This window comes from Rhizobium sp. KNZ2-6A (assembly GCF_056755475.1).
This window is the reverse complement of record NZ_JBNDIC010000042.1, coordinates 1-57,671: the sequence shown is the minus strand read 5'-3', so window position 1 is coordinate 57,671 and position 57,671 is coordinate 1. Positions and strand designations below refer to the sequence as shown.

Annotated in this window: 51 protein-coding genes (1 of these 51 running past the window's edge); 25 read left to right on the top strand and 26 right to left on the bottom strand. The window is 60.3% G+C overall.

The annotated features are described in order from the left end of the window. The 11 genes from ACPYOP_RS24635 to trxA all read left to right on the top strand — a co-directional run. Nucleotides 1-1,520, top strand: the 3' portion of a protein-coding gene (locus ACPYOP_RS24635; protein WP_481412903.1) for a stimulus-sensing domain-containing protein. Its footprint begins 274 nt before the window's first position; 1,520 of the gene's 1,794 nt are visible here — the last part of the coding sequence; the start codon falls outside the window, past its left edge; it ends in the stop codon at nt 1,518-1,520. Between the two features lie 8 nt (nt 1,521-1,528). Next, the gene (locus tag ACPYOP_RS24630) at nt 1,529-1,981 is read left to right on the top strand and encodes an HPr kinase/phosphorylase (RefSeq protein WP_481412898.1); all 453 of its coding nucleotides are present in this window, start codon (nt 1,529-1,531) and stop codon (nt 1,979-1,981) included. 152 nt (nt 1,982-2,133) lie between these two features. After that, nucleotides 2,134-2,535 (top strand): PTS sugar transporter subunit IIA, encoded by a 402-nt coding sequence (locus tag ACPYOP_RS24625; protein ID WP_481412897.1) that lies wholly within the window; start codon nt 2,134-2,136, stop codon nt 2,533-2,535. Nucleotides 2,536-2,554: 19 nt separating this feature from the next. After that, the gene (locus ACPYOP_RS24620; protein WP_481412896.1) at nt 2,555-2,830 is read left to right on the top strand and encodes an HPr family phosphocarrier protein; all 276 of its coding nucleotides are present in this window, start codon (nt 2,555-2,557) and stop codon (nt 2,828-2,830) included. Nucleotides 2,831-3,007: 177 nt separating this feature from the next. Further along, nucleotides 3,008-4,408, top strand: a complete 1,401-nt coding sequence (ahcY, locus tag ACPYOP_RS24615; protein WP_481412895.1) for an adenosylhomocysteinase — start codon at nt 3,008-3,010, stop codon at nt 4,406-4,408. A 318-nt stretch (nt 4,409-4,726) separates the two neighbouring features. After that, entirely contained in the window at nt 4,727-7,306 is a 2,580-nt protein-coding gene (locus ACPYOP_RS24610) for a PAS domain-containing sensor histidine kinase (protein WP_481412894.1), read from the top strand. After that, entirely contained in the window at nt 7,303-8,814 is a 1,512-nt protein-coding gene (gene tsaE / locus ACPYOP_RS24605; protein WP_481412893.1) for a tRNA (adenosine(37)-N6)-threonylcarbamoyltransferase complex ATPase subunit type 1 TsaE, read from the top strand. Before ACPYOP_RS24610 ends, tsaE begins: the two co-directional genes overlap by 4 nt. A 75-nt stretch (nt 8,815-8,889) precedes the next feature. After that, entirely contained in the window at nt 8,890-9,621 is a 732-nt protein-coding gene (locus ACPYOP_RS24600; RefSeq protein ID WP_481412892.1) for a nucleotidyltransferase family protein, read from the top strand. Between the two features lie 4 nt (nt 9,622-9,625). Continuing rightward, entirely contained in the window at nt 9,626-12,817 is a 3,192-nt protein-coding gene (gene addB, locus ACPYOP_RS24595) for a double-strand break repair protein AddB (protein WP_481412891.1), read from the top strand. Next, on the top strand, nt 12,810-16,376 hold the full coding sequence (addA, locus tag ACPYOP_RS24590) for a double-strand break repair helicase AddA (RefSeq protein WP_481412890.1): 3,567 nt from the start codon (nt 12,810-12,812) through the stop codon (nt 16,374-16,376). Before addB ends, addA begins: the two co-directional genes overlap by 8 nt. 75 nt (nt 16,377-16,451) lie before the next feature. After that, nucleotides 16,452-16,772: a thioredoxin gene (gene trxA / locus ACPYOP_RS24585; protein WP_004127513.1), complete on the top strand. Its 321-nt coding sequence runs from the start codon at nt 16,452-16,454 to the stop codon at nt 16,770-16,772. A gap of 174 nt (nt 16,773-16,946) precedes the next feature. On the opposite strand, the gene ACPYOP_RS24580 is transcribed toward trxA, so the two are convergent. The 7 genes from ACPYOP_RS24580 to ACPYOP_RS24550 form a co-directional block, all read right to left on the bottom strand. Next, nucleotides 16,947-18,275 (bottom strand): bifunctional folylpolyglutamate synthase/dihydrofolate synthase, encoded by a 1,329-nt coding sequence (locus ACPYOP_RS24580; protein ID WP_481412902.1) that lies wholly within the window; start codon nt 18,273-18,275, stop codon nt 16,947-16,949. 56 nt (nt 18,276-18,331) lie between these two features. Next, nucleotides 18,332-19,243, bottom strand: a complete 912-nt coding sequence (gene accD / locus ACPYOP_RS24575; RefSeq protein ID WP_481412889.1) for an acetyl-CoA carboxylase, carboxyltransferase subunit beta — start codon at nt 19,241-19,243, stop codon at nt 18,332-18,334. Between the two features lie 107 nt (nt 19,244-19,350). Then, nucleotides 19,351-20,190 carry a tryptophan synthase subunit alpha gene (gene trpA / locus ACPYOP_RS24570; protein WP_481412888.1) on the bottom strand — a complete coding sequence of 280 codons (840 nt, stop codon included), beginning with the start codon at nt 20,188-20,190 and terminating at the stop codon, nt 19,351-19,353. A gap of 10 nt (nt 20,191-20,200) precedes the next feature. After that, nucleotides 20,201-21,415: a tryptophan synthase subunit beta gene (gene trpB, locus ACPYOP_RS24565; protein WP_481412887.1), complete on the bottom strand. Its 1,215-nt coding sequence runs from the start codon at nt 21,413-21,415 to the stop codon at nt 20,201-20,203. Next, nucleotides 21,412-22,086 (bottom strand): phosphoribosylanthranilate isomerase, encoded by a 675-nt coding sequence (locus tag ACPYOP_RS24560; protein WP_481412886.1) that lies wholly within the window; start codon nt 22,084-22,086, stop codon nt 21,412-21,414. The genes trpB and ACPYOP_RS24560 overlap by 4 nt, the downstream gene beginning before the upstream one ends. Before the next feature lie 111 nt (nt 22,087-22,197). Next, the gene (locus ACPYOP_RS24555; protein WP_481412885.1) at nt 22,198-23,199 is read right to left on the bottom strand and encodes an NADP-dependent oxidoreductase; all 1,002 of its coding nucleotides are present in this window, start codon (nt 23,197-23,199) and stop codon (nt 22,198-22,200) included. 74 nt (nt 23,200-23,273) lie between these two features. Further along, a complete protein-coding gene (locus ACPYOP_RS24550; RefSeq protein WP_481412884.1) occupies nt 23,274-24,089 on the bottom strand; it encodes an oxidoreductase in 816 nt (271 codons plus the stop codon). An 89-nt stretch (nt 24,090-24,178) separates the two neighbouring features. On the opposite strand from ACPYOP_RS24550, the gene ACPYOP_RS24545 reads away from it, so the two are divergent. Then, on the top strand, nt 24,179-24,610 hold the full coding sequence (locus ACPYOP_RS24545; protein ID WP_481412883.1) for a winged helix-turn-helix transcriptional regulator: 432 nt from the start codon (nt 24,179-24,181) through the stop codon (nt 24,608-24,610). A gap of 138 nt (nt 24,611-24,748) precedes the next feature. Here the strand turns inward: ACPYOP_RS24545 and ACPYOP_RS24540 are convergent, their stop codons facing one another. The 6 genes from ACPYOP_RS24540 to ACPYOP_RS24515 all read right to left on the bottom strand — a co-directional run bounded on the left by ACPYOP_RS24540 (nt 24,749) and on the right by ACPYOP_RS24515 (nt 31,361). Continuing rightward, the gene (locus ACPYOP_RS24540) at nt 24,749-25,510 is read right to left on the bottom strand and encodes a M48 family metallopeptidase (protein ID WP_481412882.1); all 762 of its coding nucleotides are present in this window, start codon (nt 25,508-25,510) and stop codon (nt 24,749-24,751) included. A 100-nt stretch (nt 25,511-25,610) separates the two neighbouring features. Then, complete coding sequence (locus ACPYOP_RS24535; protein WP_481412881.1) at nt 25,611-26,048, bottom strand: DUF2852 domain-containing protein; 438 nt, start codon at nt 26,046-26,048, stop codon at nt 25,611-25,613. A gap of 322 nt (nt 26,049-26,370) precedes the next feature. Further along, complete coding sequence (locus tag ACPYOP_RS24530) at nt 26,371-27,648, bottom strand: polyhydroxyalkanoate depolymerase (RefSeq protein ID WP_481412880.1); 1,278 nt, start codon at nt 27,646-27,648, stop codon at nt 26,371-26,373. A 299-nt stretch (nt 27,649-27,947) separates the two neighbouring features. Further along, a complete protein-coding gene (locus tag ACPYOP_RS24525; protein WP_481412879.1) occupies nt 27,948-28,790 on the bottom strand; it encodes a fumarylacetoacetate hydrolase family protein in 843 nt (280 codons plus the stop codon). A 133-nt stretch (nt 28,791-28,923) separates the two neighbouring features. Further along, complete coding sequence (locus tag ACPYOP_RS24520; RefSeq protein WP_481412878.1) at nt 28,924-30,342, bottom strand: pyridoxal phosphate-dependent decarboxylase family protein; 1,419 nt, start codon at nt 30,340-30,342, stop codon at nt 28,924-28,926. Between the two features lie 65 nt (nt 30,343-30,407). Further along, entirely contained in the window at nt 30,408-31,361 is a 954-nt protein-coding gene (locus ACPYOP_RS24515; RefSeq protein WP_481412877.1) for a glutathione S-transferase family protein, read from the bottom strand. Nucleotides 31,362-31,535: 174 nt separating this feature from the next. Here ACPYOP_RS24515 and ACPYOP_RS24510 point away from each other — a divergent pair, with 174 nt between their 5' ends. Together ACPYOP_RS24510 and ACPYOP_RS24505 are read left to right on the top strand one after the other, a co-directional pair. Next, nucleotides 31,536-31,835 carry a DUF2218 domain-containing protein gene (locus ACPYOP_RS24510; protein ID WP_481412876.1) on the top strand — a complete coding sequence of 100 codons (300 nt, stop codon included), beginning with the start codon at nt 31,536-31,538 and terminating at the stop codon, nt 31,833-31,835. Nucleotides 31,836-31,915: 80 nt separating this feature from the next. Next, entirely contained in the window at nt 31,916-32,515 is a 600-nt protein-coding gene (locus ACPYOP_RS24505; protein ID WP_481412875.1) for a nitroreductase family protein, read from the top strand. A gap of 64 nt (nt 32,516-32,579) precedes the next feature. Here the strand turns inward: ACPYOP_RS24505 and gyrB are convergent, their stop codons facing one another. From gyrB to ACPYOP_RS24480, 5 genes are all read right to left on the bottom strand, one after another. Beyond that, nucleotides 32,580-35,015 (bottom strand): DNA topoisomerase (ATP-hydrolyzing) subunit B, encoded by a 2,436-nt coding sequence (gene gyrB / locus ACPYOP_RS24500; protein ID WP_481412874.1) that lies wholly within the window; start codon nt 35,013-35,015, stop codon nt 32,580-32,582. Between the two features lie 261 nt (nt 35,016-35,276). After that, entirely contained in the window at nt 35,277-35,642 is a 366-nt protein-coding gene (locus ACPYOP_RS24495; protein WP_149637989.1) for a helix-turn-helix domain-containing protein, read from the bottom strand. After that, nucleotides 35,639-36,217: a Smr/MutS family protein gene (locus tag ACPYOP_RS24490; RefSeq protein ID WP_481412873.1), complete on the bottom strand. Its 579-nt coding sequence runs from the start codon at nt 36,215-36,217 to the stop codon at nt 35,639-35,641. Before ACPYOP_RS24490 ends, ACPYOP_RS24495 begins: the two co-directional genes overlap by 4 nt. After that, the gene (mltA, locus tag ACPYOP_RS24485; protein ID WP_481412872.1) at nt 36,217-37,335 is read right to left on the bottom strand and encodes a murein transglycosylase A; all 1,119 of its coding nucleotides are present in this window, start codon (nt 37,333-37,335) and stop codon (nt 36,217-36,219) included. Before mltA ends, ACPYOP_RS24490 begins: the two co-directional genes overlap by 1 nt. Continuing rightward, the gene (locus ACPYOP_RS24480) at nt 37,332-38,033 is read right to left on the bottom strand and encodes a Tim44/TimA family putative adaptor protein (protein WP_481412871.1); all 702 of its coding nucleotides are present in this window, start codon (nt 38,031-38,033) and stop codon (nt 37,332-37,334) included. Before ACPYOP_RS24480 ends, mltA begins: the two co-directional genes overlap by 4 nt. Nucleotides 38,034-38,179: 146 nt before the next feature. Here ACPYOP_RS24480 and ACPYOP_RS24475 point away from each other — a divergent pair, with 146 nt between their 5' ends. Next, the gene (locus ACPYOP_RS24475) at nt 38,180-38,698 is read left to right on the top strand and encodes an FxsA family protein (RefSeq protein WP_481412870.1); all 519 of its coding nucleotides are present in this window, start codon (nt 38,180-38,182) and stop codon (nt 38,696-38,698) included. Nucleotides 38,699-38,790: 92 nt separating this feature from the next. Beyond that, nucleotides 38,791-39,273, top strand: coding sequence for a protein-export chaperone SecB (gene secB / locus ACPYOP_RS24470; RefSeq protein ID WP_112339883.1), 483 nt, complete (start codon nt 38,791-38,793; stop codon nt 39,271-39,273). 81 nt (nt 39,274-39,354) lie between these two features. Here the strand turns inward: secB and dnaQ are convergent, their stop codons facing one another. From dnaQ to ACPYOP_RS24445, 5 genes are read right to left on the bottom strand one after another with little or no spacing between them, the layout of a single operon-like run. Continuing rightward, nucleotides 39,355-40,071, bottom strand: a complete 717-nt coding sequence (gene dnaQ, locus ACPYOP_RS24465) for a DNA polymerase III subunit epsilon (protein ID WP_481412869.1) — start codon at nt 40,069-40,071, stop codon at nt 39,355-39,357. A gap of 16 nt (nt 40,072-40,087) precedes the next feature. Further along, on the bottom strand, nt 40,088-40,687 hold the full coding sequence (gene coaE / locus ACPYOP_RS24460) for a dephospho-CoA kinase (RefSeq protein ID WP_481412868.1): 600 nt from the start codon (nt 40,685-40,687) through the stop codon (nt 40,088-40,090). Beyond that, the gene (locus ACPYOP_RS24455) at nt 40,687-41,544 is read right to left on the bottom strand and encodes a shikimate dehydrogenase (protein ID WP_481412867.1); all 858 of its coding nucleotides are present in this window, start codon (nt 41,542-41,544) and stop codon (nt 40,687-40,689) included. The genes coaE and ACPYOP_RS24455 overlap by 1 nt, the downstream gene beginning before the upstream one ends. Next, a complete protein-coding gene (locus tag ACPYOP_RS24450; protein WP_481412866.1) occupies nt 41,537-42,136 on the bottom strand; it encodes a Maf-like protein in 600 nt (199 codons plus the stop codon). Before ACPYOP_RS24450 ends, ACPYOP_RS24455 begins: the two co-directional genes overlap by 8 nt. A gap of 33 nt (nt 42,137-42,169) precedes the next feature. Beyond that, nucleotides 42,170-42,991 (bottom strand): pyruvate, water dikinase regulatory protein, encoded by an 822-nt coding sequence (locus tag ACPYOP_RS24445; protein WP_481412865.1) that lies wholly within the window; start codon nt 42,989-42,991, stop codon nt 42,170-42,172. 425 nt (nt 42,992-43,416) lie between these two features. Between ACPYOP_RS24445 and hemE the strand changes: the two genes are divergently transcribed. The 8 genes from hemE (at nt 43,417) to ACPYOP_RS24405 (ending at nt 52,291) form a co-directional block, all read left to right on the top strand. Beyond that, nucleotides 43,417-44,427, top strand: a complete 1,011-nt coding sequence (gene hemE, locus ACPYOP_RS24440; protein ID WP_481412901.1) for a uroporphyrinogen decarboxylase — start codon at nt 43,417-43,419, stop codon at nt 44,425-44,427. Then, on the top strand, nt 44,427-44,972 hold the full coding sequence (gene hemJ, locus ACPYOP_RS24435) for a protoporphyrinogen oxidase HemJ (protein WP_481412864.1): 546 nt from the start codon (nt 44,427-44,429) through the stop codon (nt 44,970-44,972). The genes hemE and hemJ overlap by 1 nt, the downstream gene beginning before the upstream one ends. A 213-nt stretch (nt 44,973-45,185) precedes the next feature. Then, nucleotides 45,186-46,451, top strand: coding sequence for a transcription termination factor Rho (gene rho / locus ACPYOP_RS24430; protein ID WP_015341775.1), 1,266 nt, complete (start codon nt 45,186-45,188; stop codon nt 46,449-46,451). Between the two features lie 136 nt (nt 46,452-46,587). Then, nucleotides 46,588-47,922: a tRNA uridine-5-carboxymethylaminomethyl(34) synthesis GTPase MnmE gene (gene mnmE, locus ACPYOP_RS24425; protein ID WP_481412900.1), complete on the top strand. Its 1,335-nt coding sequence runs from the start codon at nt 46,588-46,590 to the stop codon at nt 47,920-47,922. A 107-nt stretch (nt 47,923-48,029) separates the two neighbouring features. Next, nucleotides 48,030-49,910, top strand: a complete 1,881-nt coding sequence (gene mnmG / locus ACPYOP_RS24420) for a tRNA uridine-5-carboxymethylaminomethyl(34) synthesis enzyme MnmG (protein WP_481412863.1) — start codon at nt 48,030-48,032, stop codon at nt 49,908-49,910. Nucleotides 49,911-49,936: 26 nt separating this feature from the next. Then, nucleotides 49,937-50,554: a 16S rRNA (guanine(527)-N(7))-methyltransferase RsmG gene (gene rsmG / locus ACPYOP_RS24415; RefSeq protein WP_481412862.1), complete on the top strand. Its 618-nt coding sequence runs from the start codon at nt 49,937-49,939 to the stop codon at nt 50,552-50,554. A gap of 21 nt (nt 50,555-50,575) precedes the next feature. After that, nucleotides 50,576-51,373 (top strand): ParA family protein, encoded by a 798-nt coding sequence (locus ACPYOP_RS24410; protein WP_481412861.1) that lies wholly within the window; start codon nt 50,576-50,578, stop codon nt 51,371-51,373. Nucleotides 51,374-51,406: 33 nt separating this feature from the next. Further along, nucleotides 51,407-52,291, top strand: a complete 885-nt coding sequence (locus tag ACPYOP_RS24405) for a ParB/RepB/Spo0J family partition protein (RefSeq protein WP_481412860.1) — start codon at nt 51,407-51,409, stop codon at nt 52,289-52,291. Between the two features lie 108 nt (nt 52,292-52,399). On the opposite strand, the gene holA is transcribed toward ACPYOP_RS24405, so the two are convergent. From holA to leuS, 3 genes are read right to left on the bottom strand one after another with little or no spacing between them, the layout of a single operon-like run. Next, nucleotides 52,400-53,437 (bottom strand): DNA polymerase III subunit delta, encoded by a 1,038-nt coding sequence (gene holA / locus ACPYOP_RS24400; RefSeq protein ID WP_481412859.1) that lies wholly within the window; start codon nt 53,435-53,437, stop codon nt 52,400-52,402. A gap of 13 nt (nt 53,438-53,450) precedes the next feature. Then, nucleotides 53,451-53,972: an LPS assembly lipoprotein LptE gene (gene lptE, locus ACPYOP_RS24395; protein ID WP_481412858.1), complete on the bottom strand. Its 522-nt coding sequence runs from the start codon at nt 53,970-53,972 to the stop codon at nt 53,451-53,453. Beyond that, the gene (leuS, locus tag ACPYOP_RS24390) at nt 53,962-56,592 is read right to left on the bottom strand and encodes a leucine--tRNA ligase (protein ID WP_481412857.1); all 2,631 of its coding nucleotides are present in this window, start codon (nt 56,590-56,592) and stop codon (nt 53,962-53,964) included. The genes lptE and leuS overlap by 11 nt, the downstream gene beginning before the upstream one ends. A gap of 200 nt (nt 56,593-56,792) precedes the next feature. Here leuS and ACPYOP_RS24385 point away from each other — a divergent pair, with 200 nt between their 5' ends. Next, nucleotides 56,793-57,452 carry a YggS family pyridoxal phosphate-dependent enzyme gene (locus tag ACPYOP_RS24385; protein ID WP_481412856.1) on the top strand — a complete coding sequence of 220 codons (660 nt, stop codon included), beginning with the start codon at nt 56,793-56,795 and terminating at the stop codon, nt 57,450-57,452. Nucleotides 57,453-57,671 lie beyond the last annotated feature (219 nt).

The following is a 57,671-nucleotide window of genomic DNA, read 5'->3' as shown; positions in this document are numbered from 1 at the left end:
CCGTTTCCGCTTCGGCATCGGTCGACACGAACTCCATCACCATCGATCCGCAGAAGCTGCTGGAGCTGCAGGCCGGCCAGAGCATCACGCCCGTTCCGAACGACGAGGATCTGGAATTCCCGATCGATCCGGAAAAGGTAGCGCCGGTGCTGACGCGGCTGATCTCGCCGACGCGCACCCGCGCCCGCATCTTCGATGCCGATGCCAACCTTTTGCTCGACAGCCGTCATCTTTATTCGCGCGGCCAGGTGCTGCGCTACGACCTGCCGCCGGTCGACGACGAGAAGCAGAACTGGTCCGATTGGTTCAGCGGCCTGCTCAACAAGATGCTGCAGCCGGGCAATCTGCCTGTTTACAAGGAAGCGCCAGGCGGCGACGGCTCGATCTATCCGGAAGTCATGAATGCGCTGACGGGCGTGCGCGGCGCGGTCGTTCGCACCACGGAGAAGGGCGAGCTGATCGTTTCGGTCGCCGTGCCGATCCAGCGCTTCCGTGCCGTTCTCGGCGTCCTGCTCTTGTCGACCCAGGCCGGAGATATCGACAAGATCGTCCATGCCGAGCGTCTGGCGATCATGCGCGTCTTCGGCGTCGCGACGCTGGTCAACGTCGTGCTGTCGCTGCTTTTATCCTCCACCATCGCCAATCCGCTGCGCCGGCTTTCGGCCGCAGCCATCCGCGTGCGCCGCGGCGGCGCGAAGGAGCGCGAGGAAATTCCGGATTTCTCAGCCCGCCAGGACGAGATCGGCAACCTGTCGATTGCGCTGCGCGACATGACGTCGGCGCTCTACGACCGTATCGACGCGATCGAAAGCTTCGCGGCCGACGTCAGCCATGAACTCAAGAACCCCCTGACATCGCTGCGCAGCGCTGTCGAAACCCTGCCGCTCGCCAAGAGCGACGATTCCAAGAAGCGGCTGATGGACGTGATCCAGCATGACGTTCGCCGCCTCGACCGCCTGATCAGCGATATTTCCGACGCCTCGCGTCTTGACGCGGAACTCGCCCGCTCGGATGAAAAAACGCTCGATCTGGAAGTGCTGCTGCGCGACATGATCGACATTTCCCGTCAGGTCGGCCACAGCAAGAGGGCGGTCGAGATCGAATACGTGGCCGACGGCAAGCCGGCCAACAAGGCAAAATTCACGGTCGTCGGCCACGACCTGCGTATCGGCCAGATCATCACCAATCTCATCGAAAATGCCCGGTCTTTCGTTCCGGACAGCACCGGCAAGATCACGGTGCGGCTGACGCGCACGAGAACGCGTTGCGTCATCTATATCGAGGATAACGGCCCCGGCATCCAGGCCGAAGACATCGATCGCATCTTCGAACGATTCTATACCGACCGGCCAGAATCGGAAGGTTTCGGGCAGAATTCCGGCCTCGGCCTCTCGATCAGCCGGCAGATCGCCGAGGCGCATGGCGGATCGCTGCGTGCCGAGAACATCGTCGACACCGACGGTTCGACGCTGCTCGGCGCCCGCTTCATCCTGTCGCTGCCCGCCCAGACGCCGGCGTGAGCGCCCGCATGACCGGCGAAGCGACCAATATCCACGCGACTGCAATCGTCATCGGCAAGACCGGGCTCCTCTTTCTCGGCCCTTCGGGCAGTGGCAAATCCACCCTCGCCTTCTCCTGCCTGGCGGCAGCCAGACCGCTTGGACTTGCGGCGAGCCTGATCGCCGATGACCGGGTGCTGATTACCGAACAGAACGGCTCCATTATCGCGGAATGTCCGCCCTCGATCGCCGGGTTGATGGAAATCCGCTATAGCGGGATTGTTCGGATGCCTTATGTTTCGCGGGGCGAAATGCATTTCGCCGTTCGCCCGGTGGACCCGGCGACGGCGGAAAGGCTGCCACCGGAGGACGAGCAGATCGATATTACCGACTCCATCCGGTTGCCCTTGATCCGTCTGGCCGTAACCTCAGCGAATCCGCTCGCCGTAATAATGGCGAAAATCGGCGCGAGTTTCGGCTAATCGGCCATTTAGGCCCGCACAGGCACGCAAATCCTCTATTTTAGGCTTGCACTTCGTCTTTTCATCGCCAAGATGTCCCCCCACTGGTGGACGACATTGCTGCATTGCGATATTGGCCACCTGTTTGCGTATGCCATGGGAGCAGTAATATCATGATTGGACTTGTGCTTGTCACTCATGGCAAGCTGGCTGAAGAGTTTCGGCATGCTGTCGAGCATGTCGTTGGTCCGCAGAAGTTCATAGAGACGGTATGCATTGGTCCCGAAGACGACATGGACAAGCGGCGGCAGGACATTCTGCAGGCCGTTGCCGGCGCCGATGAAGGGCACGGCGTCATCATCCTCACCGACATGTTCGGCGGCACTCCTTCCAATCTCGCAATTTCCGTCATGAATAGCGGCCACACCGAGGTCATCGCCGGCGTCAATCTGCCGATGCTGATCAAGCTCGCGGGCGTGCGCGGCGACAACAACATGGAAAGGGCCCTGGTGGAAGCCTCAGAGGCCGGGCGCAAATATATCAACGTGGCCAGTCGTGTGCTCAGTGGCAAATAACGAGGCAAACACCGCCCCCATGAACGAGCTTTCCCGGGAACTCCTGATCATCAACAAGCGGGGCCTGCACGCCCGTGCCTCGGCAAAATTCGTCCAGACCGTCGAAGCCTACGACGCCGCCATCACTGTTTCCAAGGACGGCACAACGGTCGGCGGCAATTCGATCATGGGCTTGATGATGCTGGCCGCAAGCCCCGGCTGCAGCGTGCTGGTGACGGCGAGCGGCAAACAGGCCGCCGAAGCCATCGAGGCCCTCGACCAGCTGGTGGCCAACAAGTTCGGCGAGGAAATGTAAGTTTCCCCTCGGCCGCCGCAGGGATATAAAGACATAAAGACTTCTTTATGTCGTCATTGATTTCCACCCTGAAGCCTGCTACACGGCATCATCCACACGCTGTCAGCGTGCAATTCTTGTTGCATTCGGCCGAGGCGTCCGCCTGCGTCGACTGCATCGTTCAGGCTGGAGACTTTCATGAGCACTGAGAAGGACTACGTCGTCGCGGATATCGGCCTTGCCGATTTCGGCCGCAAGGAAATCACGATCGCCGAAACCGAGATGCCGGGCCTGATGTCCTGCCGCGCCGAATTCGGCGAAGCGCAGCCGCTGAAGGGCGCGCGCATCACCGGCTCGCTGCACATGACGATCCAGACTGCCGTTCTCATCGAGACGCTGGTGGCGCTCGGCGCGGAAGTTCGCTGGGCATCGTGCAACATCTTCTCCACGCAGGACCATGCCGCCGCCGCGATCGCCGCTTCCGGCGTTCCGGTCTTCGCGATCAAGGGCGAAAGCCTTGAGGACTATTGGACCTACACCGACAAGATCTTCCAGTGGGCCGATGGCGGCGTTTCTAACATGATCCTCGACGATGGCGGCGACGCCACGATGTACATCCTGCTCGGCGCCCGCGCCGAAGCCGGTGAGGACGTGCTCTCCCATCCGCATTCGGAAGAAGAGGAAATCCTCTTCGCCCAGATCAAGAAGCGTCTGCAGGCAACGCCTGGCTGGTTCACGAAGCAGCGTGACGCCATCAAGGGTGTGACCGAAGAGACCACCACCGGCGTCAACCGCCTCTACCAGCTCAGCCAGAAGGGCCTGCTGCCCTTCCCGGCGATCAACGTCAACGACAGCGTCACCAAGTCGAAATTCGACAACAAGTATGGCTGCAAGGAATCGCTGGTTGACGGTATCCGCCGCGCCACCGACGTCATGATGGCCGGCAAGGTTGCCGTCGTCTGCGGCTATGGCGACGTCGGCAAGGGTTCTGCCGCTTCGCTCTCCGGCGCCGGCGCCCGCGTCAAGGTCACGGAAGTCGACCCGATCTGCGCCCTGCAGGCCGCCATGGACGGCTATGAAGTCGTCCAGCTCGAGGACGTCGTTTCCTCGGCCGACATCTTCATCACCACGACCGGCAATAAGGACGTCATCCGCATCGACCATATGCGCGCGATGAAGGATATGGCGATCGTCGGCAATATCGGCCACTTCGACAACGAGATCCAGGTTGCCGCTCTGCGTAACCTCAAGTGGACGAACATCAAGCCGCAGGTCGACATGGTCGAGTTCGCCAAGGGCAACCGCATCATCCTGCTGTCGGAAGGCCGCCTCTTGAACCTCGGCAACGCCACCGGCCACCCGTCCTTCGTCATGTCGGCTTCCTTCACCAACCAGACGCTGGCGCAGATCGAGCTCTTCACCAAGCCCGACCAGTACAAGAACCAGGTCTACGTGCTGCCGAAGCACCTCGATGAAAAGGTCGCCCGCCTGCATCTCGCCAAGCTCGGCGTCAAACTGACGGAGCTTTCCGAAGAGCAGGCATCGTATATCGGCGTGACGCCGAAGGGCCCATTCAAGTCCGACCACTACAGATACTGATTACAAGATCAGTATCCACAACATCTTGTGGCCCTGGCATTGACAAAATGCCGGGGCTTATTTTTTAGCCAGCTCCCTTCCCGCCGATTCCCTTAGGCAGTATTGTTTTTACACTTGATTCGTGACGAACCGGGCGTGCCCGGAGCCATGAAAATGGGATGTCTTGTCAGGATGCGGCACAGTAGAGCCGGATGATTTTAGGTCTGTTCGACCTAAAATCTGAATCCGCTCTACAATCAAACAAGTAGAGCATGATGTCATCCGAAAACCGCTTACACTTTTCGGCATCATGCTCTGAAAGACGGAGACAGACCTCTTATGTTTGAAGGGGAAGACAACCTGCATCAGCCAGCGCTACACCGAGTGGTGGCGCGGTTGCAGCAGGGCAGTGCATATCGGCTTTCAGCGAAGGCGGAGCGAAAGAAGGGCCGGCTCGCTTGCCTGAGCCGCCTGCTGCGGCTCAGCGTTTTCGGCGGTCTCCTGACCGGTCTGGCGGGCCCCGTTCTCGCGCAGAGCAACGCTGCCGCGCAGACGAGCATGCGCCTCTTCACCTCGTCGGAAATGGCCGTCTTCTCCGTTATCATCGGCGTCATTTCCGCCGCACTCCTCTCGACCATGTGGATGGTCCGGCAGCGCGGCAATATGGAAAGCGAAAGCCGCGAGATCCGCACGGCTCTTTCCGATGCCAACCAGCGTATTTCGCAATATCAGGCTCTGATCGCCGACAAGAACCGCCGCATCGTCATCTGGGACGGCCAGAATGCGCGGCCCGAGCTGCTCGGCCAGCTTCCGGCCGAGACCGGCGCGCCGCAGGACAATGAGTTCCTCGCCTTCGGGCGCTGGCTGAAATCATGGTCGGCCGGCGAACTCGACAAGGCGATCGACAAGCTGCGCGGCAGCGGCCAGAGCTTTGACATGGTGGTCGAAACCAACCGTGACGAAATCCTGGAGGCACAGGGCCGCATTTCCGGCGGGCGCGCCTTCGTCCGCTTCATCGCGCTCAACAATCTGCGCGCGGAACTCGCCGAGCTGAAGATCGAGCGCGACCGGCTGATGACCTCGATCTCCACTTTCCAGACCCTGCTCGACGCGATCGACCTGCCCGTGTGGCAACGCGATATCGAGGGCAAGCTGACGTGGGTCAACCAGGCCTATAGCGAGGCGGTGGAAGCGGTTTCCGCGGAAGAAGCCCTCCGCGAGGGACGCGAATTCCTGACGACCGTGGCCCGCGAACGCATCCGCGCGGCGGCCACGCCGGAATCGCCCTTCCACGACAAAATCTCGACCGTCGTGCATGGCAACCGCACTTTCTTCGACGTTGTCGATGTGAAGGCTCCAAATGGATCGGCCGGCATCGCCATCGATGTTTCCGAGGCGGAATCGGTTCGCGCCGAGCTGGCGCGTACACTGAAGAGCCACGCCGAAACGCTCGATCATCTGGCAACGCCGGTTGCGATCTTCGACGGCGAGCGGCGCCTGCAATTCTACAATCAGGCTTTCGTCCAGCTCTGGGAACTCGATATCGCCTTCCTCGAGAAGCGGCCCGACAATGGCGAGCTCCTGGACAGGCTGCGCGGCGCCAAGAAGCTGCCCGAACAGCTGAACTGGAAGACATGGAAGGACGGCGTCCTTTCGGTCTATCGCGCGCTCGATACGCAGGCCGATCTCTGGCACCTGCCCAATGGCCAGATCCTCAGGGTCTTCGCCACGGCGCATCCGCAGGGCGGAGCCACCTGGGTGTTCGAGAACCTGACCGAGCAGGTCGATCTCGAAACGCGCTATAACACGCTGGTCAAGGTTCAGGGCGAAACCATCGACCATCTGTCCGAAGGCGTCGCCGTTTTCGGCCCCGATGGCCGCATCCGCCTATCGAACCCGGCTTTCCGCATTCTCTGGAACATCACCGAGGCACAAGCCAAGCCCGGCACGCATATCCAGGCTCTGGCCGAAGCCTGCGCTCCCTCCTATGACCGGCCCGACGGCTGGAAGCGCTTTGCCGAGCAGATCACCAGCTTCGACGACGAGCGCCCGTCTTCGCAAGGCACGCTGGAACTCTTCTCCAATCTGGTGCTCGACTACGCCGTCATTCCGCTGCCGAACGCGCAGACCATGCTGACCTTCGTCAACAAGACGGACAGCGTGCGCGCCGAACGAGCTCTGACCGAGAAGAACGAGGCGCTGCTGAAGGCGGACGAGCTGAAGAACGATTTCGTCCAGCATGTTTCCTACGAGCTGCGCTCGCCGCTGACCAACATCATCGGCTTTACCGACCTCCTGAAGACGCCGGGCATCGGCTCGCTGAACGATCGGCAGGCCGAATATATCGACCATATCTCAACCTCTTCTTCCGTGCTGCTGACGCTGGTCAACGACATCCTTGATCTCGCGACGCTCGACGCAGGCATCATGCGGCTGAACTATTCCGAGATCGTGCTCAATGACCTGCTCGACGAAGTGTCGATGCAGATCGCCGATCGGCTGCAGGAAAGCGGCGTGACGCTTGAGATCACCGTGCCCACGCATCTCGGCTCCATCGTTGCCGATCAGCAGCGGCTGAAGCAGATCCTGTTGAAGCTCTTGACCAATGCCGCCAATTTCGCGCCCGAGGGATCGACGATCTCGCTGAAATGCGGGCGCGAGGGCACGGATTTCGTCTTCTCGGTTGCCGACAAAGGTCCAGGCATATCGGAAGAGCTGATTCACACGGTCTTCAACCGCTTCGCCTCCGGCGGCAAGGGCGGCAAGCGCAGCGGCGCTGGCCTTGGCCTTTCCATCGTCGAAAGCTTCGTCAGCCTGCATGACGGCGAGGTTTCCATCGAAAGCCAGCCTGGCAAGGGGACGATGGTGACCTGCCGGATTCCTTCGGCTGAATTGCCCCATTCCGTCGCAGCAGAATGACAGCCTCCGGCAGCAGCATTTCCCTTTTCCTCGCAGATGATACGGCCACGGCTCAGCTCGGCGAAGATCTGGCGCTGGCCTTGAAGATCGGCGACTGTCTGGCGCTGTCGGGCGATCTCGGCGCGGGCAAATCCTCGCTCGCACGCGCGCTGCTGCGGACCATGGCCGACGATACCGAACTGGATGTGCCGAGCCCGACCTTCACGCTCGTGCAATCCTACGAGCTGCGTATCCCGGTCTCGCATTTCGATCTCTATCGCCTCGGCGATCCCAGCGAATTGACGGAACTCGGCTTCGACGAGGCCTTGCAGACCGGCATCTGCCTTGTCGAGTGGCCCGAAATGGCCGAGGGCGAACTGCCGAAGGAGCGCGTGGACCTCAAGCTCACGCATGAGGGCGAAGGACGGCGCGCCATGATCACGGCACCGGCCAAACAGATGGCGCGCATCGAACGCGTGCTTGATATCCGCGCCTTTCTGGATTCGCATGGCTATCGTGGCGCCCACAGGCGCTTCCTCACTGGCGATGCCTCACTGCGGGCCTATGAATCCATTTATCCTGCCGATGGCAGCAGCCGCATCATTCTCATGGATTGGCCGCGCCTGCCGGAAGGGCCGCCCGTGCTCGACGGCAAACCCTATCCCAAGGTCGCGCATCTTGCCTGGGATGCCTATCCCTTCGTGGCAATCGCCAATACCCTGCGCGAGAACGGTTTCGCCGCTCCGGAAATCTTCTGCGCCGATTACGACCAGGGCATTCTTCTGATCGAGGATCTCGGCACCGACGGCGTGCTCGACGATGAGGGAAAGCCGATTGCCGAGCGTTATCGCGCCAGCGTCGCTTGTCTCGCGCATCTGCACAGCCTTTCCATTCCCCGTGATATCCCCGTAACGTCGGATCACATCCATCATATTCCCGATTTCGACCGGACGGCGATGAAGATGGAAGCGCGGCTGCTGCTCGACTGGCACCTGCCTTGGAAACGCGGCACGCCGGCAAACGATGGGGAACGCGCCGACTATCTGGCGATCTGGGACAAGCTCATCGATCAGCTCGAGGATGCTGAAACGAACCTGCTGCTGCGCGATATGCATTCGCCAAACATCATCTGGCGGGCGCATGAACAGGGCATAAAGCGTGTCGGCATGATCGACTTCCAAGATGCGATGATTGGGCCGACCTCCTACGATCTCGCCTCGCTGGTGCAGGATGCGCGGGTGACGATCGAACGCGATCTGCATGACCAGCTGATGGCTGACTATCTCGCGCTTCGGCACTCCCAGGGCGGCTTCGACGAGACGAAATTCCTAAAGAGCTGGGCGATCATGTCGGCGCAGCGCAATTGCAAGCTTGCCGGCCTCTGGGTGCGGCTGCTGCAACGCGACGGCAAGCCCGGATATCTCAAGCACATGCCGCGCACACTCGCTTATCTCGCCATCGCCTTCGAGCACGAAGCTCTCGCCCCTCTCCGCGAATGGTGCGAGAAGGCTGGGATCGGCCAGGCATAACAGCCAGAGACCCGGCGACGGCTTTCCGACCTTGTGCTAAGGAAAACAGATAGCGAATCGAAAGTTCGAGGCGAAATGACCATCAAGCAAGCCATGGTATTGGCCGCGGGGCTTGGAACCCGCATGCGGCCGATCACCGACACCATCCCGAAGCCGCTGGTGAAGATCGCCGGCAAGCCGATGCTCGACTATACGCTGGATGCGCTGGTGCAGGCAGGCGTCGAGCGGGCCGTCGTGAACGTCCATCATCATGCCGACCAGATGGAGGCGCATCTGCGCGGCTATCGCAGCCTTGAAATCCTGATTTCCGACGAGCGGGACGCGCTGATGAACAATGGCGGCGGCCTTGTCAAAGGTCTGAAGCTTCTGAGCCGCGATCCTGTTTTCGTCATGAATGCCGACCTGTTCTGGATCGGCGAGAAGCCTGGCCATCAAACCAATCTCGAAAAGTTAGCCGGATTCTACGACGAGCGGCGCATGGACATGGCGATGCTCTGCGTCGAACTGGAACGGACTACGGGCCATAACGGCAAGAATGACTTCAGCATGGCGCAAGACGGAAGGCTCGCCCGCTACCGCGATGTCGGACGCGATGGCGTCGTCTATGCCGGCGCAATAGCGATGAACCCGTCCTTCCTCGATGACGCGCCGAGCGATGCCTTCAACGTCAACATCTACTTCGACAAGGCCATCGAGCGTGGCCGGCTCTATGGCACAATGATGGACGGTCACTGGCTAACTGTGGGCACGCCGGAGGCGATCGGTGAGGCGGAGGAAGCGATCCGGACCTTCCGGGCGTTTGCGTGAGCCTATGACGGGCGGGCACCGGCAGCGCATCCTGACGATTCCGGCGGGCCTGCCCTTCCTGAAGACCCTTGCGGCAGCCCTTTGCGACGGGCGGCTGACCGAACATTTCCGCCATGATCCGGATGACCCGCTGTCGCTTGCCAAGGTCAGCATCTTCCTGCCGACGCGGCGCGCGGCGCGCGTGCTGCGCTCGGAATTCGTCGATCTGCTCGGCGGCCGTTCCGCCATTCTGCCCGTCATTCGCCCGCTCGGCGAGACCGATGACGACAGCGGCTATTTCGAGGAAGCTTTGCCGGAAACGGCCGATCTGGCGCAGCCGCTTGCCAATACGGCGCGGCTCTTGGAACTGGCGCGGCTGATTCTTGCCTGGCGCAACAAGCTGCCGCAGATCGTACGCGACATTCACTCCGATTCGCCGCTAGTGGCGCCGGCAAGCCCGGCGGACGCCATCTGGCTCGCACGCAATCTCGCCGAGCTCATCGATTCGCTGGAGACCGAGGACCGCGGGTGGAGCGAGCTTGCCACTCTCAGCGCGGAGGATCATGCGCTCTGGTGGCAGCTGACGGCCGAATTCCTGGCGATTGCCAGCGCCTTCTGGCCGGCACGCCTCGAAGAGCTCGGCAAGTCCTCGCCAGCCCGCAACCGCAACGCCATCCTGCGCGCCGAGGCGCAGCGGATCTCCACCATGCGGCACCCTGGGCCAGTGATCGTTGCAGGCTCGACCGGCTCGGTGCCGGCAACGGCGGAGCTGATCGCGGCGGTCGCCTTCCTGCCGCAAGGCGTGATCGTCCTTCCCGGCCTCGATCTTGCTATGCCGGAAGAGGATTGGCAGCTCGTGGCGCCGGAAACCGCCATCGGTGAAAGAGCCGATCCGACCACGCGCAGCCATCCGCAATATGGTCTTTCGCTGCTCTTGAAGAGGCTGCGCGTCAGCCGCCGCGATGTCGAAGCCATCGCGGATGCGGCTGATGCCATGCAGATGCGGTCGCAGATCCTGTCGCGCGCGCTGGCGCCGGCCAAGGCGACGAGCGGCTGGGGAAGCTGGCGCAAGACGCTTTCTCCCGAGGCGATCCCGGATGCTTTCGCCGACGTCGCCCTCATCGAAGCTGCCAATGAGCGCGAAGAGGCAACCGCGATCGCCATCGCCTTGCGGCTGGCGCTGGAAAAGCCCGGCCGTTACGGCGGCGAAAGCCAGGCGGCCTTGATCACGCCCGACCGCAATCTTGCCCGGCGCGTGACCGCCGAACTTGCCCGCTTCGGCATCACAGCCGACGATTCGGCCGGTACGCCGCTAAATGCGACACCGCAAGGCACGCTGCTGCAATTGCTGCTGGAAGCGTCGCTTCGCCCCGGCGATCCCGTTGCCGTCGTTTCGCTGCTGAAACACCCCCTCGCTTTGTTCGGTCTGCCGGCGGAGACACACCAGCCCGGCGTCGATGCGCTGGAAATTCTAGCGCTCAGGGGCGGCGTCGCCAATGTCGACATTGGCAAGCTGGAAGCCCTGCTCGGCGAGCGGGTGGCGCAGCAGGCCAACGACCGCCATGCGCCACAATGGCGCAAAGCGCTGCCGCCCGAAGCCATCGCGCATGCGCGCGCCCTGGCACAGCGGGTGGCTGCTGCATGCGAACCGCTGGCATCGGCACTTTCCCTGCCTGCGTCGGAAGGCCTACTAACCCTTTCGGATTGGGCTGAGCGCACGGGCCGTGCTCTGGAAGCCACGGCCGTCGACCAACGCGGCAGCCTGGCGGGGCTCTGGTCCGGCGAGGCCGGGGATACGCTCGCCAGCCTGCTTCGGGATGTCATCGAGACCGACGGCCAACTCGAAGCCGACGGCGTGCAATGGATCGACATCATGGCGGCGCTCTGCGTCGGCCAGGCGGTGAAGCCGCGGGCGCTCAGCCATCCCCGCCTCTTCATCTTCGGTACGCTGGAAGCGCGCCTTCAGAGTGTCGACACACTGATCCTTGGCGGGTTGAACGAAGGCTCATGGCCGGGGCAGACGGCGAACAATCCCTTCATTTCCCGCAGCATGAAGACGGAGATCGGCCTGGAGCCGCCGGAGCGCCGCATCGGCCAACTCGCGCACGATTTCGAAATGGCAAACGGCACGCGCGACCTGATTTATTCCCGCGCCCTGCGTCAGGGGTCGACGCCGACGGTTGCATCACGCTGGCTGCAGCGACTGATCGCGCTCGTCGGCAAGGCGCTGGAAGAGGGCATGAAGGCGCGCGGCGACCAATATCGCCATTGGGCCGCGATGATCGACGAGGGCGAAAATCAGGCCCCGGCGCTGCGCCCGGCGCCAAAGCCGCCTGCGGAACTGCAGCCGAAGAGCTATTCCTTCAGCGAAGTGGGGCGGCTGCGGCGCGATCCCTATTCGATCTATGCCCGGCGTGTGCTGCGGCTCGATCCGGTCGATCCGTTCAACCGCGATCCCGGCCCGGCCGAACGCGGCACGCTTTATCATAAGATCATCGATCGTTTCGTCCGCGAGGGACATGTGGCCGGCACGCCGGATGCGGCGCTGGCGATGGATCGCATCATTGCCGACCTCTTCGATGCCGAGCGGCTGCCCGTTCGTATCGACAGCGTCTGGCGACCGCGTTTTCGCGAAGTGGCACGGGCTTTCCTTGATTGGGAAGCTCAGAGGCGGCCCGAAGTGCGCAAGACGGCGACGGAAGTGCCTGCCGGTGTCGAAATCGAGCCGATCGGCATTCGGCTGACCGGCGTTGCCGACCGCATCGACATCAAGAATGACCGGGGCGCCGACCTTATCGACTACAAGACCGGCTACAATCCCTCCCCGGCACAGGCGCGTGCGCTGCTCGATCCGCAGCTGGCTTTGGAAGCCTATGCGCTGAAAGCGGGCGCTTTCCGCAATATCGGCGCGCTGATCCCTGAGAACCTGCTGTATGTCCGGCTCCGGCCCGGTGACCGCTTCAAGGTCGACCAGGTCAACAACGAGAATTCCAGCCGCGGCGGCAAGACGGAAACGAAGTCGGCTATGGATCTCGCACAGGAATCGATGGATCAGCTGGTGAAATTCGTCTCGCTGCTGCAATCGGGCGAGAAGGGTTTTTCCTCGCGGCTGATCCCGGCGCAGCAGTTCGAATATGGCGGCGACTACGATCACCTCGCTCGCGTCTCGGAGTGGTCGACGGCCGAGACCGAGCAGGAAGGCGGCGGCGATGAGTGAGTTTCCTGCCGGCGACATCGCCACCCTGCCCGAAAGCGACGATCCCGGCGTCTGGATCGGCTGGACGACCATCCAGCAATCGATCGCCTCCGACCCCGAGCGCTCGGCCTGGGTCTCGGCCAATGCCGGCTCCGGCAAGACGCATGTGCTGACGCAGCGCGTCATTCGCCTGCTTCTGGCAGGTGCGCGGCCCTCGGCGATCCTCTGCCTCACCTATACCAAGGCGGCAGCGTCCGAAATGTCGAACCGTGTCTTCGATCGGCTTGCCGCCTGGGCGACGATGTCGGACGAGGAGCTGAAGAAACGCATCGCCGATATCGAAGGCAGGGAGCCCGATCTCTTCAAGCTTGCCGAGGCGCGCCGGCTCTTTGCCAAGGCGCTGGAAACGCCGGGTGGACTGAAGATCCAGACGATCCATGCCTTTTGCGAGGCCCTGCTGCATCAATTCCCGCTCGAGGCCAACGTCGCCGGGCATTTCTCTGTTCTCGACGATCGGGCGGCCGAGGTCTTGCTCGACGACGCGCGCCGCGCGCTGCTGACCTCGACCACCCCGCATGGCGATGCCGAACTGGCGCGGGCCTTCGACTATGTGCTTGACCTTGGCGACGAATCCGGGCTCGAGACGCTGCTCGGCGATATCGTCGCCAATCGCAATGCGATCCGCCGCTTCACGGAGAGTACCGACCGCAAGGGCGGCATCGAGGCCGCGCTGCTTGCCCGGCTTGGCCTCTCGCCCGGCGAGACGGAAACGAGCATCGCGGAACAATATTGGCCGCTGCCGGGCCTCTCCGGCACGACGCTGGAGCTTTACCTCAGACTCGCCGACGACAAGGGCGGTGCCAAGGCGCAGGAGGTGGCTTATGCGCTGCGCCTTGCCAAGCGCGAGGCGAACCCGATTGCACGCGCCGAGATCCTCGAAAAGGCCGTGCTGACCGCCAAGGGCGAACCGAAGTCGGATAGCCAGTTCTTCGTCAAGGCGATGCTCGCCGATGCGCCGGCCCTGGCCGATGCCGTGGCTGCGGCACGCGCGCATATCGTTGCCTGCCGCGACCGGCTGAAGCTGATGCGGATGTATCGCGCCACGCACGCCGCCCTCATTCTCGCCGATCGCCTGAACCGCGACTATGAGGAACTGAAGAAGCGGCGCAGCCAACTCGATTTCGAGGATCTGATCACCCGCACGGCCGATCTTCTGACCAAGAAGGATGTTGGGCCTTGGATTCACTACAAGCTCGATCAGGGCATCGATCACATTCTGGTCGACGAGGCGCAGGATACCAGCCCCATCCAGTGGAGCGTCATCCAGTCGCTGGCGGAGGATTTCTTCTCCGGAGACAGCGCCCGGGCGACGCTCAGGACCATCTTTGCCGTCGGCGACGAGAAGCAGTCGATCTATTCGTTCCAGGGTGCCCGTCCCGAACGGTTTTCCGAGGAGAGCGACCGCACCCGGCGGCGGGTGGCGGCGAGCGGCCGGCAATTCTCATCGATCCGCCTGCCCCTCTCCTTCCGCTCGACGGCGGATGTACTCGGGGCCGTCGACCATGTTTTCACCAGCCCGGAGAATGCCCGGGGGCTCAGCGCCGTCAACGAGCCGGTGGTGCATCGCTCCAGCCGCATCGGCCATCCCGGCGCTGTCGACCTCTGGGAGATGATCGCGCCGGAACCGGCCGCCAAGGAAGAGGACTGGACCGCGCCTTTCGATTCGACCCCGGAGAGCGCGCCTCCCGCCATTCTGGCGCGGCGGATGGCGCACACGATCGGCAATCTTGTCGGCCGGGAAAAGATCATCGAGAAGGGCAAGGCCCGGTTCATCGAGGCCGGCGACGTTCTCGTGCTGGTGCGCAAGCGCGACAGTTTCGTCAACGCGCTGACCCGCGCCCTGAAACGACGCGGCGATATTCCCGTTGCCGGCGCCGATCGTCTTGTCCTAACAAGCCACATCGCCATCCAGGATCTTCTGGCGCTCGGCCGGTTCCTGCTGCTGCCGGAAGACGATCTTTCGCTCTGCGCGCTGCTGAAGAGCCCACTGTTCGACCTCAGCGAAGAGGATGTCTTCGCGGTTGCGGCCTATCGTGATGACGAGGAAAGCGTCTGGAGCCACCTGCGGAGATTTGCCGCAGACGGCCATGAACGCTTCGTCAGCGTGGTCGAGCGGCTGCGAACCTTTCTTGCCCTGTCGAAGAGCCTTCCCGTGCATGATTTCTATGCCCGCGTGCTTGGCAGCTTTGGCGGAAGGCGGCAGTTTCTGGCACGGCTCGGCACCGAGGTCAGCGATATCCTCGACGAATTCCTGACCTTCACGCTCGATCATGAGACAAGCGGCTTGCCCGGCCTGCAATCCTTCATCTCGACCCTGGAACTGGAAGCGCCGACGGTCAAGCGCGAGCAGGACAAGGGCCGCAACGAAGTGCGGATCATGACGGTACATGCCTCGAAGGGGCTGGAGGCGCCGATCGTTTTCCTCGTCGATGGCGGCGGCAAGGCCTTCACCCATACGCATCTGCCAAAGTTGCGGCTGATCGAAACCAGTGGGGATGAGATCCCGCTGCCGGTCTGGGTTCCGGTTTCGGCGCTTGCCAATTCGCTGACGCAGGCCGATACCGCGCGGCTGCAGGCGCTGGCGGAGGAGGAATATCGCCGCCTGCTCTATGTGGGCATGACGCGCGCCGCCGACCGGCTGATCATCTGCGGCTATCGCGGCATCCGCGAGAATGCCGACACCTGGCATGCGATGATTTCAGCCGCCTTGCGCGGGGATGAGCTGCATTGCACGCACAAGACCTTCTCCGGCCCCGATGGCGATTGGGAAGGCTTGAGCTGGCGGGTTGCCCAGGTCCAGCTCGAATTCGAGACCGCAAGAGAGCATGAGAAACGCTCGGAGCGCGTTGGCCTGCCTGACAGCCTCAACCGGCCGCTGCCGCCGCAAAGAAGCCTGCCGCGACCGCTGAGCCCCTCCGGCGTCGGCACCGTCATTGATGAGGAGGCCGATAATCTGCTCGTCACCTCGGCGCTCTTCGGCGAAAAGGCCAAATCCGACCGCGCCCTGCAAAAGGGCCGCTTCATCCACCGCATGCTGCAGACCTTACCCGAGATCGCGCCCGAGGAGCGCGCCGATGCCGCCCGGCGCTATGCCGAACGAGCCGCGCGCTACTGGCCGCAGGCCGAGCAAGAGGCGCTGGTAAAGTCCGTCATGGCGCTGCTGTCGCATCCGGATCTGCAGGGCACGTTCAGCACCCATGCGCAGGCCGAAGTCTCGATCATGGGCACGCTGAAACTCGGCAGCCAATCCTTTGCCGTCTCCGGCCGCATCGATCGGCTGGCTGACCTGGACGAGCGTGTCGTCATTCTCGACTACAAGACGAATCGCGTGCCGCCCGGCGAGGAAAGCAGCATTCCGTTCGCGCACAAAGCCCAGCTTGCCATCTATCGCGAGATTCTTTCGCCGCTCTATCCGGGGAAACGCGTCGACTGCATGCTGGTCTATACCGAAAATGCCTCGATCTACACGCTGTCGGACGGGGCGCTTGCATTGGCGCTTGCGGAGCTCGAGACAAAGTGAAATACCAGATATTGACATCCGGGCACCGCACCATCACATATTTAGCAACCCGTCAATTCTGGTAAGGAGCAGCCTATGGCTACCGTTAAAGTCGATACCTCCAACTTCGCCACCGAAGTGCTGCAGTCTGCAGAGCCTGTCGTCGTGGATTTCTGGGCCGAATGGTGCGGTCCGTGCAAGATGATCGCCCCGGCTCTTGAAGAGCTCGCCGTGCAGTTCGAAGGCAAGGTCAAGGTTGCCAAGCTCAACATCGACGAAAACCCGGAACTGGCCGCCCAGTTCGGCGTTCGCTCAATCCCGACGCTTGCCATGTTTAAGGCCGGCGAAGTCGCCGACATCAAGGTCGGCGCCGCTCCCAAGACGGCCCTGCAGAACTGGATCTCCAGCGCATCCTGATCGGTATCGATCCTATGAAAAACAACAGGCCCCGCTTCGGCGGGGCTTTTTGTTGTGCGAACATAACAGACTCCCTCTCGCGGCTCGCGGCAGGGCAATCGCATTTGAGGCACATCGGTGCCGCACGTTTCCTTCTCCCCTCGGGGAGAAGGAGGACGCGGCATGCGAAACCGCTTACCGAGGCGGCGTGCCGTTGTCGGCGAGGACATCGCCGACCAGATAGAGGGAACCGCCGATCAGAATGCGGGGAGCGGGCGAGTCCGGCACTGCGACCGCCTTGATGGCATCCAGCGCCTCGGTCACACTCGACATGGGCTCGGCTATGAGGCCGGCATCATAGGCGGCATTGGCGAGGATGACCGGATCGATCATCGCATCGCTGCCGCGGATCGGCACGCAATAGACCTTCTCCGCAAGGCCGGCAAAAGCCTTGAAGTATCCCACAGGGTCCTTGGTGTTGATCATACCGATAATCAGGAACAGCGAGCGTGGCCGGCGCTCCTCGAAATTCGCCATGGCCTCGGCGATGACTTCGCCTGCGCCGGGATTGTGGCCGCCATCGACCCAGATTTCCGCGCGCTCGGGGGCATGCGGCAGCAGTTCGCCTTCCGTCAGCCGCTGCAGGCGTCCCGGCCACTCGACCGATGTCATTGCCTTTTCCATCATCGCTTCGGTGACGACGAAACCGGCGGCCTTGACGGCCCGTATGGCGGCGGCGGCGTTGCCATATTGGTGGCGGCCCGGCAGGCGCGGCAGCGGCAGGTCGGCCAGGCCGAACTCGTCCTGATAGACCAGCTTGCCATATTCCTCGTGGGCGGAAAAATCCTGGCCGAAAACGGTGGTCGGGCAACGAAGCCGCTCGGCCGTCGAGATTAGGACGTCGAGCGCGGCATCATAGTCCTGATGGCCGATGACGACCGGATGGCCGGCCTTGAGGATGCCCGCCTTCTCGGCCGCGATCAGCTCGACGCGATCGCCGAGATAGGGCTGATGATCAAGGGAAATCGGCATGATGACCGAGACGGCGGGATCGGAAATGACATTGGTGGCATCGAAGCGGCCGCCAAGGCCGACCTCGATGACGACGGCATCGGCCGGATGTTCGGCAAAAAGGAGGAAGGTCGCGGCCGTCAGGATTTCGAAGACGGTGATCTTCTGCCCGTCATTGGCCTTGGCGATACGTCTGAGCACATCGGCGAAGACGGCGTCGTCGACAAGCTTGCCGCGGCCGCCCTTGACGCCGATACGATAACGCTCGTGCCAATTGACGAGATGCGGCGAGGTGTGGACATGCACGCTATAACCGCCAGCTTCGAGCAGGGCGCGGCAGAAGGCCGTCACCGACCCCTTACCGTTGGTGCCGGCGACATGGATCACCGGCGGCAGTTTTTTATGAGGGTTGCCGAGGACGTCGAGCAGCCGGGTGATTCTCTCCAAAGACAGATCGAAGCCCTTGGGGTGCAGCCCCATGAGCTTCTCAATTTCCCGTGCTGCCTCGCTCATTGCGGATTGATCCATAGCCGTCATCCCGCACCTCCGCCAGTCGGCAATCGATAACGTTAGGCGCTCGCCGCCACCGGCAGAGCAACGCCGTTCTTGCTTTTGGCGGACACGTCGTTGGCGGGCACCTTGGTCAGGATCTTCAAAAGGGTTGCCAAGGTGTCCGGAATATCGTGACGCTTGACAACCATGTCGACCATGCCGTGTTCCAGCAGGTATTCCGACGTCTGGAAACCTTCCGGAAGCTTTTCACGCAGCGTCTGCTCGATCACGCGCTTGCCGGCAAAGCCGATTTCGGCGCCGGGTTCGGCGAGATGGATATCGCCGAGCATGGCGTAGGAGGCCGTGACGCCGCCGGTCGTCGGATTGGTCAGAACCACAACATAGGGCTGGCCCGATTCCTTCAGCATGTCGACGGCAACGGTCGTGCGTGGCAGCTGCATCAGCGACAGGATGCCTTCCTGCATGCGGGCGCCGCCGGAAGCCGGGAACATCACGACAGGGCATTTTTCGGCGATCGCGCGCTCGAAAGCCTTCACGATGGCTTCGCCGGCCGCCATGCCGAGCGAACCGCCGATGAAATTGAATTCATGCACGATGGCGACGAGCTTCAGGCCGCGAACCTTGCCGAGGCCGGAGAGGATCGTATCCTCCTGCTCGGTCTTCAGGCGGCTATCCTTGAGGCGATCGGCGTATTTCTTCGAATCACGGAACTTCAGCGGGTCCTGCGCCACCTTCGGCTGCGGCAGGGCTTCGTATTCGCCATTGTCAAAGAGATCGGCAAGGCGGGCCTTGGCCGGCATCTTCATGTGGAAGCCGGAAGCGGGGATGACCCATTTGTTGCCTTCCAGATCCTTGTGGAAGACCATTTCGCCGGTTTCCGGGCACTTGATCCAGAGATTCTCCGGAACCTCGCGGCGGCCCAGCATGGAATTGATCCGCGGGCGGACGTAGTTCGTGATCCAGTTCAATTCGAAAACTCCTAATCGACCGAATTAATCGATAGCCCAGTCGTCACCAAATGCCCATAGGCCTTTTCGCAATCCGCAGGGATTGCCGAAAGGCCTATATGGGGAAATTATTCGGCGGCAACAAGGCGGGCGGAACGGGTGCCTGTCGACAGGCCGCGCACCAGGGTCGCCACGGCCTGGATAGTATCGGCCGTCGCCTTGCCATCCTTGGTCAGGCTGGTGGCGATCTGGTTGACGATCGCGGTGCCGACGACGACGCCATCGGCGGCAGCGCCGATCAGCTTGGCGTGCTCGGCCGTCTTGACGCCGAAGCCGACGCAAACAGGCAGGTCCGTATGCTGCTTGATGCGCTGGACGGCGCCGGAAACAAGCGACGGATCAGGCAGCGCCGAACCGGTGATGCCGTTCATCGAGACGTAATAGACGAAGCCCGTCGTGTTCTTCAGAACCGTGGGCAGGCGCTTTTCATCAGTGGTCGGCGTCGCGAGACGGATGAAATTGATGCCCTTGCGGATCGCCGGGATGCAGAGCTCGTCATCCATTTCCGGCGGCAGGTCGACGACAATCAGGCCGTCGATGCCGGCGGCGATGGCGTCATCGAGGAACTTCTCGACGCCGTAGATATAGATCGGATTGTAATAGCCCATCATCACGATCGGCGTATCGGCATCGACTTTACGGAAATCGGCGGCAAGCTGCAGCGTCTTCTTCATCGTCTGGCCGGCCTTCAGGGCGCGCTGGCCGGCGAGCTGGATCGCCGGACCATCGGCCATCGGATCGGAAAAGGGCATGCCGAGTTCGATGACGTCGGCGCCGGCTTCCGGCAGCGCCTTCATGATGCCGAGCGAGGTCTCGTAATCGGGATCGCCGCCCATGAAATAGGTGACGAGTGCCGGGCGGCCTTCAGCCTTCAAAGCGGCGAAGCGTTTGTCCATACGTGCGGTCATGGCGTCTAACTCACATTCCCAGAATCTTGCCGACGGTGAAGATGTCCTTGTCTCCGCGACCGGAGAGGTTCATCAGGATGATCTCGTCCTTGCCCATCTTCGGAGCGCGCTTGATCACTTCGGCGAGCGCATGGCTCGGCTCGAGCGCCGGGATGATGCCTTCGAGGCGCGTCAGCGTCTGGAAGGCTTCCAGTGCCTCATGGTCCATGATCGGCACATATTCGGCGCGGCCGATATCGTTCAGCCAGGAGTGCTCCGGGCCGATGCCGGGATAATCGAGGCCGGCCGAGATCGAATGGCCTTCCTTGATCTGGCCGTCGCCGTCCTGCAGCAGGTAGGTGCGATTGCCATGCAGCACGCCGGGCGAACCGGCGGTGATGGAAGCGCAATGTTCGTCGCCATTGAGGCCCTTGCCGCCGGCTTCGACGCCGACGATCTTGACGCTTTCGTCATCGAGGAAGGGATGGAAGATGCCGATGGCGTTCGAACCGCCGCCGACGGCCGCGATGACGAGATCCGGCAGGCGGCCTTCGGCCTCCAGGATCTGCGCGCGGGCCTCGGTGCCGATCACGGCCTGGAAATCGCGGACCATTTCCGGATAGGGATGCGGGCCGGCGGCCGTGCCGATCAGGTAATAGGTATCCTCGACATTGGTGACCCAATCACGAAGGGCTTCGTTCATGGCGTCCTTCAGCGTGCCGCTGCCGGCCGTCACCGGGATGACCTCGGCGCCTAGCAGCTTCATGCGGAAGACGTTCGGCGCCTGGCGCTCGACATCGGTGGCGCCCATATAGACGACGCAAGGCAGACCAAAGCGGGCGGCGACCGTTGCCGATGCCACGCCGTGCTGGCCGGCGCCGGTCTCGGCGATGATGCGGGTCTTGCCCATGCGCTTGGCAAGCAGGATCTGGCCGATGCAATTGTTGATCTTGTGCGAGCCGGTGTGGTTCAGCTCTTCGCGCTTGAAGTAGATCTTCGCGCCGCCAAGCTCGGCCGTCAGCCGCTCGGCGAAATAGAGCGGGCTCGGACGGCCGATATAATGCGTGCCGAGTGACTTCAGCTCCGCCTGGAAGGCCGGATCGTCCTTCGCCTTGTTCCATTCCTCCTGCAGGTCCAGGATCAGCGGCATGAGCGTTTCGGCTACGAAACGACCGCCGTAAATGCCGAAACGGCCGTCCTCATCGGGGCCGGAGCGGAAGGAATTGGGTTTAGGCGTCTGGTTCACTTTCTACTCCCTGCTGCCGGTTCCGGCAGACATGCTTCTGCAAAAGCGTCGAAAAACTGGTCGATCTTACCGAGATCCTTCACGCCCGGCGCGCTTTCCAGGGCAGAGGAAAGATCGATGCCTGTGGCCTTGGTGGAGGCCAGCGCCTCGGCGACATTGTCCTTGTTGACGCCGCCGGACAGCATATAATCCACGCGATCGTCAAGCCAGCTCATCAGGCTCCAATCGAAGGATACGCCGTTTCCGCCCGGCAGCACAGAGCCGGCGGGCGGCTTGGCATCGAACAGGAAGCGGTCGGCAATGCCGATATAGGATTCCACCCGCTTCAGGTCATCGGCCTCGCGCACCGACATGGCCTTCATGACGGGGACGTTGTGGACCGCCTTGATGGTCAGCACGCGCTCCGGGCTTTCATTGCCATGAAGCTGCAGCATATCGGGCTTTACCAGCGCCATGATCTCGTCGAGATCGTCATTGGTTGGATCGACCGTGACGGCAACGATCTTTGCCTTGCCGCGCGCATGCTCCGCCAGCTGGCCGGCGAGATCGGGCTCGATATAGCGCGGGCTTTTTTCAAAGAAGATGAAGCCGATATGGGTGGCGCCGCGCTCAAGAGCACGATCCACCGCTTCCGGCGTCTTCAGACCACAAATTTTGACATCGGGGTTCATGGCAGCGGAGTGACACGAAATTTCGAAAGAGTCGAGCCTAAAGGCGACGGTCAAGGGCGGTTTTTCGGCCCGTGACCCACGCAATGGCCTCTTGAAACAACAGGTCGCGCTTTACTTCACGGCGATTACGACTTTGCCTTTGGCCCGACCGGTGTCGACATAGGCCAGCGCCTCATTCGTGCTCTGGAACGGGAAGACCCGATCGACGACCGCTCTTATGGCCCCTGCCTCTATCAAAGAGGTGATCTTGCCGAGCTGTCCGCCGTTTGCGGTCATGAAGAGGAACGAATAGCTGACGCCGTGGCGTTTTGATTTTCTCCGAATGCCGGAGCTCAACAGCCCCATGAGCTGCTGAAACAACCATCCGGAACCATTCTGCCTTGCAAACGCCGCATCCGGCGGACCGGAAATCGATATGAGCTTCCCACCCGGCTTCAGGACACGAAGCGATTTCTCCAGTGTATCCTTGCCAAGGCTGTTCAGGACGACGTCGTAACCCTGCAATACCTTCGCGAAATCATCTTTTTTGTAGTCGACGACGACGTCGGCTCCGAGGCTTTTGACAAGATCGACATTGGCCGTGCTCGTCGTCGTCGCAACATGCGCTCCGAGGTATTTGGCAAGCTGGATGGCAATCGTCCCCACGCCGCCCGAGCCCGCGTGGATGAGTACCTTTTGCCCCTTCTTCAGATTTGCCTGCTCGACGAGCACCTGCCAGGCGGTCAATGCAACGAGTGGCACCGATGCCGCCTCTTCCATCGTCAGGTTCTGCGGCTTGAGCGCCACGTCAGCCTCGTTCATCGCGATGAACTCCGCGAACGTGCCGATGCGATCCTGGGCCGGACGCGCATAAACTTCGTCGCCCGGCTTGAAGCCACGGACCTTGGAGCCAACCCGGACGACGACGCCCGCGACGTCGTTGCCGAGAATGAGCGGAAGACGATAAGGCAGGATGAGCTTGAACTCACCATCCCTGATTTTGGCATCGAGGACGTTCACGCTGGCGGCATGAATCTCCACCATCACATCATTTTCCCGCAACTCCGGCACCGGACTTTCACCAAGCCGGAGAGCACCACCTTTCGCATAGCGATCGATCAGAAATGCTTTCATGGGACTGACTTTCATTTCCGGGGTAATGAGTAGTAGCCGAGCGTCGAAGATGCCGTACCCGGCAATGGAGGCTATCAGGCCGGAAGCCCGTTGAATTTGCGCAAGTTTTTGTCAACGAGCGCTTCCGGCAGAAAACGGCGTATGAAGCGAACCTGCTTTGCCATCTTACCTGCGGTGTAACGTCTCTTGGGCGATGCGGCGTTGGCGGCTTTGACCACCATGTCGGCGACCACCTCCGGCGCATCGCCTCTCTCGACGATCTCACGCATCAGCTTTTCCGCATCGGCGCGAGCTTTATCGTACGGTGGGAGCAGTCGATCCGGCCGCGTGATGTTCTCTTCGAAGGCGGTGCGGGTAACGCCGGGTTCGACGAGAACGACGCGTATGCCTTGCGTGCGGACTTCGTGATCGAGGGATTCGGAATAGCCCTCAATCGCATGCTTCGTCGATGCATAGAGTGCGTTGTAGGGCGCGGGAATCAGCCCGAGGATGGAGCTGATATTGATGATTCTGCCCTTTCTCTGCCGTCTCATTGCGGGCAGGATTGCGTTCGTCATGCGCAGAACGCCGAAGACGTTGACATCGAAAAGTGCCTTTGCCTGCACAGCGGAGGATTCCTCGGCGCCGCCAAGCAATCCAATCCCCGCATTGTTGACGAGCAGATCGATCCGTCCGGCGCGGACCATTATATCATCGACTGCCGCCTGCACGGATTTATCGTCCGTGACATCACAAACCAGCATTGAAACGCCGTCGGGGGCGTCGGTCATCGGTTTCCGGCTGGTTCCAAATACTTTGTATCCCTCGCGCCGTAGCGCCTGCGCGGTCACTCGCCCAATACCGGAAGAGGCGCCCGTGACCAGGGCGACACCGCGTTCTGTCTTGCTCATCGGTCTCCGCTTTCATTTTCACGTGGAACATCGATGAACATTCTGTTACTATCAATTTAGTAGTAAGTCACTATCAAAAAGATATCGACATGAAGAATCTTTCGAACCAGCCATGTTTGATCGCCCGCAGCCTCGCATTGGTGGGCGATGCATGGAGCATGCTGATCATGCGGGACGCCCATGCGGGGCTCACCCGCTTCGACGCGTTTCGCAAGAGCCTTGGCATCGCGCCGACGATGCTGACCGCTCGACTGTCTGCGCTCACGGAAGATGGCCTGTTGGAAAAACGCCGCTACTCCGAACGGCCTCCGCGTGATGAATATGTGCTGACGGCGGCTGGTCAGGACCTACTGCCGGTCCTGTTTGCGATCGGCGCATGGGGGCGCAAGCATCGCCCAAGCGACGGCGTCACCCGGTTCTTCGACGCTGAAACTGGAACAGAGATCGATGCCGTGACGATTGACCGTGCGACTGGAGCTCCCATCGGAACACGTCCGATCCGCATCGTTGCACCGGAATGAACCGTTCCGGGCGCGAGGAGTAAAGGTCGTTCCTCATGTAACATGCCGCTGTCGGCTCAAAGCTGCCGTAACAACCGGTATGACGAAACCACAGGCACACCCCTGTTCAAAGCCAAATTTAGGCGTCTTCGAGCAAGCTCAATCGAAGTCTATCGCATGCAGCTGGCTGCCGTGGCGTTTCAGCCAGGCCTTGGCCTCGTCCATGTCGGGGCAGAGCTTGCGGCAGAGCGCCCAGAAGCGCGGGCCGTGGTTCATTTCCCTTAAGTGGGCGACTTCGTGAGCGGCGAGGTAATCGATGACCAGCGGCGGCGCCATGACGATGCGCCAGGAGAAGCTTAAATTTCCCTGCGAGGAGCAGGAGCCCCAGCGGCTGCGGGTATCCTTCATGGTGATGGACGTGACGGTGGCGCGGATGGCCTTGGCATGGACTGCCACGTGTCTTTCCAGGTCGGCGCGGGCCTCCTTCTTGAGGAAGGTCGCAATGCGGCGGCCGGCATGTTCCGGCAGGCCGCTGACGCGCAACACCGGAACGCCCTCGATGACGATGGCTTCGGTGAGGCCGCGCAGGGTTCCGGTATGCTCGATCCGGTGCCGCACGCCACGCAGAAGAATTTCGCTGCCGCTGCGCAGGCTAGTGTCGGCCGTGAATTTCGCGAGCTTCGTCAGCAGCCAGCCCTGGTGCCGGTCGAGAAAGGCATTGATCTCGCGGGCGGCAAGGCCGCGCGGAATGGTCATCTTCAGCGACCGCCCGCCGGGCTCGATCCTGAGCGTAATGCGGGTTGCCCGCTCGTGCTGGCGGATCGTCAGCGGCATCAGCCGGCCGGCGACATCGAGGGTGCGCGTTTCCGGCGCGGCCAACTTGGCTTGCGGTTTGCGGGATCTGGAGAGCAGCGGAAACATGAAGGCAGTTTTATATGATTCGCTGGAGCATCTGGCAAAGAAAAACCGGCATCCGATGATGCCGGTTTCGACTATATGATGAAGCTGTTGTCACAGCCTATCACGGAGTCTGGAATTCGGTCGGCGAACCGCCATTGTCATTGCGCTTGACGCTGTTGCGTTCGCGCATGAAGCGGTCGAACTCTTCCTGGTCCTTGGCACGGCGCAGTTCGCGGGCATAGGTGTCGAACTCGGCGCGCATTTCGTCCAGCTTGCGACGCTCTTCTTCGAGGCGCTCAAGTTCAGCCTTGCGCCAGTCGTCGAAGGCGACGTTGCCGGTGGAGAAGGAATGACGGTGACGACCGCGATGACGGCCGCAGCCGGCAAACATGCCATCGGTTTTTTCATTCACGTCCCGTTTGAAATCCCGCAAACGTTCCCCGAAGAGAATATAAGCGAGCATGGCGAAGCCCAGTGGCCAGAAGACCATGAAGCCAAGCACCATCAGGACAATAGTAGCCGGAGTCCAATCCGGACGAAGCAATGCAGATTGGTTCATTGTCAGGTATCCTCGCACGGCGCATCGCCCCTCGACTGATACCGATCGATGGAAAGGCTTCTGCGCGGTTTTTAAAGCTCTACCTGCATCTCAGCGCGTTCCAAGGACGCGCGGCGCGGCAAACGGCCCGTTCATCTCTGCGGTACCGTTGGAATCGAGATGGTAACCTCTTCGTGAGGCTTCAATGGCAGCCCCGGGCGGAATCGAACAAGCACTTGAATCCGCTCAGGTAATTCAACAAAAGCTAATAGTTTGCGCTGCCGGAGCGACTCGGTGCCTCATCCGATGCTTGAGCCGCCTATCTATTTGATTTTACATGCTCTCAGGCAGATTTCCCGCCCTTTATGACGCGTTTGACCACTGGCCGGCCGGTGCGGGCATGCTCGCGCGTGAAGGCAAGAATGCGCGGCGCGATCTCGCGGCGGAAGCGCGAGCCGTTGAAGACGCCGTAATGGCCGACATCCGGCTGCAGATAGTGCATGCGCATATGGTCGGGGATATTAGTGCAGATGGTCTGCGCGGCATGGGTCTGGCCGACGCCTGAGATATCGTCGTTCTCGCCCTCGACGGTCAAAAGCGCGATGTTGCGGATGGCGGCGGGGTCGACGCGCTCGCCGCGATGCATGAGCTCGCCCTTGGGAAGCGCATGCTTGATGAACACCTGATCGACGGTCTGCAGATAGAATTCCGCCGTCAGATCCATGACAGCCAGATATTCGTCATAGAAATCGCGGTGCTTCTCGGCCGGCTCGCCGTCATTCTTGACGAGATGCACGAAGAAATCCTTGTGCGCGATCATATGGCGGTCAAGGTTCATCGACATGAAGCCGGAAAGCTGCAGGAAGCCGGGATAGACGGGCCGCATGAACCCCGGCTGCGGCCAGGGCACGTTCATGACGACATTATCGGCGAACCACTCCAGCGGCTTTTCCTTGGCGAGCTGGTTGACGGCAGTCGGATTGATCCGGGTGTCAATCGGGCCACCCATCAGCGTCATCGATGAGGGCGCGAGACGGTCGCCGGCTGCTTCCATGACGGCCGCGGCGGCCAGGACCGGCACCGAGGGCTGACAGACGGCAACGATATGCGTATCCGGCCCGAGGTGATGCAGCATCTCGATAACGTAATCGATATAGTCCTCCAGATCGAAGGTGCCATCGGTCATCGGTACCATGCGGGCATCGATCCAGTCGGTGATGTAGACATCGGCGCCCGGCAGCAGGGCTTCCACCGTGCCGCGCAGGAGTGTGGCATAATGGCCGGACATCGGCGCGACGATCAGGATCCGGGGATCGGCGCCATGGCCTGCGGGCAGGCTGCGCTCGAAATGGATGAGATTGCAGAAAGGCTTCTTCCAGACGATCTTTTCATGCACAGAAACCGGCCTGCCGTCGATCAGCGTCTCGTGCAGTCCGAATTCCGGCTTGCCATAGCGCCGGGTCGTGCGCTCGAAAACCTCGAGACTTGCCGTCAAAGTACGGCCGAATACCGTGTGCGAAAGGGGATTAAGGGGATTGGAATAGGCCAGACGCATCATGTCCGCCGCGGCGCGAAAGGGGGCGAGAGCGGCATGATTGAGTTCGTAAAACTGATAAAACATGGGGGCTTTGCCTTTCGTGATGCGAGTGTGCGAGCTCGCAAATCACATAGATCTTCAAAACGATACGTCTCTTGCGTGTCGCTGCCTTCACTGCGGCGCTCCTCCGGTCGCGCTGTGCAGCAGGATGATTACGGCTCTCGACCGCGATCCTCATCCTTTAAGCTCTTACCATTCAGCCTAGCAGCTTTTGCTGCAGGGCAACATAACAGCTGCTAATTCTTCCTATAAAAAACGCCGGAGAATCGCTTCTCCGGCATCAACAATGATCTCAAAAAGTTAAAGTTCCCGAGCCGTGCACGTTATGCGTCGGCCTGAAAGGTCTGGCGCTGGGAACCGAGGCCTTCCATGCCGAGCTCGACGACATCGCCCGGCTTCAGATATTGCGGCGGCTTCATGCCCATGCCGACGCCGGGAGGCGTGCCGGTGGAAATGACATCGCCCGGATGCAGCGACATGAACTGGCTGAGATAGGAGACGAGGTAGGCGACGCCGTAGACCATGGTCTTGGTCGAGCCGTTCTGCATCATCTTGCCGTTGACCTTGAGCCACATGCCGAGATTCTGCGGATCGGCGATCTCATCCTTGGTGACGAGCCAGGGGCCGATCGGGCCGAAGGTGTCGCAGGACTTGCCCTTGGTCCACTGTCCCGAGCGCTCGGTCTGGAAAGCGCGTTCGGAGACGTCATGGGAAACGCAGTAACCGGCGACATAGTCGAGCGCGTCGGCTTCGCTGACATATTTCGCCGTCTTGCCGATGACGACGCCGAGCTCGACTTCCCAGTCGGTCTTTTCCGAACCGCGCGGGATCCGCACGTTATCATTCGGGCCGACGATGGCCGAGCTTGCCTTCATGAAGATGATCGGCTCCGGCGGCACGGTGGCGCCGGTTTCGGCGGCATGGTCGGAGAAATTCAGGCCAATGCAGATGAATTTGCCGGTGCCGGCAACGCAGGCGCCGAGGCGGCCTGCCGGCAACTCGGGCAGGCTCTTCGGATCGAGGGCCGCAATCTTTGCCAGACCTGCCGGCGAAATCGCCTCGCCGCCGATATCGGCGACATGGGCGGAGAGATCGCGGATCTTGCCGTCGCTATCGAGAAGCGCCGGCTTTTCCTTGCCGACTTCGCCAACACGCAACAGTTTCATGGATTTTCCTTCCCTGCATTTTCAAAAGACGAGATCGATGACGTCATATATGAACGAATTATTCACTAGTGTCATCAATCGATTTCGAGGAGCCTAGCATGGCTCGGCCCTCCGCGCTGGAAAAACAGCTTTTCTAGTTCGAGGATAATGCCCTCGCGATCTCGACGATGACGTCGAAGGCCATGTCGACATCTTCTGCCGTCGCCTCGAACTGTCCGGCCTGGAAACGAATGACCAGCCGGCCGCCAACGCGCGTCTGTGTCAGGTAGATCCGACCATCATTGTTGATCGCAGTCAGGAGGCGCTGGGTATGGCTTTCCTGATCGGCACCCGTGGGCGCCTTGTGATCGAAAGAGAATAGCGACAGGAAGGGCTCGGTGACGATTTCGAAATCCGGCTCCGCGGCAAGGCGCTTAGCCAGATTCCGCGACCAGGAAACATGGTTGCGGATCATGGTCCGCAATCCCTCCAGGCCGTGATAGCGCAGCAGGAACCAGAGCTTCAGCGCGCGGAAACGGCGGCCGAGCGGCACCGACCATTCCGAATAGTTGATGATGCCGTCATGACCGTGGGTGCGCAGATATTCGGGCTGGATCGCAAGCGTGCGAACCAGCATCTCCGGCTCGCGGACGAACTGGACGGAGCAATCGAACTGCGCGCCAAGCCATTTATGCGGATTGAAGACGACGGAATCGGCCTGTTCGACGCCTTGCCACAGAGTGCGGAATTCCGGGCAGATCATCGCCGAACCCGCCCAGGCCGCGTCGACATGCACGTAGAGCCCGTGCGCATGGGCGACGTCGACGACGGCGGCAATGTCGTCACAGGCGCCGACGCTGGTGCCGCCGACACAGGCAATGACGCCGGCCGGCAGCAAGCCGGCCGCGCGATCGCGCTCTACGGCTTCGGCGAGTGCTTTCGGATTCATGGCCTTGCTGGGACCATCGGAGGGAATGCGCACCAGGTTTTCCTCGCCGACACCTGATATCCAGATGGCACGGTCGATTGACGTGTGGACCTGATCGGTGGAATAGATGCGCACCGCCTTGTTGGCGGCAAGCCCCTGGCTATTGCCTTGCCAGTTCAGCGCTCTCTCGCGCATGACCAGAACGGCGGCAAGCGTGGCGGTCGAGGCAGAATCCTGGATGACGCCGGTAAATGTTTCCGGCAGTCCGAGCGCCTGGCGCAGCCAATCCACCACCTTCGTCTCCAGCTCCGTCGCGGAAGGCGATGTTTGCCATAGCATACATTGGGCGGCGATGGCGCTGACCAGATATTCGGCAACCACCGAGACAGGAGCCGCATTGGCGGGAAAGTAAGCGAAGAAGCGCGGATGCTGCCAATGCGTCATGCCGGGGACAAGGATATCCTCAAAATCTCTATAGATATCCTCCATGGCCTCGCCCGATTCCGGCGGAGAATCGGCGATGTGGGCTGCGATCTCGCCCGGAGCCATCTTCGCCCGGACCGGCCTGTCGCGAAGCGACGCGCGATAATCCGCGCCCCAATGCGCCGCCTTCTCCGACCACTGCCGGAACTGCTCCCAATCCATAACGGTCCTCCTCCGCTCCATCGAACGGGGCGGACCTTAGACCGGTTTTAATACTCGGTCGAGTATCAGAACAGCTCGTCGAGAGCAGGCCCGAGCGGCACGATACCTGTGGGATTGAGCGTCGCTATCGAATAGTAACCGCGCTTGATATGATCGAAGCTGACCGTTTCGGCAATCCCCGGCCAATCCAGCATCCGGCGGCAGAAGGATTGCAGATTGGCATAGTCGGACAGGCGGCGGAGATTGCATTTGAACAGGCCGTGATAGGCGACGTCGAAGCGGACGAGGGTGACGAACAGCCTGATATCGCTTTCCGTGGGAGTGCCGGCAAAGAGGAAGGTCCTGCCCTCCAGTTCCGTCTCGACCCGATCGAGGCACGCGAACACATCGTTGAAGGCCTCTTCATAGGCGATCTGCGTCGTGGCAAAACCGGCGCGATAGACGCCATTGTTGAGAACGGGATAGATCCGTGCATTGAAACTGTCGATCTCTTCCCGTTTACCGGCGGGATAAAGATCGATGTCGCTGCGGGCGAGATCCCCGAAGCCGTCGTTCAACATGCGCAGGATATCAGCCGACTCGTTGTTGACGATCGTACCGGTCTGCTTGTCCCACAGCACAGGCACGGTAGCGCGGCCGGTGAAATGGGGATCAGCCTTCGTGTAGATCTCGTGCATGTAGGTGACGCTGTTGACGGCGTCATTCGTGGCGCCCGGATAATCACCGAACCGCCAACCCTGCTTGGACAGAACGGGTTCGACGACAGAAATGGAAATGACCTCTTCCAGGCCTTTCAGTTTGCGGCCGATCAGGGTCCGCGACGCCCAGGGGCAGATCAGCGCGACATAAAGATGATAGCGGCCGGCCTCTGCCTTGAAGCCGCCTTCACCCGTCGGCCCTGCCGCGCCATCCGGCGTGACCCAGTTGCGAAAGCTCGAGGTCTGGCGAACGAAACCGCCCTTCTCATCCTTGGCCTGGACCGGCTGCCAATCCTCAGTCCACTTTCCATTTACCAGCAAGGCTGTGTCTCCACTCGCGCGTTCCTTCACGAGGGCACCATAGCGGAACAGAATTTCACCGGAATAACGCAAACTTGAAACAGACTGTCTACCTGGAGAATGCGGATAGCTCTATGTATGAAAGGTGCTGACTGCGATCAGGCTTTGCGATCAGGTTTATTGGAGCATCATCCCATGGCGATATCCGTTTCCAACGTTAAAACCGATCATGCCAGCCGTTACCTTCAACAGCTCTGCAAGCACTGGAGCCATCGCTTCAGCGTGGAATTCGATGCGGCGGCCGGCAAGGTGCCCTTCAGCCCGGAAAACTCCCTCGATCTGGCGGCCGAGCCCGGCATCCTGATCATGACGCTGACGGTCGAGAAGCCCGAAGATCTCGAACGCATGCAGAATGTCGTCGCCGATCACCTCAAGCGCTTCGCCTTCCGCGAAGAGCTCGGTGTGGCCTGGGCCGCCCGTGCAGCCGGAATGTAGATTCCTCACTAGTGTTCATAACTAGCCAATAGCCGGCCTCCACCGGCTTGCGGCCACCGTCTCCAAGGAAAGAAGCCATCATGACATCAAGCAACGGCCGCGAATCTCAATATCCAATCGACAAGCTCTTTCTCGACCGCTGGTCCCCTCGTGCCTATACCAACGAAACCATTCCGGAAGCGGATCTGCTGACCATTCTGGAAGCAGCCCACTGGGCGCCATCAGCCTCGAATCTCCAGCCCTGGCGTTTCGTCTACGCCCTACGCGGTTCGGAAAACTGGGACAAGTTCCTGAGCCTTCTCGTCGAGTTCAACCAGGGCTGGGCCAAATCCGCCTCGGCGCTGCTCTTCGTCATCTCGCGCACCCATAGCGGCGAACTCGGTTCCGCCGAACAGAAGCCCAGCTACAGCCATTCCTTCGATGCCGGTGCAGCCTGGGGCTTCCTGGCAATCCAGGCACATCTAGCCGGCTACGAAGCCCATGGCATGGGCGGCTTCCATGTCGATAAATCCTATGAGGTTCTCGGTGTTCCCGAAGGTTTCCGCGTCGAGGCGGCCGTCGCGATCGGCAAGGTCGGCGATAAGAACCAGCTTCCGGAAAAGCTGCGCGAGCGCGAAGTGCCGAGCCAGCGCAATCCGCTTTCGGGACTCGCCTTCAACGGCACTTTCATCGCCAAGTAATTGATAAAAAAAGAAAAGGCCCGCCGGATGTTCTCGAGGGCCTTTTTATGTCTGAAGCGAGCGGTCAGATGTCGAGATTGGCGACGTTCAGCGCGTTGTCCTGAATGAACTCGCGCCGCGGCTCGACTTCGTCGCCCATGAGCCGGGCAAACAGGCCATCGGCATCGGTCGCGTCCGTCACCTTTACCTGCAACAGCGTGCGGACGTTCGGATCGAGCGTCGTTTCCCATAGCTGTTCGGCGTTCATCTCGCCGAGGCCTTTGTAACGCTGTAGCGTCAAGCCCTTGCGGCCGCCCGCGAAGATGGTATCCAGCAACATGCGCGGTCCGGAAATCTCCGTCTCGCCGTCGCGGCGGGTAAGCTTCGGGGGAGTCTGGTAGACTTCTTTCAGCCGCGTGCCGAGCTGATCGATGAGTCGAGCATCTTGGGAACCGATCAGCGCCATGTCCAGGAAGACCACTTCCTTGACGCCGCGCACCGTGCGCTCGAAACGCAGGCCGCCCTCGCCGGTCACCGCACCGCTCCAGCCGCGCTCGGTTTCCTCGGCAATGACGTCAAGCCGCTTGGCAACGTCATTTGCCAGCGCTTCGGCACGGGTGGGATCGCTGACCATTTCCGCGTTGAGAGCGCCGGCGATCGCCGCCTGCTCGACAACAGCGCGATTATAGCGCGAATGCAGATTGTCGATCAGCGTGCGCAGGCGCAGCGCGTCGTAGATCGCCTCGCGCAGATCCTGGCCGGTGCGGACTTCGCCGTTGCCAAGGCGGAGGTTCGCATCGTCGGTGCCCTGGCCGATCAGATATTCTTCCAGCGCCTTCTCGTCCTTGACATATTGCACCGACTTGCCGCGCGTTACCTTATAAAGCGGCGGCTGGGCGATATAGAGATGACCGCGCTCGATGAGGTCGGGCATCTGGCGGAAGAAGAAGGTCAGAAGCAGCGTGCGAATATGCGCGCCGTCGACGTCTGCGTCCGTCATGATGATGATCTTGTGGTAGCGCAGCTTCTCGGCGTTGAACTCGTCCTTGCCGATGCCGGTGCCGAGCGCGGTGATCAGCGTGCCGATTTCCTGGCTCGACAGCATCTTGTCGAAGCGGGCGCGTTCGACGTTCAGGATCTTGCCGCGCAGCGGCAGGATGGCCTGATTTTCGCGCGAGCGGCCCTGCTTGGCCGAACCGCCTGCCGAGTCACCCTCGACGAGGAAGACTTCGGACTTGGCGGGATCGCGCTCGGAACAATCGGCGAGCTTGCCGGGCAGCGATGCGATATCCAACGCGCCCTTGCGACGCGTCAGTTCTCGCGCCTTGCGGGCGGCTTCGCGGGCGGCAGCGGCCTCGACGACCTTACCGACCAGCACCTTGGCTTCGGACGGATGTTCTTCGAGCCAGGTGCTGAGCGCTTCGTTGACGAGGCTTTCGACGACGGGGCGAACTTCGGAGGAAACCAGCTTGTCCTTGGTCTGCGACGAGAACTTCGGATCGGGAACCTTGACCGACAGCACCGCCGTCAGGCCTTCGCGGCAATCGTCGCCGGTCAGCGTCACCTTTTCCTTCTTGGTGATGCCCGACGATTCGCCGTAGGAGGTAATCTGGCGCGTCAGCGCCGCGCGGAAGCCGGCCATATGGGTGCCGCCGTCGCGCTGCGGGATGTTGTTGGTGAAGCAGAGCACGTTTTCATGGTAGCTGTCGTTCCACCACATCGCCACTTCGACGGTGATGCCATCCTTCTCGCCGCGGATGGAGACCGGCTTGTCGACCAGCGGCTTCTTGGCGCGGTCGAGATAGGAAACGAAGGCTTCCAGGCCGCCGTCGTAAAGCATTTCCTCCTGCCTGACGTCGGAATGACGCTTGTCGGACAGCAGGATGCGGACGCCGGAATTGAGGAAGGCGAGTTCGCGCAGGCGATGTTCCAGCGTGCCGTAATCGAATTCCGTCATGGTGAAGGTTTGCGAGCTCGGCATGAAGCTGACTTCCGTGCCGGTGGCATTGCCGGCATCACCCGTCTCCTTCAGCGGTGCATCGGCAACGCCGTGGGTGAAGCTCATCTCATGGATCTTGCCCTGACGGCGGATCTTCAGGCGCAGCCAGACCGAAAGCGCATTGACGACCGAGACGCCGACGCCGTGCAGACCGCCTGACACTTTGTAGGAATTCTGGTCGAACTTACCGCCGGCATGAAGCTGGGTCATGATAACCTCAGCCGCCGAAACGCCTTCGCCGCTGTGAATATCGGTCGGGATGCCGCGGCCATTGTCCGTCACCGTCACCGAGCCATCGGGATTGAGCGTCACCGTCACAATATCGGCGTGGCCGGCCAAGGCCTCGTCAATCGCGTTGTCGACGACCTCATAGACCATATGATGCAGGCCCGAGCCGTCATCCGTATCACCGATATACATGCCGGGACGCTTGCGCACCGCATCAAGTCCTTTCAGGACCTTGATGGAATCTGCGCCATACTCGGCGTTGCCACCGTTATCGGTTACGGACGTGTCGGTCATATATTGAAGTCTTTCCAGTGTTTTAAAGAACCCTGCCGATCCCTTGAGCATGATGCCGAAAAGTGTCAGGGGATTTCGGACGACATCATGCTCTACTTCTTTGAGTTTAGAGCAGATTCAGATTTTAGGTTGTTTCGACCTAAAATCCTCCGACTCTAACGAATCAGCGGTTTTTCCTAGCTTGTATATAGGATGTTTCACCCTGAAGTTCCAAAGGGAAGGCCCCGAAATCAGGTATAAAACAGGGGATTAAGGCGGTTTTCAGCCGGTTTTCCCGGCATTTTCCAAAACCCGGGTCAGTTCCCGGATCGTCGCGGCGTCAAGGCCGCGGATCCTGCCGGCCAAGTGATTGACGAAGGCCGTATATTCGGGCGCAAGCCCGGATGTATCGACCACGACGCGCGGATCGGAAAACCGGGCCAGCAGGAAGAGTTCTTCGGCTTCGTCCCAGATGATATTGAAATATCCGGCAATGCGCTGCAGCAGATCGAAGGTCGGCAGGCCGCGCTTTCCATGTTCTAAGGCGGATAAGTAAGCCGGAGTCACATTGAGCGCCGCCGCCATCTGCTTCTGCGACACGCCCTTGCGCAGCCGCAGCTTGCGCACCGCTTCGCCGAACGGGGTCAAAGCCTCTCCCCCTTCAAGCGCGACAGGCGGATATAGAGCGCGCCCTCGCCACCGTGATGCTGCGCCGCCGTCTCATAGGAGGAGATCAGAAAGCGGAATTCCGGCTTGGAAAACCAGAGCGGCACCGCGCGCTTCAGCGCGCCCTCGCTGCCCATCGAGCTGCCCTTGCCAGTGATGACGAGCACATGGCGAAGGCCACGGCTGTGAGCCCGCAGCAGAAAATCCAGAAGCATGCCATGTGCCTCGCTCTGGATGAGGCCGTGAAGGTCTATGCGGGCCTCCAGCGCCAGGTGGCCCTTGGCGATCTTGCGCTTGACGGGACGTTCCAGCGGATGATGTCGGCCGCTGGGCTGCTTTGCGGCTACGGGTGTTTCCTGAGCTTCCGCCGAAGCAGGCGCCGTCTTCGCTTTTGCGGCGCGGCTGCTTTCCTCGTTTTCGGCCTCTGCCTGCAGCGCCGCTTCGAAAGCCTCGATATCGGTCATGCGGCCCGGCATGGGGCGGGTGCTCTTGGCGACCTTACCCCAAAGGATGCGGTCCTCCGCGCTGAGCTTTCGATGCTTGTTCTCCGGGGCCATCAGCCGAACCTCTGCGCCGCCGCCTTCGGAATGAGTATATAAAAATCCGCGTCATTGCGCACGGTGCCGGCGAGCTCTCCGGCATCATAGCCCGAACCGGTAAAGATATCGCCGCGCGCCGGGCCGACGATCGCCGAGCCCGTATCAAGCGCCAGCATCAACCGCGCGAAAGGCTTGCCGGCATCGAGATGCGTCAAGCTTTCCGAACGGATGAAGAAGGGAAAGCCGAAGGTATGGATCAACCGATCGACCGCCAGAGACCGGCCGGCCACCAGCCGCACCTTCGCCGCTGCGATCGGGCCGAGGTCCACATCGCTGACATCGGCCTCGCGGAAGAAGATATAGGATCGATTGTGCCAGAGAACTTCGTCGACCTGCTCGGGATGTGCGTAGAGCCAATCGCGGATCGTCTGCATGGAGATCGTCGTGCGGTCCAGCAAGCCCCGGTTTATGAGCAAGCGCCCAACAGCCGAGAAGGGATGACCGGCCTTGGCGGCATACGTGATGCGGCCGAGACGCCCACCCGGATAGCGCAGGCGCGCCGCGCCCTGCACATGCACGAAGAAGACATCGACCTTGGATTTCGCCCAGGCGATTTCCAGCCCCTTGCCGTCAAGATAGCCGCGATCGATTTCGCCGCGATCGGGATAGGCCGAAATTGCGCCACCATGAAGCCTGCCGAACATGTAGGACGGATCGAGCCCGGCGGGCCGGTTGCCGTCATCCAGATCGATCAGATCATTCGGCCGGCGATAAAAGGGATAGCGGTAGGTTTCGTCCGGCTCGGCCGACACTTCGATTTCCGGCTCATAGAAGGCGGTCACGAAACCACTGGCGCCGCCATCGCGGCGAATGAAGAATGGCCGGCAATGCTCTTCGAAAAATGCCCGGGCCTCCGCCGCATTACACGGTTTTCGTCCTTCAGCGGCGTTAAGAAGCGTCAGGAGATCATCGGTTGTCAGTCCCACGGCACCCGTGCGATAGGGCTTCACATCGCGGATATGGGCGCGACAGTCTGTCATCGCGCGAAAAAGGCTGGAAGGATCGTCCTCCTCCCAGCCCTTCAGATCGGCGAAGGTTGCCGGCTCCAGCCTGAATTCCTGCGATGGGATCGTCATTGTTCGGATTCGGTCGCCACGAGTTTCCAGTTCGGATCGCGCGAACGCGTGTCGCGGGCGAAGGTCCAGAGGTCGCTGACCTCGGCCACGGCTTCGGCATCGCCATCTATCAAGGTGCCGGCCTTGTCATAGGTCGCGGAAATCATCTGGCTGACGATGCGCATGGTGATGAGGGATTCCGTTCCCTTCATCTCGGCGCTGAGGATATCGGCCTTGTCGATCCCGACGAAGGTTGACTTGACCTTCTCGCCCTTGGCCTCGCGATCGGCGATGGCGGCATCGAAACCGTCATAAACCTCGCGCGACAGCAGTCCCTTCAAGGACTTGCGATCGCCGTCGGCAAAGGCCATGACGATCATCTCATAGGCCATGCGGGCGCCGTCGACGAATTCCTTCGGATTGAAGGCAGGATCGGCCTTGCTCACCTCACGCAGAGAATCGTTCAGCGGAGTGCCGGCCGGGGTAAAGGTGTCGATGGCGGTAAAACGGTCTTCCTCTTCGGTCGCATCGCGCCGCGGCAAGGTCACGACCTTGCCGGCATCCGGCGGCGTCGGGCCATTTACCGGATCTGCGGAACCGTAGAGATCGCGCGGCGGCTTCTCATTCCCCGTGCGGCGGCCAAGAACGCTGCGCAGCTGAAAGAAGATCAGCACCGCCGCCACCAGGAAAAAGATCGTCACAAAGTCGTTTGCACCCATCTCGTATCGGAACCGCCGTTAAAATTAAAAGATTAATCCCCATATAGTCCGCATCGATCTATCATTCAAATAGCGGACCGGTTTCTTTATTATACGCGAGAAACCAACGCTTACGCGAAGAAACCCGCTTTCAGGACCACCGTAACATGCGCCTATCACTTCTTCCTATCTTCGTTTCCCTGATGCCTCTGGCTGAGATCGCCGGATTCATCGTCGTCGGAAAGATGATCGGCGTCTGGGCCACACTGGGGCTCGTCATCCTCAGCGTGCTGCTCGGTGCCGCTCTCCTCCGAATTCAAGGGATCGGTATCCTCCAGCGCATCTCGGCCGAAAGCCGCAATGGCGGCGATCCCGGCCGCGAGATGGTGCATGGCGCCATGATCGTCGTCGCCGCCTTCTTCCTGATGCTGCCCGGCTTCATTTCCGATATCATCGGACTGCTGCTTTTCATTCCGGCGGTGCGCGATCTTGCCTGGACGGTCCTGCGCAAGCGCATCGTCGTCGTCGGCAATTCGCGTGCCTTCCGGCGAGGACAGGGTCCGGGCACTGGTCCGCAAGGCCGGCCGCATAGTCCTGCGCCGGTCGTCGATCTGGATGAAACAGATTTCCATCGCGAGCCGGACCGCAAGTCGCCATGGTCCGATCAGAAGCGTTTGAAGGACTAGAACAGCGCGATTGAGCCCGGGCCATAAGGGTTGTAAGCCCCTATTCTAAATGCTAGATGGCGACACCCATCGAGACGTGAGAGGACACCCCCATGGCCAACGAGACCAACGGCAACGGTGCAGCCAGCCCGAGCCTCAGCATCCTTGCTCAGTACACCAAGGATCTTTCCTTCGAAAATCCGGGTGCTCCGCGCTCGCTTCAGGCCCGGGAAAATGCGCCCGACATCAATATCAACGTCAATGTCAACGCCAACCCGCTGTCGGACGAGGATTTCGACGTCGTGCTGACGCTGAACGCCGAAGCCAAGGATGGCGAGCGCGTTCTCTTCCATACCGAGCTGGTCTATGGCGGCGTCTTCCGCGTCACCGGCTTCCCGCAGGAACACATGCTGCCGCTGCTTTTCATCGAATGCCCGCGCCTGCTGTTCCCCTTCGCACGCCAGATCATCGCCGATGTCACGCGCAATGGCGGCTTCCCGCCGTTGATGATCGACCCGATCGATTTCGCGCAGATGTTCACGCAGCGCATGGCTGAAGAACAGGCCCGCGCCCAGGTTTCGGCCGTTCCGAACTAAGCTTCAATTTTCCATCCTTGGAAACAGAAATGCCCGGATCGAAAGACCCGGGCATTTTCTTTGGTGCTTAAAGAAGCATCCTTATTCGGACACGCGGTATTTGGACCAGATTCCCTTCATGCCAAGCTTGGCGACCAGCGCGTCATGGGCCGCGCGTTCTTCTTCACTCAATCGGCTTGCCAAGGGATTGGACCGTTCGAGTATATCGGCGACGATTTCCTCCAGGCCATCATTCTGGCGTGAGCGCGCCGACGAACCGATGGCGCTGCCGAGGCCAAGCGCGGTCTGCCGGCCGCCGATCATCTCGATATAGACTTCGGCCAGCAGTTCGGAGTCGAGAAGTGCGCCGTGCTGGGTGCGATGCGAATTATCGATGCCGTAGCGACGGCAGAGCGCATCCAGCGAATTCGGACCCATGGGGTGCTTGCGCCGGGCCATGGCCAAGGTATCGATCACCATATCCGGGAGGATCGGCGGCCGGCCGAGCCTTGCGAATTCGGCATTGACGAAACCCATGTCGAAGGTGGCGTTATGCGCGATCCATTTGGCATCGCCGAAAAATTCGAGGATCTGATCGGCAACGATTTCGAAGGCAGGCTTGTCCTTCAGCGATTCATCGGTGATGCCATGCACGGCAAGTGCATCGGGATGAACCTTACGGTCGCCCGGGTTGATATAAAGATGCAGCGTCTTGCCGGTCGGAAAATGGTTGAAGAGCTCGATGCCGCCGATTTCGATGATACGGTCTGCCCTGTTGTCGAGCCCAGTGGTTTCCGTATCGAAAATGATTTCGCGCATGTCGGGCTCCGCCTTCCTATTTCTTGTTCTGCTGCTGGCGCCGCAGATCCGCGATGATCTCTCTTACCTGCTTGCGGGCCGCATCGATACTGCCGCCGGTATCGATGACGTAATCGGCGCGTGCCCGCTTTTCCGTATCCGGCGTCTGCCGGGAGAGAATCATGTTGAATTTTTCCTCCGTCATGCCCGGCCGGGCAAGCACCCTTTCTCTCTGAATCTGTGGATCACAGCTGACGACGACGATCTTTTCGACCCTCTTTTCCGCGCCGGTTTCGAAAAGAAGCGGGATATCCAGCACCAGCATATCGGCGCCCGCCTGCCGCTGACGTTCCAGGAACTCGCACTCTCGCTCACGAACGAGCGGATGGATGATGGCTTCGAGGCGCTTGAAACCGGAGGGATCGCCCGCAAGCTTCCGGCTCAGTTCCTGCCGGTCGACTTTGCCGTCGCTCGTCGTACCCGGGAAGGCAGCCTCGACGAGGGGAACCGCCTCGCCGCCATAGAGATCATGTACGATCGCATCGGAATCGTTCACCGGGATTCCGGCTTCGGCGAAGAGTTTCGCCGAGGTCGATTTTCCCATGCCGATCGATCCCGTCAGCCCGATCCTGATCATCAGTGTTTTTCCATATCCGCGATGATCAACGCCCTCAAAGTATCATCAACCACCGGACGCTTTCCGAACCATTTTTCGAAGCCGGGCACCGCCTGGTGCAACAGCATGCCAAGACCATCGACGATGGCAAAGCCCTGTTGCTCGGCCTGCGCCAGAAGCGGCGTCTTCAAGGGTACATAGACAATGTCGGTGACGACAGCCTCTTGTACAAGAGGCGAGAAATCGATCCGCGGCGCGGCTTCGCCGTCCATGCCAAGCGAGGTCGTGTTGATGAAGAGGCCAGCACCCCGCATGACGTCATTGAGCGCTGCCATCGGATGGGCACGAACCCGTTGGCCGAACCGATCCGCCAATTCCCGCGCCCGCTCGACCGTGCGGTTGACGACGTGGATTTCCTTGAAGCCGCGATCGCGCACGGCCTGTATCACCGCCCGGCTCGCGCCGCCTGCCCCGAGGATCACGGCACGATCGTTGCGATCCCAGCCGGGATGACGCTCATCGAGGTTCGCCGTGAAACCGCCGCCATCGGTATTCGTCGCATGCAGCAGCCCATCCTCGAGCCACAAAGTGTTGGACGCGCCGAGTTCTTCCGAAAGCTCGTCCGGCCGATCGGCGAGTTTGAATGCCGCTTCCTTGTGGGGAATCGTGACATTGCCGCCGACGAAGCCACTGGTGCCAGCTTTCAGAGACGCGATGAAAGCTGCGAAATCCTCTGCGGGGACTTCATGCGCGCGATAGCTGCCGGCCAGGCCGAGCTGCTTCAGCCAGTAACCGTGGATCAGCGGCGAGCGTGAATGCCTGATCGGATAACCCGTTACGAAAGCGTTTACGCCCAGTGTTTCACGTGAATCATCCATCGATTGCCCCCAGTTCACGCAGTTTTTCAAGCAGCGGCAGCATCGGCAACCCGACGATCGTGAAATAATCACCGTCGATTTTCGAGAAAAGCTGGATGCCCTCTCCCTCGAGCTGATAGGCCCCGACGCTCGACAATGCCCTCTCTCCGACACAGCCGAGATGCCGATGAATGAAATCAGCCGGCAGCTGCCGCATGGTCAGATCGGCGTGCGACACATGCTCCCAGATGATATCGCCATTGCGCGCGAGCGCGATGGCGCTGTTCAGGCGATGCGTCTTGCCCGACAAGGTCCGCAAGTGATTTTCCGCATCCGCCATCGACTTCGGCTTGTGGAAGACCTGGGCTCCGAGCGACATGGTCTGATCCGAACCGATGACAAGCGAGCCGGAGAAGCGATCGCTGACGTCCTTCGCCTTCGCCTTTGCCAGCACGAGCGCGACGGCATCCGGACTGGCGCCATCCCGTTCCAGCGGCGCTTCGATCGCGCGTTCGTCGATATCGGCCGCGATGGCCTGGAAATGCAATCCGGCATTTTCCATCAGCATACGGCGGAACGGACTTGACGACGCAAGGATAAGGGGCACGGTCATGACGGCTGCCTCCGAGACAATAATGTGCAGCGCTTAACGCAGCTTGGGGCGCAGGGCAACAATGGCGGCGGCGGTCTCTTCGATCGAGCGCCGCGTGACATCAATGATCGGCCAATTGTGCCGTGCGCAAAGCGAACGGGCATATTTCAACTCTTCGGAGATGGCGGCACGATCCGTATAGTCGCCACGATCGAAGCCGGGCGTCGTGCCGAGAATGCGGTTTTCGCGTACCTGCGAGATCCGGTCGGTCGTTGCCACCAGTCCGACGATCAATGGCTTCGTCGCCCTGCTCAGACTCTCCGGCAACGGCACGCCATGGACGATGGGGATATTGGCGGTCTTGATGCCGCGATTGGCCAGATAGATGCTCGTCGGCGTTTTCGAGGTGCGGCTGATGCCGATGATGACGACATCGGCATCGTCATAATCATCCGGCATCTGCCCGTCATCATGATCCATGGTGAAGTTCAACGCCTCGATGCGGGCGAAGTAATCGGCATTCATCACATGCTGGGCGCCGACCCGGCGGCGCGATGCCGTGCCGAGATAGGTCTGGAAGACATTCATGACCGGTTCGAGAACATTGACTGATGGTACGCCCATCTCCTTGCATCGCTCGGCAATGAAATCGGCGAGTTCGCGATCGACGATGGTATAGAGGACGATGCCGGGGCTGTTGTCGATCGCTTCCAGAACCGGCAGCAGCTGCTTGCGGTTTCTGATCAGCGGATAAACATGCTCGATCGGCTGGCTGGCATGGAATTGTACCGAGGCGGCACGGCCGGCGGAGATGAGAGTCTCGCCCGTTGAGTCAGAAATCAGGTGCAGATGAAAGAAGCTCGTTCGGTTTTCCACGCTACTTTCCATCACCTGTTGATATCTCGGGAGAAAAGAGAGGTACGAGAAGGGGCCTGTCTTCGGCAAGTGGAAAACGGCCGAGTTTTCCACATTTGGGATTTTCGCGAGATGGCTTTCACCAGGGCTGTGGGCAATGTGGATAAGATCGGCAACGCCACTTCCATTCCCGATTTATCCACAGAGGGAGCAGAGTCGGATCTCTCTCCAAGCTCCTCAAAAGATTGAAAAATCATCTTATCTTTCCACATATCGGCAACTCGCGTCGGAATCTTTGCGGATATGTGCGCAAGGCGCGACAAATTGGACCGGCGATGGATGAACTTTAATCCTTGCTACTCACCGACTCTAAGAAATAGAAACCTTTAGATATATGTTTGATTTTATATAGGACGACGTCTGTGATCGATGAACGCCGGAAGATCATGCGAGTGCTGAGCGGAGAAACGCTCACCCCTCCCCCTCTCTGGCTGATGCGGCAGGCGGGCCGTTATCTCCCCGAATATCGTGAAACTCGTGCGAAGGCGGGAAGCTTCCTCGATCTCTGTTATACGCCCGACCATGCGGTCGAGGTGACGATGCAGCCGATCCGGCGCTACGGCTTCGATGCCGCCATTCTCTTTTCCGACATTCTCGTTATCCCCGACGCATTGAAGCGGAATGTTCGCTTCACCGAAAGGCATGGACCGGAGATGGATCCGATCGATGAAACAGGAATCCTGGCATTGAAGCCGGAGGGGATCATGGCGTATCTGGCCCCGGTCATGGAAACGGTAGGGAGGCTGCGGCGGGAGCTGCCGGTGGAGACGACGCTCCTCGGCTTCTGCGGCGCCCCCTGGACTGTTGCGACCTACATGATCGCCGGTCATGGCACGCCCGATCAGGCGCCTGCCCGGCTATTTGCCTATCGCCATCCCAAGGCGTTCGAACATCTCTTGATGCTGCTTGCCGATATCTCCGCCGATTATCTCGTGGCGCAGATCGATGCCGGCGCCGATGCCGTGCAGATCTTCGATTCCTGGGCCGGCGTGCTCGGCGAAAGGGAATTCGAGGCTTTTGCCGTCAAGCCGGTTGCGAAAATGATTGCATCGGTCAAGGCACGGCGGCCACAGGCTCGCATCATCGCTTTCGCCAAGGGTGCGGGCTATCTGCTGAAGACCTATCGGCAGAAGACAGGCGCCGATGCGATCGGTCTCGACTGGTCTGTGCCGCTCGCTTTTGCGCAGGAACTTCAAAAGGATGGGCCTGTGCAGGGAAACCTCGATCCGATGCGCGTGGTCGCCGGCGGCAAGGCTCTGGAGGACGGGATCGACGATATCCTGCAGCATCTTGGCGGTGGCCCGCTGATCTTCAATCTCGGGCATGGCATTACGCCACAGGCGGATCCCGATAACGTCGCCAGACTTGTCGAGCGCGTGCGGGGATGGAGGAACTGATGGCGGTGGAAAAGCAGACGGATGCCGCACCGGGCCAGAAAGCCGGACGACGCGCCTATTTCATGATCCTGATCTTTGCGGTCCTGACGATCGGGCTCTTCGCCTGGCATCCGGCCGATCTCTATCTCTGGATCAAGGCGCTGCATATCATCGCCGTCATTTCTTGGATGGCCGGCATGTTCTATCTGCCGCGGCTTTTCGTTTATCATACCGATGCCGAACCGGGTTCGCAGCAATCCGAAACCTTCAAGGTGATGGAACAGCGGCTGTTGCGCTACATCATCACGCCGGCGATGATCCTGACCTGGATTTTCGGGCTTTATCTTGCCTGGTCGGTCTATGATTTCCATGGCGGATGGCTGCACGCCAAGATCGGGCTTGTGGTCCTGCTATCGGCGGTTCATGGACATTTCAGCAGCGCGGCACGCGCCTTTGCCCGCGATGAAAACAAGCATTCGGCACGCTACTGGCGGATCATGAATGAGGCGCCGACGCTGCTGATGATCGCGATCGTCATTCTCGTGGTCGTGAAGCCATTTGCGTGAGACGGGGTGCGTGAGACGGGGCTGAATTAGGGGCGACGTTAAATTTCTCTCATTTTGCGTGCCCCCCTTGCGGTTCAGAAAGTGAGTCGCTATTTTCCCGCCATCTTCTCTTCGTGGCATGTATCCATTCTGTCGCCCGCGAGCGCCCCTATCGCGGTTCTGAATACGAGCAACATTGCCTTTCCCCTCCTAAAAAAATGAGTAATTCCCTTCATGGCTGAAATGAAGCTTCAGGAACTGAAAAATAAATCCCCGACTGATCTCCTGGCCTTTGCCGAATCGCTCGAGGTTGAAAACGCGAGCACGATGCGCAAACAGGAATTGATGTTTGCCATCCTGAAAGAATTGGCGAGCCAGGACGTGGAAATCATCGGCGAGGGCGTCGTCGAGGTTCTGCAGGACGGCTTCGGTTTCTTGCGTTCTGCCAATGCCAACTATCTTCCCGGCCCGGACGATATCTACATCTCTCCCTCCCAGATCCGCCGCTTCTCGCTGAAGACGGGCGACACGGTCGAGGGACCGATCCGCGGTCCGAAGGAAGGCGAGCGCTATTTTGCGCTGCTGAAAGTCAACACCATCAATTTCGACGATCCTGAAAAGATCCGTCACAAGGTCCACTTCGACAACCTGACGCCGCTTTATCCGAACGAGCGTTTCCGCATGGAACTCGACGTGCCCACGTCGAAGGATCTGTCGCCGCGCGTGATCGACCTTGTGGCGCCGCTCGGCAAGGGCCAGCGCGGCCTGATCGTCGCGCCGCCGCGCACCGGTAAGACCGTCCTGCTGCAGAACATCGCCCATTCGATCACGGCCAATCATCCGGATTGCTATTTGATCGTCCTCCTGATCGACGAGCGCCCGGAAGAAGTGACCGACATGCAGCGCTCGGTCCGCGGCGAAGTCATCTCTTCAACCTTCGACGAACCGGCTGTCCGCCACGTCCAGGTTGCCGAAATGGTGATCGAAAAGGCCAAGCGACTTGTCGAACATGGCCGCGACGTCGTCATCCTGCTCGATTCGATCACCCGCCTCGGCCGCGCCTACAACACCGTCGTCCCCTCCTCCGGTAAGGTTCTGACCGGTGGTGTCGACGCCAACGCGCTGCAGCGACCGAAGCGCTTCTTCGGCGCAGCCCGCAATATCGAGGAAGGCGGTTCGCTGACGATTATCGCGACGGCGCTGATCGATACTGGTAGCCGCATGGACGAAGTCATCTTCGAAGAATTCAAGGGTACCGGTAACTCGGAAATTGTTCTCGACCGCAAGGTTGCCGACAAGCGCATCTTCCCGGCGATGGATATTCTCAAGTCCGGCACGCGTAAGGAAGACCTGCTGGTGCCGCGCCAGGATCTCCAGAAGATTTTCGTCCTTCGCCGTATCCTGGCTCCGATGGGCACGACCGACGCGATCGAGTTCCTGATCGACAAGCTCAAGCAGACGAAAAACAATCCGGATTTCTTCGACTCGATGAACACTTGATCATTAGCCGGATTCTTCAAGCAATCCGCCTTTGAGATACTATTTATGCTAAGATCGGGGTCGTCCTTCAGCGGCCCCGATTTCGTTTTAATGAACGAGGCTTCGTTGAGGCGAGGCATCGATGGAAATCGATTCGATGCGGATTAATGCCATGGCAGAAGACGAGACAATCTATGCGCTTTCCAGCGGCGGCTTGCCGGCCGGCGTAGCCGTAATCCGCATTAGCGGGTGCTTGGCTTTTCCTATCGCTCAGTCGCTTGCCGGGACGTTGCCGGCTCCGCGTGTGGCTGCGCTTAAAACGATTCGGACTCGTAACGGTTTAACCATCGACCGCGGTCTTGTTCTGATTTTTCCCGGCCCAGCCTCATTTACCGGGGAGGATTGCGTCGAGATTCATGTTCATGGCGGCAAAGCCGTGGTGAATGCGCTTCTGACGGAACTCGCCACCTTCGATCGGTGCCGTCTTGCGGAGCATGGAGAATTCTCGCGCCGCGCGCTTGAGAGTGGGAAGATGGATCTTGTCGAGGTGGAAGGCCTGGCGGACCTTATCAGTGCCGAAACCGAGATGCAGCGACGGCTCGCGTTGGAACACGCTGCCGGCGGCCTATCGGAGCTCTATAATGGTTGGGCTGAGCGGTTGACGCGCGCACGCGCGCTGATCGAAGCTGAACTCGATTTCGCCGACGAGGACGACGTGCCCGGCTCGGTATCGGAGATGGTATGGGCGGATGTGAAGCGCCTGCGTTCCGAACTGTCCGATCATCTCAAGGGTGCTGATCTGGGTGAGATTATCCGCGACGGCTTGAAAGTGGTGATTGCCGGGCCGCCGAATGCCGGTAAGTCCAGCCTGATGAATGCTCTGGCAAAGCGTGAGGTGGCGATCGTCACCGACATCGCCGGAACGACGCGAGACGTTCTGCATATCGACCTGAATATCGAGGGATATGCCGTGAAGCTTTATGATACAGCTGGCCTGCGGGAAACCGATGAAATTGTCGAGCGCGAGGGGATACGCCGCGCCCTTAAGACCGTCGCAGATGCCGATCTCGTTTTGTCGTTGGCGGAGATCGGCGATCGCCCTCAGCTGGATTTCCCAGGTTTCTCCGGCAAGATCGTCACGCTGGGCACGAAATCCGACTTGCACCCTGGCAGGGGCGAGCACGACTATGACGTGCTCATCTCGTCAGAGACGAGCGCGGGATTGTCGGCGTTGCATCAATTTCTTCGACAGGATCTTCAAGATCGTTCAGAATCCCTATCATTGGCGTTGCCGAGCCGCCTGCGGCATCGGACGCTGCTCAATGAGTGTCTCACCGCAGTTGCGGCAGCACGTGCCTCTGAAGATCGGGGTCTCGATATCAGGGCCGAGTATTTGCGGCAGGCGGCCACGAGCTTGGGACGCATCACGGGGCGCGTCGACGTCGAGGATTTGTTGGATGTCATCTTCTCGGAATTCTGCATCGGCAAATGATTCACGTGAAACATGTCCGATTGAATGACGGACCAGCGTTTCACGTGAAACCTTCTTGACTCCTGAAATTGGTATGCCAAACAGACGGCACGACCGAGGACTTGATGATGTTCGATGAAGTATATGATGTGATCGTTGTCGGAGGCGGCCACGCTGGCAGCGAGGCCGCGGCCGCGTCTGCGCGCCTGGGCGCACGCACCGCGCTGGTGACACATAAGCGAGAGACGATCGGCGTCATGTCCTGCAATCCCGCCATCGGCGGTCTCGGCAAGGGCCATCTCGTGCGCGAAATCGATGCGCTCGATGGCTTGATGGGGCGCGTTGCCGATGCGGCGGGCATTCAATTCCGCATGCTCAATCGCAAGAAAGGGCCTGCCGTGCGCGGTCCGCGCACGCAGGCGGATCGCAAGCTCTATCGGTTGGCCATGCAGGCCGAAATCGCCGCGATCGAGAATCTCGATGTTATTGAGGGCGATGCATTCGATCTCGTCCTAGAGCATGGGCGAGTATCCGCCATCACCTTGAAGAACGGCAGGGCCATCCGTTGTGGCGCTGTCGTTCTGACGACCGGAACTTTTCTTCGTGGCCTTATTCATATTGGCGATAAGAAAATTCCGGCTGGGCGCGTTGGCGAAGAGCCTTCGGTCGGCCTTTCAGGCACGCTGTTGCGGCATGGGCTTGCCCTGGGGCGCTTGAAGACCGGAACGCCGGCTCGCCTTGACGGCACGACGATCGACTGGGACTCTGTCGGAAGGCAGGGGGCGGACGAAGATCCGACGCCCTTTTCTTTCATGACTGATCGCATCGTGAATCCGCAGATCGAATGTGGCGTGACGCGAACGACCCCGGAAACGCATAGGATCATCGCTGATAATCTCAAACGATCGGCGATGTATTCCGGGCAGATCGAGGGCGTCGGACCACGCTATTGCCCTTCCATCGAGGACAAGATCGTTAAGTTCGGGGAACGGGACGGCCACCAAATATTCCTGGAGCCAGAGGGTCTCGACGATACGACCGTCTACCCGAACGGCATATCAACCTCCATGCCCGAGGACGTTCAAGAGAATTTCATCAAAACCATTCCGGGTCTGGAACGAGTCCGAATCCTGCAACACGCCTATGCCATTGAATATGATCATGTGGATCCGCGCGAGCTGAAACTCTCCTTGGAGGTGGAAAAGATTCCCGGTCTCTTCCTGGCCGGTCAGATCAACGGCACCACCGGATATGAAGAGGCTGGCGCGCAGGGCCTTGTGGCAGGCCTCAATGCCGCGCGTCTCGCTTCCGGTGGCAAGGCCATCGAATTCAGCCGAACGGACTCCTATATCGGTGTGATGATCGATGATCTGACGTCGCGCGGCGTTGCGGAACCCTATCGTATGTTTACCTCCCGCGCGGAATATCGTCTTTCTCTGCGGGCGGACAATGCGGATGTGCGCTTGACGCCGGTCGGCTTGTCTATTGGTTGCGTCGGTACTGATCGTGCATCGCGTTTCGATCGATATTTGACAAAACTTGACCAGGCGCGTACGCGCCTGAAGGATTTAAAGATCACGCCAAGCGAAGCCGAAAAAGCCGGGATGCATCTGAACAAGGATGGTCAGCGGCGTTCCGCTTATGAACTCCTCTCGCATCCGGGTCAATCGATCGAAGCATTGTCGCGTCTTTGGCCGGAGCTGCAGTCCACGGAACGCGGCGTTGCCGAAGCGATCGAGATCGAGGCTGCCTATGCCGTCTATATGGATCGACAGACAGCGGATATAGCGCAGGCCCGGAGAGAGGAAGAGCGTGCCATCCCCTCTGACTTCGACTTCGCTGTCCTCTCGGGACTGTCCAACGAATTGAAGCAGAAACTCGCTGCGGCAAATCCGAAGAACATTGCTCAGGCATCGCGGATCGATGGAATGACGCCGGCGGCCATTTCTCTGTTGCTGGCGCATCTGAGGAAGATGAGCAGTCAGGGTGAGCAGAAGCTCGTATCCTGATATTACAAGGTTAGAGAGTCCAGAGCATGGAATTGAACGGTGTACGTGTTTCACGTGAAACACAGGAGCGGCTGCAGCATTTTGCCGAGCTCTTCCAGAAATGGGCGAAAACTATCAATCTTGTGGCGCCGTCTACCATCGACGATCTCTGGCGTCGTCATATTGCCGACAGCGCTCAGATTTTCCAGCTTCATCCCGCGCCGGACCATTGGATCGATCTAGGGAGCGGTGGCGGCTTTCCGGGGGTGATAACGGCGATTCTTCTGGCTGAAACGAGCGCTGGACATGTCGATTTGATCGAGAGCAATCAGAAGAAAGCCGCTTTCCTGCGCGTATGCCTGCGGGAATGCGAAGCGCGGGGCGCAGTTCACGCCGTTCGGATCGAAGAGGCGCCTGGTCTTGTCCAACATTGCGACGTGATCTCGGCACGGGCCCTTGCAGAGCTGGAATTGCTGCTGGATTACGCAGCGCCCTGGCGCGAGCGCAATGAAAATCTGCGGCTTTTTCTGCATAAAGGCCGGGATTACGAACGTGAGCTTGAGAAAGCCCGTGGCCGTTGGGAATTCGATCTGGTAAAACATCGGAGTGTCGTCGAGCGAGATTCCGTCATTTTGGAGCTGAGTCGCCTGCGACGCCTGAATTAACCATAATTGGATATGCGGCAGATGATCGGCGAGCGAAACCGGATTATTACCATCGCAAATCAAAAGGGCGGCGTCGGCAAGACCACGACCGCCATCAACCTGGCGACAGCGCTTGCCGCGATCGGCGAGCGCGTCCTGATCGTTGATCTCGATCCGCAAGGCAATGCCAGCACGGGTCTTGGTATCGAACGGCGAGACCGAAAACTATCCTCCTACGATCTGCTGGTCGGGACCCATTCGATCATAGATACCGTCCAGGAGACCGCCGTCCCCAATCTCTTTATCGTGCCATCGACGATGGATCTGCTCGGTATAGAGATGGAGATCGCACAGCAGTCGGATCGCGTCTTCAAACTTCGCCGGGCGCTGAATACGCCGGAGGCCCTCGCCTTCTCCTATATTCTGGTCGATTGCCCACCATCCTTCAATTTGCTGACGATGAATGCCATGGCGGCGGCACATTCCGTTCTGGTGCCACTACAGTGCGAATTTTTCGCACTGGAAGGTCTTAGCCAGCTACTGGAAACTGTCGATCAGGTTCGACGCACGGTCAATCCGTCCCTGGATATTCAAGGGATCGTTTTGACGATGTTCGATTCCCGCAACAATCTGGCACAGCAAGTGGTCAGCGATGTCCGCACCCATTTGGGTGAAAAAGTCTACCATACGTTGATACCGCGCAACGTGCGCGTGTCCGAAGCGCCTTCGTATGGCAAGCCGGCTATTCTCTACGACCTGAAATGTGCAGGCAGCCAGGCCTATCTGCAATTGGCCTCGGAAGTGATCCAGAGAGAACGGCAGCGCAAGGCTGCCGCATGATATTTTAGTATTGTCCTAGAGTGAGTATCGGTGATGAATGATGATCTTTCGAAGCGGCGTCTCGGGCGCGGACTGGCGGCTCTCATTGGTGAGATGGACCAGCCGACGCCGGTGGATGCAGGCAGGCCGGCCGTCAACCCGGATCGTCTTGTGCCGATCGAATTCATCAGCCGTAACCCGAGAAATCCACGCCGCTATTTCGATGAAACCGAGCTGCATGATCTGGCCAGCTCCATCCGCCAACATGGTATCGTCCAGCCGGTCGTCGCCCGCACGATTTCAGCGGATCGCTATGAGATCATAGCCGGCGAAAGACGCTGGCGAGCGGCTCAGCTTGCCGGCTTGATCGAAATTCCCGTCATTGTCAGGGATGTCGACGACAAGACTGCTCTTGAAATTGCGATCGTTGAAAACGTCCAGCGAGCCGACCTCAATCCATTGGAAGAGGCGCTGGGCTACGAGCAGCTGATCGCCGAGCATGGCTATACGCAGAACGATCTCGGCGAAATCATTGGCAAAAGCCGCAGCCATGTCGCCAACTCGCTGCGACTGCTGAAGCTGCCAGATCCGGTACGTGACATGCTTGCCGGCGGCAGTCTTTCTGCCGGCCATGCGCGTGCGCTGGTATCGACATCCGATCCGGCTTCGCTGGCCCGCACCATTGTTTCCAAAGGCATGTCGGTGCGAGACGCTGAGCGTCTGGCGCAGAATGACATCAAGGCGCAGAACGATCCTCGTCCCGCCGGTGCCCGCAGGGACGAAAAAGATTCCGACACGCTGGCGCTGGAACGCACACTTTCCGATACGCTCGGTTTGGACGTTTCGATCAATCATCGCGGCAACGGCGGCCAGGTGAAGATCAGCTACAAAACGCTGGAGCAGCTCGAGGAGATCTGCCGGCTGCTGGAGCGGCGCTGAAAGCGGTCTGCGACGTCAGCAATTGCAGTCAATCGACCAAAAGAGAAACCGGGTCCATTAAACTGATGGCCCCATTGCCTTTTCGGCGGGCCTTACCCCGGTGAAACATCAACCCTTTCGAGCCGATTGCAGGGTGGTTGCCAACAGGGTCTGAGTGGCAATGGTATCTTCCAGGCTTGCCCGCTGGCGTGTCTGAAGGATGGCGCTCTGCAATCTGTTCATTTCCCGGGCAATCGCCGGCGCGGTCCAGCTTCTCAGTGCCTGCTCGATGATGGGCTTGCGGCGGAAATGTAGATGACGGCCATGCGTCTGCATGACCTGGGCGGGGGCGAGCCGCTTCTCATCCATCTCCGCTCGCATCGTATCGAGCATCTGAAACTGCCGCAGACAGCCCTGCAGCACGAGGAATATCGGTGTCTTGGATGAAGCAATCCTCTGCATGGCGCGCAGGAAGGCCTCCGAATCGCCCTTCAGAATGGCGTCGACGGCGTCATCTGCGGAAACCGCGCTGGCGTCACCAATAATTTCGATAACGTGCTGCTCCTCGATCATGTCCTGGCCGCGGCAATAAAGGGCAAGCTTGCGCACCTCATTGCGGGAGGCGATGCGATCGCCGCCGAGAAGCTCCAGCAGTATCTGGCGAGCAGCCGACGTGATACGCAGCCCTTCATTTGCCAGCTCAGTATCGATCAGGCTATTGAGAGCCCTGATATCATCGGCATAGCACGGAATGGTAGCCACGCTGCGAGCCGGCTCCGCGACCTTGCGCAATCCCGATCCTTTTTTGAGATCGCCGGCTTCGATGATGACAAAGCTGGCATCCGGAGGATTGTCGGCAACGATCTGCAGCGAATCGATGAGTACCTTTTCGTTGGCGGCGCCGCGAATCCAGACGAGCTTCTCGCCGCCGAACAGACCGATGGCATTCACTTCGTCAAGCAGGCGGCCGGCATCATTCTGCAGGTCCGCGACGTCGAGCTTGATGAGCGAGAAGGCGTCGTTCAGGTCGACGCCGGTCTTGCCGGCTATTTGCGCGGCACGCTCGGACACCAGGCCGCGATCCGGCCCATAAATGACGAAGATGCGATAGTTTCGCGCGGCATTTTGGAGGAATCCGTCGAATTCGTGAGACTTGACTTCCGCCATGCCGCGCTCTTTATCAGCGGCTGAGCGCGGCGGCTATGTCGGCAGCCACCATCTCGGCAACTTCACGAGCCGCACGGTCTTCCGAATCACGGATCGCGCGCTGCTTGGCGAATTCCTGCGTCGGGAAGTCGACGAGCGACGTTACCGAGCGGCTGCCGGATTTAATGACCTTACCCGTGACTGCTTCCCTCAGCGTGAAGGACGCGGTCACCGTGGTACGCCCGGCTGCCGACGTACTGGACGACGGCAGATAGATAACGCCTCCCGTACCGGAGGCGACACTGAGGTCGACGGTATATTTCGGCGTTTTCGTCTCGCCAGCGCCTCGGCCCGCAATGAAGATCAGCTGATTGCGGACCTGCAGACCGACACGCGAGCCGGTGTCGGAGAAAGCGACTTCGGAAAGCTTCTGCGTGACACCGGTGCTGACGGCATAGAGCGGTCGAACCTGGCAGGAAGACAAAAGGCCGGCACCGGCCACAAGAGAAGCGACGCCGGCGATACGGGCGAACTTGAAAAGACTATCAGACGACAATGTTTACGATCCTCTGTGGAACGACGATGATCTTCTTTGGCGCCTGACCATTCAATGCGCTCGTAACGGCATCCAGGGCGAGCACGGCCTGCTGCACGGCATTCTGATCTGCATCGCGCGCGATTGTCAATTCAGCGCGCTTCTTGCCGTTGATCTGAACGGGATAGACGATCTCGTTTTCGATGACGAGCGCCTCGTCATAGACTGGCCATGCGCTCGTCGCGATCATGTGCGTGTTGCCCAGAACTGCCGAGCATTCTTCAGCAAGATGCGGCGTGATCGGCGCAACCAGCGCAATCAAGATTTCGACGGCCTCGCGGGCGGCGGAGCGGTAGGTACTATCGGCCTGGCCGGCTGCAACCTTGCTCAGCGGAGCCGCCAGCGAATTGACGAATTCGTAGATGCGCGCCACGGCCTTGTTGAAGGCAAGCTTGTCGTAATCACCCTGAACGGCTTTCAGCGTGCGATGGGCGATCTGCGAGATAGCCAGCGCTTCGCCTTCCTTAGCCGGAGTCGGCTCGACCGGCTTCAGGGCGTCGGCGGCTTCTGATACCAGGCGCCACATGCGCTGCGTGAAACGATGCGCGCCTTCGACGCCAGCTTCCGACCAGATGACGTCGCGATCGGGCGGCGAATCGGAGAGCACGAAGAAGCGGGCCGTGTCGGCGCCGTAGGAGGCGATGATGTCATCTGGATCGACGACGTTCTTCTTCGACTTCGACATTTTCTCGATGGAGCCGATGGCGATGTCCTCGCCTGATGACAGCAGCGTGGCGCGGCGTCGGCCGTCCACTTCCTCTATTCTGATATCGGCCGGCGACACCCATTCGCGCGTCAGGCCGTTGGCGCGGCTATAGGTCTCGTGCACCACCATCCCCTGCGTGAACAGGCCCTTGAAGGGTTCCTTCACGTCGAGGTGGCCGGTTTCACGCATGGCGCGGGTGAAGAAGCGCGAATAGAGCAGGTGCAGGATCGCGTGCTCGATACCGCCGATATACTGATCGACGGGCAGCCAGTGGTTGGCGGCCTCCTGATCGGTCGGCTGGCTTTCCCAGGGCGCGGTGAAGCGGGCGAAATACCAGCTCGAATCGACGAAAGTATCCATCGTATCGGTTTCACGCCGCGCATCCTTGCCGCATTGCGGGCAGGCGACATGCCGCCAGGTCGCGTGCCGGTCGAGCGGGTTGCCCGGCTGGTCGAAAGTCACGTCGTCGGGCAGCCGGACCGGCAGATCCTGCTTCGGAACCGGCAGCACGCCGCAATCGTCGCAATGGATGACCGGGATCGGGCAGCCCCAATAGCGCTGACGGGAAATGCCCCAGTCGCGCAGGCGGAAATTCACCTTGCGCTCGGCCTGCGGCGCATTGCCGAGGCTTGTTTCCGAGAGCTTCGTTGCCACCGTCTCGAAGGCTTCCTCGATGCTCATGCCGTCGAGGAAGCGGGAATTGATCATCACGCCATCGCCGTCATAGGCGGTGTCGCCGATGCTGAAGCTTGCGGCATCACCATCCCTCGGCATGACGACGGCAACGACGGGCAGGCCGTATTTACGCGCGAAATCCAGGTCGCGCTGGTCGCCGGACGGGCAGCCGAAAATGGCGCCGGTGCCATAGTCCATCAGCACGAAATTGGCGATGTAGACGGGCAGTTCCCAGGACGGGTCGAAGGGATGGCGGACCCGGATGCCCGTGTCCATGCCCTTCTTCTCGGCCGTTTCAAGCGCAGCCAGCGAGGTACCGGCGCGGCGGCATTCCTCGCAGAAGGCCTCGATCGCCGAATCCTTGGCGGCGGCTTCCTTGGCGAGCGGGTGATCGGCGGAGATTGCCAGGAAAGAGGCGCCGAACAGCGTGTCCGGCCGGGTCGTATAAACAGTGATCTCGCGATCGCTGTTAGGCGCGGTTTCCGGTACGATTTCCCAGCGGACGGTCAGGCCCTCCGACCGGCCGATCCAGTTCTTCTGCATCAACCGCACTTTTTCCGGCCAATGATCCAGCGTATCCAGGGCATCCAGTAGATCCTGGCTGAATTCGGTGATCTTGAAGAACCATTGCGTCAGCTCACGCTGTTCCACGAGCGCGCCGGAGCGCCAGCCGCGGCCGTCGATGACCTGTTCGTTGGCGAGAACGGTATTGTCGACCGGATCCCAATTGACCTTGGATTTCTTGCGATAGACCAGGCCCTTCTCCATCATGTCGATGAAGAGCATCTGCTGGCGATGGTAGTAGTCGACATCGCAGGTCGCGAATTCGCGGCTCCAGTCCAGCGACAGGCCCATGGCCTTCAGCTGGGTGCGCATCGAAGCGATGTTCTGGTAGGTCCATTCCTTCGGATGCACCTTGTTGTCGCGCGCGGCGTTTTCCGCCGGCATGCCGAAGGCGTCCCAGCCCATCGGATGCAGCACGTTGTAGCCGCGGGCGCGCTTGTAGCGCGCGACGACATCGCCCATGGCGTAGTTGCGCACATGGCCCATATGGATGCGGCCCGACGGATAGGGAAACATCTCCAGAACGTAGTATTTCTCACGCGGATCGGCATTATCGGTCACGAAGACCTTTTCTTCGTTCCATTTTTCCTGCCAGCGGGGCTCGGCGTCGCGCGGATTATAACGTTCGGTCGTCATCTGATCTTGTATTCCGGAAAATCATGGGGAGTTAGGGGTGACCTTCACCACGAAACTATCCAAGCGTCAAGTTTAGCGGTTGCGGCAAGTGCCTTATCTTGCAAAGCAAAGCCGGATTCGGGCGCATTCGCCCTTGGCAAAGGCCATCAGCCTCATTACTGCAAAGTCTGAGAAGCAAGCGAACATATCGAGACGAAAAGATGGAACTTCAAGAGCGCCTGAACGAAGTCCGTTCCCATATCGCGGCAGCCGAACGCCAGGCTGGCCGACCCACCGGCGCCGTGCAGCTCGTTGCCGTTTCCAAGACCTTCGATGCCGATCAGATCCGCCCGGCGATTTCGGCCGGCCAGCGGGTATTCGGCGAAAACCGCGTGCAGGAAAGCCAGGGCAAATGGCCGGAACTGAAGGCCGAAACGCCCGGGATCGAGCTGCATCTGATCGGGCCGCTGCAATCGAACAAGGCGGCGGATGCCGTAACGCTGTTCGACGTTATCGAGACGATCGACCGAGAAAAGATCGCGCGCGCCATTGCCGACGAAATGGAGCGGCAGGGCAAGACTTTGAGGCTCTATGTGCAGGTCAATACCGGCCTCGAGCCGCAAAAAGCGGGTATCGCGCCTGATGATACCGTCGCTTTCGTCGATCTTTGCCGCAAGGAACTCGGTCTTTCGATCGAGGGTCTGATGTGCATTCCGCCGGCCGAGGAAAACCCCGGGCCGCATTTCGCCCTGCTCGCCCTGCTCGCCGAGCAGGCCGGCGTCGAAAAGCTCTCCATGGGCATGTCGAGCGATTACGAGACCGCCGTCGCTTTCGGCGCGACCAGCGTTCGCGTCGGTTCCGCGATTTTTGGGGCGCGATAAATTCTCCCAAAAATAAACGTGCCGAAAGTCTTTGGCGCGGGGATTATAAGAACGACCTCCAATCGAAGATTTTCACCACCCGCCCTCGTGGTTCGAGGCTTCGGCCCCTTCGACAGGCTCAGGAGCCTGCGCGCCTCACCAGGAGCAACCATTAGTTCAAGCGGTCCATGGGCTATTTCTGGCAAGAACGGTGTTGACGTAGATCACGAGTTTTCTGGC

Coding starts and splice junctions, on each gene's coding strand:
- ACPYOP_RS24405 (WP_481412860.1), top strand. CDS start 51,407: ATGAATGATGATCTTTCGAAGCGGCGTCTCGGGCGCGGACTGGCGGCT.
- ACPYOP_RS24525 (WP_481412879.1), bottom strand. CDS start 28,790: ATGAAACTGTTGCGTGTTGGCGAAGTCGGCAAGGAAAAGCCGGCGCTT.
- ACPYOP_RS24480 (WP_481412871.1), bottom strand. CDS start 38,033: ATGGGTGCAAACGACTTTGTGACGATCTTTTTCCTGGTGGCGGCGGTG.
- ACPYOP_RS24620 (WP_481412896.1), top strand. CDS start 2,555: ATGAACGAGCTTTCCCGGGAACTCCTGATCATCAACAAGCGGGGCCTG.
- ACPYOP_RS24555 (WP_481412885.1), bottom strand. CDS start 23,199: ATGAAAGCATTTCTGATCGATCGCTATGCGAAAGGTGGTGCTCTCCGG.
- dnaQ (WP_481412869.1), bottom strand. CDS start 40,071: ATGCGCGAAATCATTTTCGATACGGAAACCACTGGGCTCGACAACAGG.
- trxA (WP_004127513.1), top strand. CDS start 16,452: ATGGCTACCGTTAAAGTCGATACCTCCAACTTCGCCACCGAAGTGCTG.
- rho (WP_015341775.1), top strand. CDS start 45,186: ATGGCTGAAATGAAGCTTCAGGAACTGAAAAATAAATCCCCGACTGAT.
- ACPYOP_RS24580 (WP_481412902.1), bottom strand. CDS start 18,275: ATGAGCGAGGCAGCACGGGAAATTGAGAAGCTCATGGGGCTGCACCCC.
- secB (WP_112339883.1), top strand. CDS start 38,791: ATGGCCAACGAGACCAACGGCAACGGTGCAGCCAGCCCGAGCCTCAGC.
- mnmG (WP_481412863.1), top strand. CDS start 48,030: ATGTTCGATGAAGTATATGATGTGATCGTTGTCGGAGGCGGCCACGCT.
- gyrB (WP_481412874.1), bottom strand. CDS start 35,015: ATGACCGACACGTCCGTAACCGATAACGGTGGCAACGCCGAGTATGGC.
- ACPYOP_RS24385 (WP_481412856.1), top strand. CDS start 56,793: ATGGAACTTCAAGAGCGCCTGAACGAAGTCCGTTCCCATATCGCGGCA.
- ACPYOP_RS24625 (WP_481412897.1), top strand. CDS start 2,134: ATGATTGGACTTGTGCTTGTCACTCATGGCAAGCTGGCTGAAGAGTTT.
- ACPYOP_RS24510 (WP_481412876.1), top strand. CDS start 31,536: ATGGCGATATCCGTTTCCAACGTTAAAACCGATCATGCCAGCCGTTAC.
- ACPYOP_RS24455 (WP_481412867.1), bottom strand. CDS start 41,544: ATGGATGATTCACGTGAAACACTGGGCGTAAACGCTTTCGTAACGGGT.
- hemJ (WP_481412864.1), top strand. CDS start 44,427: ATGGCGGTGGAAAAGCAGACGGATGCCGCACCGGGCCAGAAAGCCGGA.
- rsmG (WP_481412862.1), top strand. CDS start 49,937: ATGGAATTGAACGGTGTACGTGTTTCACGTGAAACACAGGAGCGGCTG.
- ACPYOP_RS24550 (WP_481412884.1), bottom strand. CDS start 24,089: ATGAGCAAGACAGAACGCGGTGTCGCCCTGGTCACGGGCGCCTCTTCC.
- leuS (WP_481412857.1), bottom strand. CDS start 56,592: ATGACGACCGAACGTTATAATCCGCGCGACGCCGAGCCCCGCTGGCAG.
- ACPYOP_RS24535 (WP_481412881.1), bottom strand. CDS start 26,048: ATGAACCAATCTGCATTGCTTCGTCCGGATTGGACTCCGGCTACTATT.
- ACPYOP_RS24540 (WP_481412882.1), bottom strand. CDS start 25,510: ATGTTTCCGCTGCTCTCCAGATCCCGCAAACCGCAAGCCAAGTTGGCC.
- ACPYOP_RS24410 (WP_481412861.1), top strand. CDS start 50,576: ATGATCGGCGAGCGAAACCGGATTATTACCATCGCAAATCAAAAGGGC.
- ACPYOP_RS24490 (WP_481412873.1), bottom strand. CDS start 36,217: ATGGCCCCGGAGAACAAGCATCGAAAGCTCAGCGCGGAGGACCGCATC.
- ACPYOP_RS24545 (WP_481412883.1), top strand. CDS start 24,179: ATGAAGAATCTTTCGAACCAGCCATGTTTGATCGCCCGCAGCCTCGCA.
- ACPYOP_RS24610 (WP_481412894.1), top strand. CDS start 4,727: ATGTTTGAAGGGGAAGACAACCTGCATCAGCCAGCGCTACACCGAGTG.
- trpA (WP_481412888.1), bottom strand. CDS start 20,190: ATGACCGCACGTATGGACAAACGCTTCGCCGCTTTGAAGGCTGAAGGC.
- ACPYOP_RS24520 (WP_481412878.1), bottom strand. CDS start 30,342: ATGGATTGGGAGCAGTTCCGGCAGTGGTCGGAGAAGGCGGCGCATTGG.
- holA (WP_481412859.1), bottom strand. CDS start 53,437: ATGGCGGAAGTCAAGTCTCACGAATTCGACGGATTCCTCCAAAATGCC.
- mnmE (WP_481412900.1), top strand. CDS start 46,588: ATGCGGATTAATGCCATGGCAGAAGACGAGACAATCTATGCGCTTTCC.
- ACPYOP_RS24475 (WP_481412870.1), top strand. CDS start 38,180: ATGCGCCTATCACTTCTTCCTATCTTCGTTTCCCTGATGCCTCTGGCT.
- ACPYOP_RS24600 (WP_481412892.1), top strand. CDS start 8,890: ATGACCATCAAGCAAGCCATGGTATTGGCCGCGGGGCTTGGAACCCGC.
- ACPYOP_RS24630 (WP_481412898.1), top strand. CDS start 1,529: ATGACCGGCGAAGCGACCAATATCCACGCGACTGCAATCGTCATCGGC.
- ACPYOP_RS24560 (WP_481412886.1), bottom strand. CDS start 22,086: ATGAACCCCGATGTCAAAATTTGTGGTCTGAAGACGCCGGAAGCGGTG.
- mltA (WP_481412872.1), bottom strand. CDS start 37,335: ATGACGATCCCATCGCAGGAATTCAGGCTGGAGCCGGCAACCTTCGCC.
- hemE (WP_481412901.1), top strand. CDS start 43,417: ATGCGAGTGCTGAGCGGAGAAACGCTCACCCCTCCCCCTCTCTGGCTG.
- ACPYOP_RS24505 (WP_481412875.1), top strand. CDS start 31,916: ATGACATCAAGCAACGGCCGCGAATCTCAATATCCAATCGACAAGCTC.
- ACPYOP_RS24530 (WP_481412880.1), bottom strand. CDS start 27,648: ATGTTTTATCAGTTTTACGAACTCAATCATGCCGCTCTCGCCCCCTTT.
- coaE (WP_481412868.1), bottom strand. CDS start 40,687: ATGATCAGGATCGGGCTGACGGGATCGATCGGCATGGGAAAATCGACC.
- tsaE (WP_481412893.1), top strand. CDS start 7,303: ATGACAGCCTCCGGCAGCAGCATTTCCCTTTTCCTCGCAGATGATACG.
- addB (WP_481412891.1), top strand. CDS start 9,626: ATGACGGGCGGGCACCGGCAGCGCATCCTGACGATTCCGGCGGGCCTG.
- addA (WP_481412890.1), top strand. CDS start 12,810: ATGAGTGAGTTTCCTGCCGGCGACATCGCCACCCTGCCCGAAAGCGAC.
- ahcY (WP_481412895.1), top strand. CDS start 3,008: ATGAGCACTGAGAAGGACTACGTCGTCGCGGATATCGGCCTTGCCGAT.
- ACPYOP_RS24450 (WP_481412866.1), bottom strand. CDS start 42,136: ATGACCGTGCCCCTTATCCTTGCGTCGTCAAGTCCGTTCCGCCGTATG.